54 protein-coding genes, 1 tRNA gene and 1 pseudogene (2 of these 56 cut by a window edge) are annotated in these 56844 nt (G+C 71.3%); 27 read left to right on the forward strand and 29 right to left on the reverse strand.

Annotation, left to right across the window (positions count from 1 at the left end; genetic code table 11):
• The 6 genes from paaA to OG386_RS22255 form a co-directional block, all read left to right on the forward strand.
• Window positions 1–612 carry the 3' portion of a 1,2-phenylacetyl-CoA epoxidase subunit PaaA gene (gene paaA, locus OG386_RS22230; protein WP_405788041.1) on the forward strand. 450 nt of this gene lie to the left of the window's left edge, so the window shows 612 of its 1062 coding nt (coding positions 451–1062); its start codon lies off the left edge, out of view; it ends in the stop codon at window positions 610–612.
• Entirely contained in the window at window positions 609–893 is a 285-nt protein-coding gene (gene paaB / locus OG386_RS22235) for a 1,2-phenylacetyl-CoA epoxidase subunit PaaB (RefSeq protein ID WP_030009045.1), read from the forward strand. Before paaA ends, paaB begins: the two co-directional genes overlap by 4 nt.
• Window positions 890–1633 (forward strand): 1,2-phenylacetyl-CoA epoxidase subunit PaaC, encoded by a 744-nt coding sequence (paaC, locus tag OG386_RS22240; RefSeq protein WP_327384287.1) that lies wholly within the window; start codon window positions 890–892, stop codon window positions 1631–1633. The genes paaB and paaC overlap by 4 nt, the downstream gene beginning before the upstream one ends.
• On the forward strand, window positions 1627–2133 hold the full coding sequence (gene paaD, locus OG386_RS22245; RefSeq protein WP_327384288.1) for a 1,2-phenylacetyl-CoA epoxidase subunit PaaD: 507 nt from the start codon (window positions 1627–1629) through the stop codon (window positions 2131–2133). Before paaC ends, paaD begins: the two co-directional genes overlap by 7 nt.
• Window positions 2134–3237, forward strand: a complete 1104-nt coding sequence (gene paaE / locus OG386_RS22250; protein ID WP_328789606.1) for a 1,2-phenylacetyl-CoA epoxidase subunit PaaE — start codon at window positions 2134–2136, stop codon at window positions 3235–3237. It abuts the gene before it with no gap.
• A gap of 129 nt (window positions 3238–3366) precedes the next feature.
• On the forward strand, window positions 3367–4509 hold the full coding sequence (locus tag OG386_RS22255) for an acyl-CoA dehydrogenase family protein (RefSeq protein WP_328789607.1): 1143 nt from the start codon (window positions 3367–3369) through the stop codon (window positions 4507–4509).
• A gap of 27 nt (window positions 4510–4536) precedes the next feature.
• Here OG386_RS22255 and OG386_RS22260 read toward each other — a convergent pair whose 3' ends face one another.
• From OG386_RS22260 to OG386_RS22290, 7 genes are all read right to left on the reverse strand, one after another.
• Complete coding sequence (locus OG386_RS22260) at window positions 4537–4881, reverse strand: rhodanese-like domain-containing protein (RefSeq protein ID WP_109779232.1); 345 nt, start codon at window positions 4879–4881, stop codon at window positions 4537–4539.
• A gap of 69 nt (window positions 4882–4950) precedes the next feature.
• Entirely contained in the window at window positions 4951–5712 is a 762-nt protein-coding gene (locus tag OG386_RS22265; RefSeq protein WP_328793315.1) for a hypothetical protein, read from the reverse strand.
• Between the two features lie 159 nt (window positions 5713–5871).
• A complete protein-coding gene (locus tag OG386_RS22270; RefSeq protein WP_328789608.1) occupies window positions 5872–7272 on the reverse strand; it encodes a DUF2252 domain-containing protein in 1401 nt (466 codons plus the stop codon).
• A gap of 57 nt (window positions 7273–7329) precedes the next feature.
• The gene (locus OG386_RS22275) at window positions 7330–7989 is read right to left on the reverse strand and encodes a response regulator transcription factor (protein ID WP_328789609.1); all 660 of its coding nucleotides are present in this window, start codon (window positions 7987–7989) and stop codon (window positions 7330–7332) included.
• Between the two features lie 9 nt (window positions 7990–7998).
• Window positions 7999–9693 carry a sensor histidine kinase gene (locus tag OG386_RS22280; RefSeq protein ID WP_328789610.1) on the reverse strand — a complete coding sequence of 565 codons (1695 nt, stop codon included), beginning with the start codon at window positions 9691–9693 and terminating at the stop codon, window positions 7999–8001.
• A gap of 107 nt (window positions 9694–9800) precedes the next feature.
• The gene (locus tag OG386_RS22285) at window positions 9801–10784 is read right to left on the reverse strand and encodes a YrhB domain-containing protein (protein ID WP_328789611.1); all 984 of its coding nucleotides are present in this window, start codon (window positions 10782–10784) and stop codon (window positions 9801–9803) included.
• 220 nt (window positions 10785–11004) lie between these two features.
• Window positions 11005–11087, reverse strand: a tRNA-Leu gene (locus OG386_RS22290).
• A gap of 293 nt (window positions 11088–11380) precedes the next feature.
• Between OG386_RS22290 and OG386_RS22295 the strand changes: the two genes are divergently transcribed.
• The 6 genes from OG386_RS22295 to pknB all read left to right on the forward strand — a co-directional run bounded on the left by OG386_RS22295 (window position 11381) and on the right by pknB (window position 19504).
• A complete protein-coding gene (locus OG386_RS22295; RefSeq protein ID WP_328789612.1) occupies window positions 11381–12238 on the forward strand; it encodes a DUF3662 and FHA domain-containing protein in 858 nt (285 codons plus the stop codon).
• A gap of 10 nt (window positions 12239–12248) precedes the next feature.
• Window positions 12249–12752 carry an FHA domain-containing protein FhaB/FipA gene (locus OG386_RS22300; protein WP_030013067.1) on the forward strand — a complete coding sequence of 168 codons (504 nt, stop codon included), beginning with the start codon at window positions 12249–12251 and terminating at the stop codon, window positions 12750–12752.
• 147 nt (window positions 12753–12899) lie between these two features.
• Complete coding sequence (locus OG386_RS22305; RefSeq protein WP_328789613.1) at window positions 12900–14366, forward strand: PP2C family protein-serine/threonine phosphatase; 1467 nt, start codon at window positions 12900–12902, stop codon at window positions 14364–14366.
• A gap of 34 nt (window positions 14367–14400) precedes the next feature.
• A complete protein-coding gene (locus tag OG386_RS22310; protein ID WP_327384297.1) occupies window positions 14401–15825 on the forward strand; it encodes an FtsW/RodA/SpoVE family cell cycle protein in 1425 nt (474 codons plus the stop codon).
• Window positions 15822–17288 (forward strand): peptidoglycan D,D-transpeptidase FtsI family protein, encoded by a 1467-nt coding sequence (locus tag OG386_RS22315; protein ID WP_327384298.1) that lies wholly within the window; start codon window positions 15822–15824, stop codon window positions 17286–17288. The genes OG386_RS22310 and OG386_RS22315 overlap by 4 nt, the downstream gene beginning before the upstream one ends.
• A 194-nt stretch (window positions 17289–17482) precedes the next feature.
• Window positions 17483–19504, forward strand: a complete 2022-nt coding sequence (gene pknB / locus OG386_RS22320; protein WP_328789614.1) for a Stk1 family PASTA domain-containing Ser/Thr kinase — start codon at window positions 17483–17485, stop codon at window positions 19502–19504.
• A gap of 225 nt (window positions 19505–19729) precedes the next feature.
• Here pknB and OG386_RS22325 read toward each other — a convergent pair whose 3' ends face one another.
• The 6 genes and pseudogenes from OG386_RS22325 to OG386_RS22350 all read right to left on the reverse strand — a co-directional run bounded on the left by OG386_RS22325 (window position 19730) and on the right by OG386_RS22350 (window position 23710).
• Complete coding sequence (locus OG386_RS22325) at window positions 19730–20455, reverse strand: class E sortase (protein ID WP_327384300.1); 726 nt, start codon at window positions 20453–20455, stop codon at window positions 19730–19732.
• Between the two features lie 13 nt (window positions 20456–20468).
• Window positions 20469–21146: pseudogene (locus OG386_RS22330) on the reverse strand (class E sortase); the annotation flags it as partial.
• Window positions 21147–21289: 143 nt separating this feature from the next.
• On the reverse strand, window positions 21290–21928 hold the full coding sequence (locus OG386_RS22335) for an aminodeoxychorismate/anthranilate synthase component II (protein WP_328789615.1): 639 nt from the start codon (window positions 21926–21928) through the stop codon (window positions 21290–21292).
• Window positions 21925–22101 (reverse strand): hypothetical protein, encoded by a 177-nt coding sequence (locus OG386_RS22340; RefSeq protein ID WP_030011120.1) that lies wholly within the window; start codon window positions 22099–22101, stop codon window positions 21925–21927. The genes OG386_RS22335 and OG386_RS22340 overlap by 4 nt, the downstream gene beginning before the upstream one ends.
• A 90-nt stretch (window positions 22102–22191) precedes the next feature.
• A complete protein-coding gene (locus OG386_RS22345; protein ID WP_328789616.1) occupies window positions 22192–22965 on the reverse strand; it encodes a class E sortase in 774 nt (257 codons plus the stop codon).
• Window positions 22937–23710: a DUF881 domain-containing protein gene (locus OG386_RS22350; RefSeq protein ID WP_266594714.1), complete on the reverse strand. Its 774-nt coding sequence runs from the start codon at window positions 23708–23710 to the stop codon at window positions 22937–22939. Before OG386_RS22350 ends, OG386_RS22345 begins: the two co-directional genes overlap by 29 nt.
• Before the next feature lie 91 nt (window positions 23711–23801).
• Here OG386_RS22350 and crgA point away from each other — a divergent pair, with 91 nt between their 5' ends.
• Window positions 23802–24056 carry a cell division protein CrgA gene (gene crgA / locus OG386_RS22355; RefSeq protein WP_266594715.1) on the forward strand — a complete coding sequence of 85 codons (255 nt, stop codon included), beginning with the start codon at window positions 23802–23804 and terminating at the stop codon, window positions 24054–24056.
• Between the two features lie 115 nt (window positions 24057–24171).
• On the opposite strand, the gene OG386_RS22360 is transcribed toward crgA, so the two are convergent.
• Together OG386_RS22360 and OG386_RS22365 are read right to left on the reverse strand one after the other, a co-directional pair.
• Window positions 24172–25050 carry a rhomboid family intramembrane serine protease gene (locus OG386_RS22360; protein WP_328789617.1) on the reverse strand — a complete coding sequence of 293 codons (879 nt, stop codon included), beginning with the start codon at window positions 25048–25050 and terminating at the stop codon, window positions 24172–24174.
• Window positions 25051–25144: 94 nt separating this feature from the next.
• Window positions 25145–25672, reverse strand: a complete 528-nt coding sequence (locus tag OG386_RS22365) for a peptidylprolyl isomerase (RefSeq protein WP_327388545.1) — start codon at window positions 25670–25672, stop codon at window positions 25145–25147.
• Between the two features lie 147 nt (window positions 25673–25819).
• Here OG386_RS22365 and OG386_RS22370 point away from each other — a divergent pair, with 147 nt between their 5' ends.
• The gene (locus OG386_RS22370; protein ID WP_328789618.1) at window positions 25820–26527 is read left to right on the forward strand and encodes a DUF5324 family protein; all 708 of its coding nucleotides are present in this window, start codon (window positions 25820–25822) and stop codon (window positions 26525–26527) included.
• A 66-nt stretch (window positions 26528–26593) separates the two neighbouring features.
• Here the strand turns inward: OG386_RS22370 and OG386_RS22375 are convergent, their stop codons facing one another.
• The gene (locus OG386_RS22375) at window positions 26594–27142 is read right to left on the reverse strand and encodes a LysM peptidoglycan-binding domain-containing protein (RefSeq protein ID WP_328789619.1); all 549 of its coding nucleotides are present in this window, start codon (window positions 27140–27142) and stop codon (window positions 26594–26596) included.
• A gap of 195 nt (window positions 27143–27337) precedes the next feature.
• Between OG386_RS22375 and OG386_RS22380 the strand changes: the two genes are divergently transcribed.
• Window positions 27338–28243, forward strand: a complete 906-nt coding sequence (locus OG386_RS22380) for a hypothetical protein (protein ID WP_328789620.1) — start codon at window positions 27338–27340, stop codon at window positions 28241–28243.
• Between the two features lie 85 nt (window positions 28244–28328).
• Window positions 28329–28520, forward strand: a complete 192-nt coding sequence (locus OG386_RS22385; RefSeq protein WP_327384306.1) for a hypothetical protein — start codon at window positions 28329–28331, stop codon at window positions 28518–28520.
• A gap of 73 nt (window positions 28521–28593) precedes the next feature.
• Here OG386_RS22385 and OG386_RS22390 read toward each other — a convergent pair whose 3' ends face one another.
• Entirely contained in the window at window positions 28594–31728 is a 3135-nt protein-coding gene (locus tag OG386_RS22390) for an AfsR/SARP family transcriptional regulator (RefSeq protein WP_443053186.1), read from the reverse strand.
• 246 nt (window positions 31729–31974) lie between these two features.
• Between OG386_RS22390 and OG386_RS22395 the strand changes: the two genes are divergently transcribed.
• A complete protein-coding gene (locus OG386_RS22395; protein ID WP_328789622.1) occupies window positions 31975–33459 on the forward strand; it encodes an NB-ARC domain-containing protein in 1485 nt (494 codons plus the stop codon).
• A gap of 23 nt (window positions 33460–33482) precedes the next feature.
• On the opposite strand, the gene OG386_RS22400 is transcribed toward OG386_RS22395, so the two are convergent.
• Genes OG386_RS22400 through OG386_RS22455 form a run of 12 tightly spaced genes read right to left on the reverse strand, consistent with a single transcriptional unit; the run spans window position 33483 to window position 46322 of the window.
• Complete coding sequence (locus OG386_RS22400; protein WP_328789623.1) at window positions 33483–34460, reverse strand: MmcQ/YjbR family DNA-binding protein; 978 nt, start codon at window positions 34458–34460, stop codon at window positions 33483–33485.
• A 29-nt stretch (window positions 34461–34489) separates the two neighbouring features.
• Entirely contained in the window at window positions 34490–35635 is a 1146-nt protein-coding gene (locus OG386_RS22405; protein WP_328789624.1) for an NAD(P)/FAD-dependent oxidoreductase, read from the reverse strand.
• 36 nt (window positions 35636–35671) lie between these two features.
• Window positions 35672–36934, reverse strand: coding sequence for an ATP-grasp domain-containing protein (locus tag OG386_RS22410; protein WP_328789625.1), 1263 nt, complete (start codon window positions 36932–36934; stop codon window positions 35672–35674).
• Between the two features lie 5 nt (window positions 36935–36939).
• Window positions 36940–37443, reverse strand: coding sequence for a YbaK/EbsC family protein (locus tag OG386_RS22415; RefSeq protein WP_189738080.1), 504 nt, complete (start codon window positions 37441–37443; stop codon window positions 36940–36942).
• A complete protein-coding gene (locus tag OG386_RS22420) occupies window positions 37443–39221 on the reverse strand; it encodes an ABC transporter substrate-binding protein (RefSeq protein WP_328789626.1) in 1779 nt (592 codons plus the stop codon). Before OG386_RS22420 ends, OG386_RS22415 begins: the two co-directional genes overlap by 1 nt.
• Complete coding sequence (locus OG386_RS22425) at window positions 39218–39553, reverse strand: hypothetical protein (protein WP_327384315.1); 336 nt, start codon at window positions 39551–39553, stop codon at window positions 39218–39220. The genes OG386_RS22420 and OG386_RS22425 overlap by 4 nt, the downstream gene beginning before the upstream one ends.
• Window positions 39550–40374, reverse strand: coding sequence for a dimethylargininase (ddaH, locus tag OG386_RS22430; protein WP_328789627.1), 825 nt, complete (start codon window positions 40372–40374; stop codon window positions 39550–39552). The genes OG386_RS22425 and ddaH (OG386_RS22430) overlap by 4 nt, the downstream gene beginning before the upstream one ends.
• On the reverse strand, window positions 40367–41620 hold the full coding sequence (locus tag OG386_RS22435; protein WP_328789628.1) for an ATP-grasp domain-containing protein: 1254 nt from the start codon (window positions 41618–41620) through the stop codon (window positions 40367–40369). The genes ddaH (OG386_RS22430) and OG386_RS22435 overlap by 8 nt, the downstream gene beginning before the upstream one ends.
• Window positions 41621–41634: 14 nt before the next feature.
• Window positions 41635–42957 carry an MFS transporter gene (locus OG386_RS22440; RefSeq protein ID WP_328789629.1) on the reverse strand — a complete coding sequence of 441 codons (1323 nt, stop codon included), beginning with the start codon at window positions 42955–42957 and terminating at the stop codon, window positions 41635–41637.
• 15 nt (window positions 42958–42972) lie between these two features.
• A complete protein-coding gene (locus OG386_RS22445; RefSeq protein WP_328789630.1) occupies window positions 42973–44592 on the reverse strand; it encodes a class I tRNA ligase family protein in 1620 nt (539 codons plus the stop codon).
• Entirely contained in the window at window positions 44589–44957 is a 369-nt protein-coding gene (locus OG386_RS22450) for a cupin domain-containing protein (RefSeq protein WP_328789631.1), read from the reverse strand. Before OG386_RS22450 ends, OG386_RS22445 begins: the two co-directional genes overlap by 4 nt.
• A gap of 54 nt (window positions 44958–45011) precedes the next feature.
• Window positions 45012–46322, reverse strand: coding sequence for a SidA/IucD/PvdA family monooxygenase (locus OG386_RS22455; protein WP_328789632.1), 1311 nt, complete (start codon window positions 46320–46322; stop codon window positions 45012–45014).
• 318 nt (window positions 46323–46640) lie between these two features.
• On the opposite strand from OG386_RS22455, the gene ddaH (OG386_RS22460) reads away from it, so the two are divergent.
• The 10 genes from ddaH (OG386_RS22460) to OG386_RS22505 all read left to right on the forward strand — a co-directional run.
• Window positions 46641–47507: a dimethylargininase gene (gene ddaH / locus OG386_RS22460; protein WP_384834473.1), complete on the forward strand. Its 867-nt coding sequence runs from the start codon at window positions 46641–46643 to the stop codon at window positions 47505–47507.
• 107 nt (window positions 47508–47614) lie between these two features.
• Entirely contained in the window at window positions 47615–48169 is a 555-nt protein-coding gene (locus OG386_RS22465; RefSeq protein WP_328789633.1) for a methylated-DNA--[protein]-cysteine S-methyltransferase, read from the forward strand.
• A gap of 32 nt (window positions 48170–48201) precedes the next feature.
• Window positions 48202–48957 (forward strand): 2OG-Fe(II) oxygenase, encoded by a 756-nt coding sequence (locus OG386_RS22470; protein ID WP_328789634.1) that lies wholly within the window; start codon window positions 48202–48204, stop codon window positions 48955–48957.
• A 288-nt stretch (window positions 48958–49245) separates the two neighbouring features.
• Complete coding sequence (locus OG386_RS22475; RefSeq protein ID WP_328793316.1) at window positions 49246–50331, forward strand: 50S ribosomal protein L11 methyltransferase; 1086 nt, start codon at window positions 49246–49248, stop codon at window positions 50329–50331.
• Between the two features lie 71 nt (window positions 50332–50402).
• Entirely contained in the window at window positions 50403–51818 is a 1416-nt protein-coding gene (locus OG386_RS22480; RefSeq protein ID WP_328789635.1) for an iron-containing redox enzyme family protein, read from the forward strand.
• Window positions 51809–52183, forward strand: coding sequence for a Rieske 2Fe-2S domain-containing protein (locus tag OG386_RS22485; RefSeq protein WP_328789636.1), 375 nt, complete (start codon window positions 51809–51811; stop codon window positions 52181–52183). Before OG386_RS22480 ends, OG386_RS22485 begins: the two co-directional genes overlap by 10 nt.
• A 123-nt stretch (window positions 52184–52306) precedes the next feature.
• Entirely contained in the window at window positions 52307–53557 is a 1251-nt protein-coding gene (locus OG386_RS22490) for an ATP-grasp domain-containing protein (RefSeq protein WP_328789637.1), read from the forward strand.
• Entirely contained in the window at window positions 53554–54840 is a 1287-nt protein-coding gene (locus OG386_RS22495) for an MDR family MFS transporter (RefSeq protein ID WP_328789638.1), read from the forward strand. Before OG386_RS22490 ends, OG386_RS22495 begins: the two co-directional genes overlap by 4 nt.
• A gap of 62 nt (window positions 54841–54902) precedes the next feature.
• A complete protein-coding gene (locus OG386_RS22500; RefSeq protein ID WP_328789639.1) occupies window positions 54903–55862 on the forward strand; it encodes an alpha/beta hydrolase in 960 nt (319 codons plus the stop codon).
• Window positions 55849–56844 carry the 5' portion of an ATP-grasp domain-containing protein gene (locus OG386_RS22505; RefSeq protein ID WP_328789640.1) on the forward strand. Its footprint extends 300 nt past the window's final position, so only the first 996 of its 1296 coding nucleotides appear in the window; its start codon is at window positions 55849–55851; its stop codon lies off the right edge, out of view. The genes OG386_RS22500 and OG386_RS22505 overlap by 14 nt, the downstream gene beginning before the upstream one ends.

The raw sequence follows: 56844 nt of genomic DNA on the forward strand, positions 1-56844 counted from the left end.
GGCTGGCTCGTGGACGGCGCGGCGATCACCAACCAGGTGCCGATCTGCCGCTGCTCCTACGGGCCCTACGCCCGCGCCATGGTCCGGATCTGCAAGGAGGAGTCCTTCCACCAGCGCCAGGGGTACGAGCTGCTCCTCGCCCTCTCGCAGGGCACCGAGGCACAGCACGCGATGGCCCAGGACGCGGTGGACCGGTGGTGGTGGCCGTCGCTGATGATGTTCGGCCCGCCGGACGACGAGTCGGCGCACTCGGCCCAGTCGATGGCCTGGCGCATCAAGCGGCACTCGAACGACGAGCTGCGCCAGCGGTTCGTGGACATCGCCGTCCCGCAGGCCGAGTCCCTCGGTCTGACCCTGCCCGACCCGGACCTGAAGTGGAACGAGGAGCGCGGCCACCACGACTTCGGCGCCATCGACTGGGCCGAGTTCTGGAACGTGCTCAAGGGCAACGGCCCCTGCAACGAGGAGCGGATCGGCCAGCGGCGCAAGGCCCACGAGGAAGGCGCCTGGGTGCGCGACGCGGCCGCCGCGTATGCGCGCAAGCAGACGGCACAGCAGGTGGCACAGCAAGCGGCGAAGCACGCCGGACAGAACGAGGAGGCACGGGTATGACGCAGAACTGGCCCCTGTGGGAGGTCTTCGTGCGCTCGCGCCGCGGCCTCTCGCACACGCACGCGGGCAGCCTGCACGCCCCCGACGCGGAGATGGCCCTGCGCAACGCCCGCGATCTCTACACCCGGCGCGGCGAGGGCATCTCGATCTGGGTGGTGCCCTCCACCGAGATCACCGCCTCCTCGCCGGACGAGCGGGACCCGTTCTTCGCGCCGTCCGCCGACAAGCCGTACCGGCACCCCACCTTCTACGACATCCCGGAGGGGGTGAGCCACCTGTGACCAGCACCGACACCACGCGCCTCACCGGCGCCGGCGCCGCGGCGGCACTCGCTCTCGGCGACGACGCGCTGATCCTCTCCCACCGCCTCGGCGAATGGGCCGGACACGCCCCCGTCCTGGAGGAGGAGGTCGCCCTCGCCAACATCGCCCTCGACCTGCTCGGCCAGGCCCGGATCCTGCTGTCCATGGTCGGCGACGAGGACGAGCTGGCGTACCTGCGCGAGGAGCGGTCCTTCCGCAACCTCCAGCTGGTCGAGCAGCCGAACGGTGACTTCGCCCACACCATCGCCCGCCAGCTCTACTTCTCCTTCTACCAGCACGAGGTCTACGGGGAGCTCGCCCGCGGGGACGGCCCGTTCGCGCCGCTGGCGGCCAAGGCCGTCAAGGAGACCGCGTACCACCGCGACCACGCCGAGCAGTGGACCCTGCGGCTCGGGGACGGCACCGAGGAGAGCCGCAGCCGGATGCGGGCGGCCCTCGACGCGCTGTGGAAGTACACCGGCGAGATGTTCCAGCCGGTGGAGGGCCTCGACGGCCTGGACCTGACCGCCCTGGAGCAGCGCTGGCTGGCCGCGCTGACCGGCGTACTGGACCAGGCCGGCCTCGACCTGCCCCAGGGGCCGCGCACCGGCGCCTGGGCGGCCGGGGCCGGACGCCAGGGCCTGCACACCGAGTCCTTCGGCCGGATGCTCGCCGAGATGCAGCACCTGCACCGCAGCCACCCGGGGGCCTCATGGTGACCACCGACGCCGGAACGACCCGCCTGGAGGCGGAACTGGCCGCGCTGGCCGGCTCCGTCCCGGACCCGGAGCTGCCCGTGCTCACCCTCGGTGAGCTCGGTGTGGTGCGCGGGGTGCGGATGCACGAGGACGGCCACGCCGAGGTCACCCTGACCCCGACCTACACCGGCTGCCCGGCCATCGAAGCCATGTCCGCCGACATCGAGCGGGCCTTGACCGGCCACGGCATCCCCGAGGTGCGGGTGACCACCGTGCTGGCCCCCGCCTGGTCGACCGACGACATCAGCGCCGAGGGCCGCCGCAAGCTCGCCGAGTTCGGCATCGCCCCGCCCCGGCCGCACGCGGCCGGGGGACCGGTCCCGCTGACCCTGTCGGTGCGGTGCCCGAACTGCGGATCGACCGACACCGAGCTGCTCAGCCGCTTCTCCTCCACCGCGTGCAAGGCGCTGCGTCGCTGCACCTCCTGCCGCGAACCGTTCGACCACTTCAAGGAGCTCTAGATGGCCGCCCCCCGCCACGGCGCGTTCCACCCGCTGACGGTGGCGGCTGTCGACCGGCTCACCGACGATTCGGTGGCACTGACCCTGCGGGTTCCCGAGGAGCTGCGCGAGGACTACCGGCACGCCCCGGGCCAGCACCTGACGCTGCGCCGCGCCGCCCCCGAGGGCGGCGCCGAGGTCCGCCGCACCTACTCGATCTGCTCCCCGGCACCGTCCGCGGACGGCCCGGGCCCGGAGCGGCTGCGGGTCGGGGTGCGGCTGGTGGAGGGCGGCGAGTTCTCCACCTTCGCCCACAAGGAGATCGCCGCCGGGGACGTGCTGGAGGTCATGGTCCCGGCCGGGCGCTTCGTGCTGGAGCCCACCGCCGCCCCGGCCTCGGGGCACTACGCGGCGATCGTCGGCGGCAGCGGCATCACGCCCGTGCTGTCGATCGCGGCGAGCCTGCTGGCCGCCCGGCCCGACGCCCGTTTCTGCCTCGTGCGCAGCGACCGTACGGCGGCCTCGACGATGTTCCTGGAGGAGGTCGCCGACCTCAAGGACCGGTATCCGGCGCGGTTCCAGCTGGTGACGGTCCTCTCCCGGGAGGAGCAGGAGTCCGGGCTGCCCTCCGGGCGGCTGGACGAGGAGCGGCTGGCGTCCCTGCTGCCCGCGCTGTTGCCGGTGACGGAGGTGACCGGCTGGTTCCTGTGCGGCCCGTACGGCCTGGTGCAGGGCGCGGAGCGGGCCCTGGGCGCGCTCGGCGTCGCACGGACCCGGGTGCACGAGGAGATCTTCCACGTCGAGGACACCACGCCGACGGCCCGCCCCGCGGGTTCCCCGGCCCCCGCGCACGGGCGGGTCACCGCCCGCCTCGACGGCCGTTCCGGCACCTGGCCGGTCCAGGACGGCGAGTCCCTGCTGGACGCGGTGCTCCGCAACCGCGCGGACGCCCCGTACGCCTGCAAGGGCGGCGTCTGCGGCACCTGCCGGGCGTTCGTGGTCTCGGGCGAGGTCCGGATGGAGCGCAACTTCGCGCTGGAGGCCGAGGAGACGGAGGCCGGATTCGTCCTGGCCTGCCAGTCGCACCCGGTCACGGAGGAAGTGGAGATCGACTTCGACCGCTGAGCGGGACGACGTCCCTCGGGTCCGGCCCCTGTCCCACGACAGGGGCCTGTCCATTTTCAAGAACCTGTTCTATCTTGACGCACCGTCAGACGCGACACCGTCAGACCCGAACGTGCGGGAGGACAGGCAGTGGACTTCACCTTCACCGAGGAGCAGCAGGCCGCCGTCGAGGCGGCCCGGGCCGTCTTCGCGGATGTCGCGCCCGACGGGGTGCCCAGCCCCGCACTGACCCCGGGGGCCGTCGCCGACGACTTCGACCGCCCGTTGTGGGCCAAGCTCGCCTCATCGGACCTGCTGAGCCTGGTCCTCGCCGAAGAGCACGGGGGAGCGGGCCTGGACGCCGTCGCCCTGTGCCTGGTGCTGCGCGAAGCCGCGAAGGTGCTGGCACGGGTCCCGCTGCTGGAACACTGCGCCACCGCCATGGCCGTGCAGGCCCACGGCAGTCCCGAACTGGCCGCCGCCCTGCTGCCCGGCGCGGGGCGCGGCACGCTCGTGCTCACCGCCGCCGCCCACGGACGCTCCGGCCACGACCCGGCCGAACTCGCCGTCACCGCCCGCCGCGAGGGCGAGGCGTGGATCCTGGAGGGCACGCAGACCGCGGTCCCCTGGGCGCACGGCGCGGACTGGATCGCCGTACCCGCGCACACCGGCGAGGGCGAGGCAGTCCTCGCGCTCGTCCCGCGGGCCGCCGAAGGGCTGGCCCTCGCCGAGCAGGTCTCCACCAGTGGGGAGCGGCTCGCCGAACTCGCCCTCGACGGCGTGCGGGTGGCCGGGACGCACCTCATCGAAACCCCGGGAGCCTGGGAACGGCTGCGCCAGCTCCTCGCCACCGGGACCTGCGCGATGGCGCTCGGACTCGGCGAGAACGTCCTCACCATGACCAGCGGGTACACCGCCAAGCGCGAACAGTTCGGCTTTCCGGTGGCCACCTTCCAGGCCGTCGCCGTCCAGGCGGCCGACCGGTACATCGACCTGCGCGCCATGGAGGTCACCCTGTGGCAGGCCGCCTGGCGGCTGGACGCCGCGACCGGCGGCGCCGGTGGTCCGCTGCCCGCCTCCGGTGATGTCGCGGTCGCCAAGATCTGGGCCTCGGAGGGCGTGCGCCGCGTCGTACAGACCGCCCAGCACCTGCACGGCGGCTTCGGCGCCGACACCGACTACCCGCTGCACCGCTACCACGCCTGGGCCAAGCAGTTGGAGCTCCAGCTCGGCCCGGCTGCCGCCCACGAGGAGGCCCTGGGCGACCTGCTGGCCGCCCACCCCCTCGCCTGAGCCGGCTCCGCGCCGGGCGCTGTCGGTCTAGAGCACGAAGGCCGGGTTCCCGTTGTCCGTCACCATCGGGCGCCCGGCACCGTCCCAGGCCTGCATCCCGCCGTCGACGTTCACCGCGTCGATCTCCTGGCGCACCAGGTACTGGGTGACCTGCGCGGAACGCCCGCCGACCCGGCACATCACGTACACCCGGCGGCCGTCCTCGACGGCTTCGGTCAGCTCACCGAAGCGGGCCACGAAGTCGCTCATCGGGATGTGCAGAGCACCCTCGACGTGGCCGGCCGCCCATTCGTCGTCCTCACGGACGTCGAGGACAAAGCCTTCGGAGGGCACCGCGGTGGCGTCCACCGAGGGGAGCGGTCCGAAGTTCATAGCTGTCGCCTTCTCTCTTCACGAATCTGCTGCCAACCTATCCGACCACCCGGTACGGGCGGACCGGGCTCACTCGGCGGCGAGCTCCGCCGCCAGCTCCGCCTCGCGCTCGGAGACCTGCGCGAGCAACTGCTCCGCGATCTCATCCAGCAGCCGGTCGGGGTCCTCGGGCGCCATCCGCAGCATCGACCCGATCGCGCTCTCCTCCAGCTCCTTGGCGACGAGCGACAGCAGCTCCTTGCGGCGCGCCAGCCACTCCAGCCGGGCGTACAGCTCCTCGCTCTCGCCCGGTACCGCCGCCTCGGGCGCCGGTCCGGCCGCCCACTCCTCGGCCAGCTCGCGCAGCAGCCCCTCGTCGCCGCGCCCGTAGGCCGCGTTGACCCGCGCGATGAACGCGTCGCGCCGCTCCCGCTCGCCGTCCTCCTGGGCGAGGTCGGGGTGGGCCTGACGGACCAGCTCGCGGTAGAGGCGGCGCACCTCCTCCGAGGGCCGCACCCGCTCCGGCGGCCGCACGGGCCGGTCGGTCAGCATCGCGGAGGCGTCGTCGGAGATCCCGTCCGAGCCCAGCCAGTCGTGGAACAGCTCGTCCACCCCGGGCATCGGCATGACCAGCGAGCGCGCTTCCTGCGCCCGTCGCAGGTCCTCGGGATCGCCGCTGCGGGACGCCTTCGCCTCGGCGATCAGGGCGTCCAGCTCGTCGAGCCGCGTGTACATGGGGCCCAGCTTCTGGTGGTGCAGGCGGGAGAAGTTCTCCACCTCCACCCGGAAGGTCTCCACCGCGATCTCGAACTCGATCAGCGCCTGCTCGGCGGCCCGCACGGCCCGCTCCAGGCGCGCCTCCGGGCGCTCCTCACCGGTGACGGAGGAGTCACCGGAATCACCGGGGACTGTCTGCTCAGGCTGCTCGGTCTGCTCGCTCACCCGGCCAGCCTACGGCCCGTCCGCACGGGCGGTGTTTCACGTGAAACACCGCCCCCGGCGACAGGGCCCTCAGACCCCGGTCTCCGCCGCGATCCGGCCGGCCCGCACCGCCGCCACCAGGTCGGCGTGATCGGCCTCGGTACGGTCGGCGTAGGCCACGGCGAAGGTCGCCATCGCCTCGTCCAGCTCGTCGTTCTTCCCGCAGTACCCGGCCAGCAGCCGCGGGTCGACGCTGTGCGCGTGCGCCCGGGCCAGCAGGGCGCCGGTCATCCGCCCGTAGTCGTCGATCTGCTCGACGGCCAGCGCCGCCGGATCCACGCTGCCCTTGCGGTTGCGGAACTGTCGCACCTGGAAGGGGCGGCCCTCCACCGTGGTCCAGCCCAGCATGATGTCGGAGACCACCTGCATCCGCTTCTGCCCGGCCACCACCCGGTGGCCCTCGTGCTCCTCCGGCGCCGAGACGAAGCCGAGCCCGGGCAGGTGCGGCAGCAGCACCGAGGGCCGCGCCTCCTTGACCTGGAGCACCAGCGGCTCGCCCCGGTGGTCCAGCAACAGGACCACGTACGAGCGGGTGCCGACGCTCCCGGTGCCCACCACGCGGAAGGCCACGTCCTGGATCGCGTACCGGGCCAGCAGCGGCAGCCGGTCGCCCTGGAGCGTCTGCAGGTAGGGACCGAGCGAGGTCGCCACGGCCGCCGCTTCCGCGTCCCCGACCCGGCGCAGTACGGGCAGCGCGTCGACGAAGCGGCGGCCGCCGTCCGGGCCTATCTCCGTGGACTTGGCGGCGAACCGCGCAGAGGTGTTGTTGCGGGCCTTCTCCGAGACCCGCTCCAGCGTGCCCAGCAGATCGCGGGCGTCGGCGTGCGAGACCAGTTCCTCGTCGGCGATGGCGTTCCACGCGTCGAGCGCGGGCAGCTTGGACAGGAGCCGCATGGTGCGCCGGTAGGCGCCGACCGCGTCGAGCGCGGCCGCCCTGCAGGTGTCCTCGTCCGCGCCGGCCACCCGGCCCGCCAGCACCAGCGAGGCCGCCAGCCGCTTCACGTCCCATTCCCAGGGGCCGAACACGGTCTCGTCGAAGTCGTTGAGGTCGATGACGAGCCGCCCGCGGGCATCCCCGTACAGACCGAAGTTCGCGGCGTGCGCGTCTCCGCAGATCTGCGCGCCGACCCCGGTCACCGGACCACCGGACAGGTCGTGGGCCATCAGCCCGGCCGCCCCGCGCAGGAACGCGAAGGGGTTCGCGGCCATCCGGCCGACCCTTATCGGAGTCAGCTCGGCGACCCGCCCGGCGTTGGACTCCTCCACCGCACGCACGGCGTCCGGCCGCCCGGCCGGCGCCACGAAGGCGGCGTGCGCCGACCTCGGCAGGCGGGCGCGCAGCGCCTTGCCCTCCTCCTTCGGCGAGCCGGCCGCCGCCCTCGGCGCGAAGCCCGCCACGTCCGGAATCCGCTGACCCGTCATCGCCGCCATCGACGCCGCCCCCACCCGTTCACTTCATTGATCGCTTATCGAACGGGCTGACCGTATCTACAGCCCGGCGTCCCTGGCCAGCAGCGCCGCCTGCACCCGGTTCTCGCAGTCCAGCTTCGCCAGGATCCGGCTCACGTACGTCTTCACGGTCGCCTCGCTCATGTGCAGCCGCCGGCCCGCCTCCGCGTTGGACAGCCCCTCGCCCAGCAGCGCGAGCACACCGCGCTCGCGCTGGCTGAGCTCCGCCACCTGACGCCGGGCCACCTCACCGCGCACGGCGGCCTTCCCGGACGCCAACTGGTCCACCACGTGCCGGGTGGCCCCCGGCGAGAGGTAGGCGTCCCCGGCCGCGGCCGCCCGGACCGCCCCGATCAGCTCGCCCGGAGCCGAGTCCTTCAGCAGGAACCCCGCGCCGCCCTCGCCCAGCGCCCGCAACACGTTCTCCTTCTCCCCGAAGGTGGTCAGGATCAGCGCCCGCACCTCCGGCACGGCCCGCCTCAGCTCCCCGAGCGCCGTCAGCCCGTCCATCACCGGCATCTGGATGTCCAGCAGCATCACGTCCGGCGCGTGCGAGCGGGCCAGGTCCACCGCCTCCCTGCCGTTGGCCGCCTCCGCGACGACCTCGATGTCCGGCGCCGAGGTCAGGATCATCCTGATCCCGGCCCGGATCAGTGGCTCGTCGTCGGCGATCACCACTCTGATCACTTCGGCTGTCACCCCGCGCTCCTACTGCTTGACCTCGTACTCCTGCTTTTCCACGAGCTTGCCGTCCTTGAAGCAGAACCGGAAGATCCGGTCCGTTCCCACGGCGCTCGGCTGGTTCTCGGCCAGCAGGGCCAGACATTCCGAGCCCGCCGGCCTCGTCGGCCCCTTGCGGGCGGCCCCGGCGGTCATGAAGTTCTCCCCGGTCGGCAGCCGGTCGCGGACGGACTGCTCCGACTCGCCCACGTGCACGGCGTCGAACTCGTCCCGGTCGATCATCGCGTCACTCGCCGAGTCCAACAGCAGTACCACTCCGGCGCCGAACACGATCACCAGCAGCACCACCGCCGCGAACGCGATCCCGCAGCCCACCGCGACGCCACCGGACCGGCTGGGCACGCGCACGGCCAGCTCCCGGTCCACCGCCCCCCAGTCCATCGGCTGCTCGTCCCCGCGCCCCGGCAGCGGACCGTGCGCGTGGGCCTGCTGCCCGAAGTCGTCGGCCACGTCCACCACGCCGGCCGGCTCCGCCCCGTACGGAAGGACCCCGGCCACCCGGAACCCGCCGCCCTCGACGGGGCCCGCGTGCACCATCCCGCCGACCAGCCGGGCCCGCTCGCGCAGCCCCGTCAGGCCCTGCCCGCCCGAGACCACCTCGTCGGCGGCCGGACCGGCCGACGGCCCGTTGGCGATCTCCACCACCAGCGAGTCGTCCTCGAACCGCAGCTCCACCGTGATCGAGGCCCCCGGCGCGTGCTTGTACGCGTTCGTCAGGGCCTCCTGCACGATCCGGTACGCGGCGTGGTCGCACGCCGCGACCAGCTGCCTCGGCTGCCCCGACGTGGTCAGCCGTACGTCGGTGCCCGAGCCCCGCGCCGCCTCCACGACCCCGGCGATACCGGCCACCCCGCGCGCCGCGGGTTGGGCCTCCTCCACGGGCGCGGGGGACTCGACCCCGTCGCGCAAGATGCCGACGACCTCGCGCAGCTCGTGCATCGCGGCCACCGAGGCCTGCCGCAGCACCCCCACCGCCTCGCGCTGGCGGTCGGTGAGCTGCGGATCCACCTCCAGTGCCCCGGTGTGCACGGAGATCAGGGCCAGTTGGTGACCCAGGCTGTCGTGCATGTCCTGGGCGATGCGCTGGCGCTCGCGCAGCCTCGCCTGCCCGGCGACCATGGCCCGCTCGCGCAGCAATTGACCGTTGCGCTCCTGGAGTGCGCGCAGCAGCGTGCGGCGCTGCGACCAGTACCGGCTGGCCAGACCCGGCATCACGGTCGTCGCCAGGAACATCAGCGTGGAGAACACGATCACCAGCAGCGGCTGCATCTGCGACCACTGGTCCACCACGCCGCAGCCGATCGCCGCCACGAAGGCGAGCGTGAAGGCGGCCAGGGCCCGGCCCACCCCGATGATCCGCCGCCCGGCCGACCACCCCAGGAGGGGCAGGACGAAGAAGGACCCGGGCAGGAAGTTGGCCAAGCCCGAGGCGATCACGAGCGTGCTGGCGGGCAGCCTGCGGCGCATCAGCGTCAGTACCACCGCGGCCGCGGCGCCGAGCAGCATGCGCTGCCCGGAGGCGTTGCTGACCTCCTCGATGCCCAGGCCGAGTATGGCCAGTACGCCGCCGAGCGCCAGGTCCCCCGCCAGCATCCGCCGGGTCCACGGCTCCGGGCCCCTCAGCCAGTCCCAGCCGGCCCGCGTCTTCGCCTTCGCATCCACGCGCCCGACCCTAAACACCCGCACCCCGGCCCGACCGCCCTCTTTCGTCTCACCCCGCACGACGAAAGTCGACCGGTGTCCCGTCCCCCGCCTGCCGGGGCCTGGCTTCACCGTCCCGTCGGGCCCGCGACGCGGGCGAAGACCAGCTCCAGCACGGCGACCCGGTCCAGCCGGGCCGGCCCGCCGGTCATCCCGTCCAGGAACACCACCCGACGGCCGTCGTGGTGCACGTACAGCAGGTGCCCGCTGACCTCGGCGGCGCCGATGACCCGCCGCACCCACACCACGCCCCGGGTGTCCGGCCCGGTCTCCTCGGCCCGCGCGATCACCTCGTCCCAGCTCGCGCACCGCAGCTGGCGCGCGGCCGGGAAGTGGTGGCGCAGCAGCAGTTCCCACCAGCCGGGCGCCTCGTGCGCGGGCTGCCACGGCAGCGGCGACGAGGGACTGCCCGCGAGCGCGGCGGCCGTCGTGACCACGCGGCCGCGCGCGTTCAGCCGCCACGCCTGCGCCTGCGGGTCGCGCTCGACCGGATCGTGCGCGTAGGCCGAGGCGTCGCCCCACGGATCGTTCGAAGCGGGGTGGAAGGGCTCCCCGTGGTCCTTGGGCACCACGAGCGACGCCGCCAGCATCGGCGTGCGCGGACGGCCGGGCCGCTCGGTGCTCCGACAGGCGAACAGCCAGGTCCCGGCGTCCTCGGCGACGGGCTCGATGCCCACCAGCTCGACGAGCCCGCCGTACGTGGCCAGCAGCCACTCCAGCGCGGTCTGCCACGGTGCGGCCTTCGAGGTCTTCGCCGTTCCGGCCCGCTCCCAGCCGCCGTGGCGCACGTAGGCGAGGTACTCGTCGAGGGGCAGGTGCGTCGGCGGGAAGTCCGCCCGGGACCCGTCCTTGGGCACGATCACCACTTTGTGGAACGGACCCACCGGGGGATCCCCGGCGTCGATGCCCTCCTGGGTGTCGTACCGGACGATCCAGGCCGCCTCGTGCTCCTGGGTGAGCTCCGGCCGCAGCACGATGGTCCACGGCTCCGAGGCGAACGCCTGCTCAAGACGGGCCCGGGCCGCTTCGACGGCCTCGTTCGACGTGAGCATGTCTGAATCCTGACGGTGTCGGCCGGAGGGGACACGAGCGGTCCCGCACGTCCGGCGGCCACAACTCGTCCCGTGATGCGGACAGTTGGATCACCCTAACCAGGTCCTGCGAAAAGACCACAGCTCAGGGGCCCCGAGGAGGGACGTACGTCACACACGCACCCGGGGGAAACACGAAACGGCCGCCACCGCTTTCGCAGTGACGACCGTCTCGTCGATGTGGGCGAGGGGGGATTTGAACCCCCACGTCCCGAAGGACACTGGCACCTGAAGCCAGCGCGTCTGCCGTTCCGCCACTCGCCCGAGTAGCGCCCCAGTGGATCTTCCCTTTCGGGCCTTTCCCCTGGCGACGTCGAAACATTAGCACGGAGAACGGGGAGGATTCACATCGCTTTCCCGGCACCCCCTCGGCCCGCCGCGGACGGCCCCTCCCGCACTCCGCTCCCGGTGCGGGACACTGTCCCTGGAGCGCCCCTACGATCGCTTGTGAGGACCAACACTCGTCCTCACAGGAACGATGGGGAACCACCCGAATCCGCCACGCGTGGATACGATCAGTAAGCAGTACAGGGCGACAGCGACGGAGGAGGTGCCCCATGGGAGTTCTGAAGCGGTTCGAGCAGCGACTCGAAGGTCTGGTGAACGGCACCTTCGCCAAGGTGTTCAAGTCCGAGGTCCAGCCGGTGGAGATCGCCGGAGCCCTCCAGCGGGAGTGCGACAACAACGCCACCATCTGGAACCGCGAGCGGACCGTCGTCCCCAACGACTTCATCGTCGAGCTCAGCGCCGGCGACTACGACCGTCTGAGTCCCTACTCCGGGCAGCTCGGCGACGAGCTCGCGGGCCTCGTCCGCGACTACGCCAAGCAGCAGCGCTACAGCTTCATGGGCCCCATCAAGGTCCACCTGGAGAAGGCCGACGACCTCGACACCGGGCTCTACCGGGTCCGCAGCCGCACCCTCGCCTCCAGCACCTCCCAGCCGCAGGCCGGACCACCCTCACCACAGGGCGGCTACGGCTACCCGCCGGAGAACCAGCCACAGGGCGGCTACGGATATCCCCCGGTCGCGGCCCCGCCCATGCCCAGTGCTCCGCCCCCGGGCGGACCAGGCGCCCGGCGGCCCGCTCCGGGCGGGCCCGGCGGACCGGCCCCCGCGGCCGGCCCGGGCGGCGCCCGGCGCCACTGGATCGAGATCAACGGCACCCGCCACCAGATCTCGCGCCCCACGCTCGTACTCGGCCGAAGCACGGAAGCCGACGTGCGGATCGACGACCCCGGCGTATCCCGCCGGCACTGTGAGATCCGGACCGGAACGCCCTCGACGATCCAGGATCTCGGGTCCACCAACGGCATCGTGGTGGACGGGCAGCACACCACCCGCGCTACGCTCCGCGACGGCTCGCGGATCGTCGTGGGCAGCACCACCATCATTTACCGGCAAGCCGAAGGGTGAAGCGGGGGCAATGTCAGAGCTGACCCTGACGGTCATGCGGTTGGGTTTCCTGGCCGTTCTGTGGCTGTTCGTCATCGTGGCCGTACAGGTCATCCGCAGCGATCTCTTCGGGACGCGCGTGACCCAACGCGGGTCCCGTCGTGGCGGCGGAGGCGCCGGCGGCGCCCCGCAGCAGGCGGGCCGCCAAGCCACGCCTCCGCAGCAGCGCCAGCGGCGCGGCGCACCCACCAAGCTCGTCGTCTCCGAGGGCATCCTCACGGGAACCACGGTGGCCCTCGCCGGCCAGACGATCACGCTGGGCCGCGCGCACGACTCCACGATCGTGCTGGACGACGACTACGCGTCCAGCCGCCATGCCAGGATCTATCCCGACCGTGACGGCCAGTGGATCGTCGAGGATCTCGGGTCCACCAACGGCACGTATCTCGACCGGACCCGGCTGACCACCCCGACGCCCATTCCGCCGGGCGCACCGATCCGCATCGGCAAGACCGTCATCGAGCTGCGGAAGTAGTACGAGAATGAGCGAGCGGAGCGAGCGCGCGGCGGTGATCCGTGCCACCGAGGACACGGACCCGAGCGCGCTCCCGACCGGAGGGTGGGCAGTGTGGCTCGAGACCGGTTGTACCCGGAGGCAGCTTCGTCGACAGGGCAGGTGCGCATGAGTCTGTCCCTGCGGTTCGCCGCCGGATCACACAAGGGCATGATCCGCGAGGGCAACGAGGATTCCGGTTACGCCGGTCCCCGGCTCCTCGCGATCGCCGACGGCATGGGAGGCCAGGCCGCCGGCGAGGTCGCGAGCTCCGAGGTGATCTCCACCCTCGTGCAGCTCGACGACGACGTCCCGGGCTCCGACATCCTCACCTCGCTGGCCACGGCCGTACAGCGCGCCAACGACCAGCTGCGCGTGATGGTCGAGGAGGACCCGCAGCTCGAAGGCATGGGCACCACGCTGACCGCCCTGCTGTGGACCGGCCAGCGCCTCGGCCTCGTCCACGTCGGCGACTCCCGCGCCTATCTGCTCCGCGACGGCGTCCTCACCCAGATCACCCAGGACCACACCTGGGTGCAGCGCCTCGTCGACGAGGGGCGCATCACGGAGGAAGAAGCCACCACCCACCCGCAGCGCTCGCTCCTGATGCGCGCGCTCGGCAGCGGCGACATCGTCGAGCCCGACCTCTCCATCCGTGAGGTCCGGGCCGGTGACCGCTACCTGATCTGCTCCGACGGGCTGTCCGGCGTCGTCTCCCACCAGACCCTGGAAGAGACCCTCGCCGACTACCACGGTCCCCGCGAGACCGTGCAGTCGCTGATCCAGCTCGCCCTGCGCGGCGGCGGACCCGACAACATCACCTGCATCGTCGCCGACGTCCTCGACACCGACAGCGGCGACACCCTCGCCGCCCAGGTCAGCGACACCCCGGTGGTCGTCGGCGCGGTCGCCGAGAACCAGCACCAGCTCTTCGACAGCGGCAACGCCATGCAGACCCCGGCCGGCCGGGCCTCGGGCCTCGGCCGCCGCGGCCAGCCCCCGGCCGGCGCCTTCGGCCCCCCCGGCAGCGGCGACGCCCCCGGCTACGGCTACTCCGACCAGGGGCAGGGCCAGGGCGGCAACGGCTACGGCACCTTCGGCGAAGCCGACGCCTACACCGCCGACCCCGCCTACGAGGACACGTACAACCACCCCCGCAGGCGCCGCAGCAAAGGGCGCAAGTGGACCACCCGTACGCTGACCCTGCTCATCGTCGCCGGCGTCGTCGGCGGTGGCCTCTACGCGGGCTGGCGCTGGACCCAGACCCAGTTCTACGTGGGCGTGAAGGGCGAGCACGTCGCGCTCTTCCGCGGCATCAGCCCGAAGCTGGGGCCGCTGGAGCTCTCCAAGGTGGAGACCGACCGCCCCGACATCGAACTGAAGTACCTGCCGCCCTTCAAGCAGAAGCTGGTCGAGGCCACCATCAGCGAGAACAGCTTCGACGCCGCGCGCAAGAAGCTCGACGACCTCGGCGTCCAGGTGTCCGCCTGCAAGAAGGACGAGGAGCGCCGCAACGTCGAGGCGCAGAACAGCCAGACGCCCGCCCCCAGCCTGACTCCCGAGGAGCAGCAACTGGTCGGGCTGTGCGGGAAGTAGTAGACATACGCGGGCGCAGGGGGCCTGCCACACCATGAGCGTTGTCACCAATACGACCACCATCGGCGCCATCGAGCTGCCGAGCAGGCGCAACACCGAGCTCCTGCTGCTCGGCTTCGCCGTGCTCATCCCGATGTTCGCCTACGCCAACGTGGGCCTCGCGATCAACGGCACCCTGCCCCCCGGCATGGTGCTCTACGGCCTCGGCCTCGGCGCCCTCGCCGGGATCGCGCACCTCGTCGTGCGCCGGTACGCCAAGTACGCCGACCCGCTGCTGCTGCCGCTGGCGACCCTGCTCAACGGGCTGGGCCTCGTCCTGATCTGGCGCCTGGACCAGTCCGAGCGCCTGCAGAACCTCGCCAAGCGGTCCTTCGGCACGTTCTCCCCCTCCGCGCCGCGCCAGATGATGTACACGGCCCTCGCCATCGCCCTGTTCGCCGCCGTCCTGCTGGTCCTGAAAGACCACCGCGTCCTGCAGAGATTCACGTACATCTCGATGGCGGGCGCCCTGGTCCTGCTGATCCTGCCCGTCGTCCCGGGTCTGGGCGCCGACGTCTTCGGCGCGAAGATCTGGATCAGCGTGGGCGGCTTCTCCATCCAGCCCGGTGAGTTCGCGAAGATCGTCATCGCGATCTTCTTCGCCGGCTACCTGATGGTGAAGCGCGACGCGCTCGCCCTGGCCAGCCGCCGCTTCATGGGCCTCTACCTGCCGCGCGGCCGCGACCTCGGCCCGATCCTGATGATCTGGGCGATGAGCCTGCTCGTCCTCGTCTTCGAGAACGACCTCGGCACCTCGCTGCTCTTCTTCGGCATGTTCGTGATCATGCTGTACGTGGCCACCGAGCGCACCAGCTGGATCGTCATCGGCCTGCTGATGTCGGTGGGCGGCGCCGTGGTCGTCGGCACCTTCGCCAGCCACGTCCAGGCCCGTGTCAACGCTTGGCTCGACCCCTTCGGCTGCTACGCCACCTCGGGCGCCTGTGAGCAGGTCGGCCAGTCGATCATGAGCTTCGGTTCCGGCGGCGTCCTCGGCGCCGGCTGGGGCCAGGGCAACTCCGACCTGATCGGCTTCGCCGCCAACTCCGACTTCATCTTCTCCACCGTCGGTGAAGAACTCGGCCTCGCCGGCGTGATGGCCTTCCTGCTGCTCTACGGGCTCATCATCGAGCGGGGCGTGCGCACCGCGCTCGCCGCCCGCGACCCCTTCGGCAAGCTCTTCGCCATCGGCCTCTCCGGCGCCTTCGCGCTCCAGATCTTCGTGGTCGCCGGCGGAGTCATGGGCCTCATCCCCCTCACCGGCATGACGATGCCCTTCCTCGCGTCCGGCGGTTCCTCCGTCCTCGCGAACTGGATCCTCATCGCCATCCTCATCCGGATCAGCGACACCGCACGCCGCCCCGCACCGGCCCCCGCCCCGTCCCCCGACTCCGAGATGACCCAGGTGGTCCGTCCGTCATGAACAAGCCCCTGCGCCGCATCTCGCTGTTCTGCGGACTGCTCGTCCTCGCCCTGCTGATCCGCACCAACTGGCTGCAGTACGTGCAGGCCGAGGAGCTCAGCACCCGCAAGGAGAACCGCCGGGTCCAGATCGCCCAGTACGCGACCGAGCGCGGCAACATCATCGTCAAGGGCGGCGAGCCGATCACCGGTTCCAAGGTGACCGACGGCAGCGACTACAAGTACAAGCGGACCTACACGAACGGCGAGCTCTGGGCTCCCGTCACCGGGTACGCCTCGCAGGCGTTCGGCTCCACCCAGCTGGAATCCCTCGAGGACGGCATCCTCACCGGCAACGACGACCGGCTGTTCTTCGACCGCACCATCGGCATGTTCACCGGGGAGAAGAAGCAGGGCGGCAACGTCGTCACCACGCTGAACCCCGATGCCCAGAAGGCCGCCTTCGAGGCGCTGGGCACGAAGAAGGGCGCCGTCGCGGCCATCGACCCGCGCACCGGCGCCATCCTGGCCCTGGTCTCCACGCCCTCGTACGACCCCTCGCGCTTCGCGGGCAACTCCAAGGACGACGAGAAGGCCTGGGTCGAGCTGAAGGACAGCGAGGACAAGAACCTCGTCAACCGCGCCCTGCGCGAGACGTACCCGCCGGGCTCCACCTTCAAGGTGGTCACCGCGGCCGCCGCCCTCGAACACGGCGTCGTCCAGGACATCAACGCCGCCACGGACACCCCCGAGCCGTACTTCCTGCCGGGCACCAAGACCGTGATGGTCAACCACGCCCAGGGCTGCGAGAAGGCCAGCCTGAACAAGGCCCTCGAGATCTCCTGCAACTCCGTCTTCGCGAACATGGGCGACAAGGTCACCCGCGACAAGATGGTGGAGACCTCGGAGAAGTTCGGCTTCAACAACGACAAGATCGACATCCCGGTCCGCGCGTTCGCCAGCATCTACGACAAGAAGATGGGCAAGGACGGCAACGCCCAGAGCTCCATCGGGCAGTTCAACACCGCCGCCACCCCGCTCCAGATGGCCATGGTCACCGCCGCGATCGCCAACGACGGCAAGCTGATGAAGCCGTACATGGTGGACAATCTCACGGCCCCCAACCTGGACATCATCGAGAAGCACGAGCCGCAGGAGATGAGCCGGCCGCTCTCCGCCGCCAACGCGGAGAAGCTGCAGCAGATGATGGTCAACGTCGTCGAGCACGGCACCGGCAGCAAGGCCAAGGTGAAGGGCATCACGGTCGGCGGCAAGACCGGTACGGCGCAGCACGGCGAGGGCAACAAGAAGCGCCCCTACGCCTGGTTCATCTCCTACGCCGAAAACCAGGACAAGACCTCGCCGGTCGCCGTCGCCGTCGTGATCGAGGACAGCGAGGCGGAGCGCGAGGACATCAGCGGTGGCGGTCTGGCCGCTCCCGTCGCCAAGGCGGTCATGGAGGCGGTCCTGAACAGCCAGGGGTGATCGAGGGACGACGGGCCGGAGTTCAGTGACTCACATCACAGAATTCCGCCGCGTCCGCGCGTACGGTACCGGTCCAGTATCAGCCTGTGGCCACGAACCGATCACCGACGATCGGCCGGTAGCCTTTGCGCGAACAGCACACCGCCGGACCACACACAGGTGCGGTCGGGACTGACGGAGAGGGCTGCAACGTTATGGAAGAGCCGCGTCGCCTCGGCGGCCGGTACGAGCTGAGCCACGTGCTCGGCCGTGGTGGCATGGCCGAGGTCTACCTCGCTCACGACACCCGGCTCGGCCGTACCGTCGCCGTCAAGACCCTGCGCGCCGACCTCGCCCGTGACCCGTCCTTCCAGGCCCGGTTCCGGCGCGAGGCCCAGTCGGCCGCGTCGCTGAACCATCCGGCGATCGTCGCGGTCTACGACACCGGCGAGGACTACGTCGACAACATCTCCATCCCGTACATCGTGATGGAGTACGTCGACGGTTCCACGCTGCGCGAGCTGCTGCACTCGGGCCGCAAGCTGCTGCCCGAGCGCACCCTGGAGATGTGCATCGGCATCCTCCAGGCCCTGGAGTACTCGCACCGCGCCGGCATCGTGCACCGCGACATCAAGCCCGCCAACGTGATGCTGACCCGCACCGGCCAGGTCAAGGTCATGGACTTCGGCATCGCCCGCGCCATGGGCGACTCCGGCATGACCATGACGCAGACGGCCGCCGTCATCGGCACCGCCCAGTACCTCTCTCCCGAGCAGGCCAAGGGCGAGCAGGTCGACGCGCGCTCCGACCTCTACTCCGCGGGCTGCCTGCTCTACGAGCTGCTCTGCGTCCGGCCCCCGTTCGTCGGTGACTCGCCGGTGGCCGTCGCCTACCAGCACGTACGGGAAGAGCCGCAGCCGCCGTCGAACTTCGATCCCGAGATCACGCCCGAGATGGACGCCATCGTCCTCAAGGCACTGGTCAAGGACCCCGATTACCGCTACCAGTCGGCCGACGAGATGCGCGCCGACATCGAGGCCTGCCTCGACGGCCAGCCGGTGGCCGCCGCCGCGGCCATGGGCGCGACCGGCGGCTACGGCTATCCCGACCAGGGGCACGGCTACGGACCCCAGGGCTACGACCAGCCCACCGCCGCCCTGCGCACCGCCGACCCCGGCGCCCAGACGTCGATGATGCCGCCCATGCCCCCGGGCGACGGCGGATACGGCTACGGCGACCAGGGCCACGGCGGCTACGACCAGGGCGCGAACCGCCGCCAGAAGAAGAGCAAGGCGTCCACCGTCCTGCTCGTCGCGGCGGGCGTCCTCGTCCTGGTCGGCGCGATCCTCATCGGCCATTCCCTCTTCAACGAGACCGCCGACAACCGGCCCACCGTGCCCAAGCTCATCGGCCAGACCCTCGAACGGGCGCAGAAGAGCGGCGACAGCGTCGGCCTCAAGGTGGTCAAGGGCCCTGACGCACCCTGCGAGGACCAGCCCAAGGGCAACGTCTGCAAGCAGGACCCCGCGGCCGACACCAAGGTCGACGACGGCGCCACCATCACGGTGACGGTCTCCACGGGCGCGCCCAAGGTGGCGGTCCCCAGCGTGGTCAACCTGAAGTTCGAGGACGCGGAGAAGCTGCTCAAGGAGAAGGGGCTGCAGGTCGACCGCAAGCCCCAGGAGTCCGCGCGCGCCGCCGGAACCGTCCTCGAGCAGAGCCCGAACGGCGGCGAGGCGGAGCGCAACAGCGTCGTCACGCTGACCGTCGCCAAGGAGATCTCCAAGGCCGACGTGCCGGAGCTCAGGGGCAAGAAGAAGGACGAGGCGATCAAGGCGCTCACGGACGCCAACCTCAGGCTCGGCAGCGTGACGGAGAGCGAGCAGCCCGGAGCCGTACCGGGCACGATCATCGATCAGCAGTTCGCGGCGGGCCAGCAGCTCGAGGTGGGCAAGACGGTGAACGTCACCATCGCCAAGGCCTCGACGCAGACGGCGGTGCCCAACTTCGCCGGCCTCACCGTGGACCAGTACAAGGACGAGCTGCGGCGCGCCAACCTCCGGCTCGGTGTCGTCACCGGCTCGACGGACGGCAACGCGGTCGTCGTACGCTCCGACCCGCAGCCGGGGACCCAGGTCAACACGGGCCAGACCGTGAACCTGATCGCCATCGGCGGCGGCGGCCAGCAGCAGGGCGGCAACAACAACGGCGGCGGCTTCGGCGGCCTGGGCGGCTAGCGCGCCCTGCGTCGTGGTCACGACCACGACGCAGCGAAGGGGTCCGGCCTCCCTCCCGGGAACGGGGAGGGAGGCCGGACCTTTGTGCGTCGCGTCGCTGTGCGGCCGCCTGCGCCCCCATCCGGGACACATGGGCCTCGTGGGACCCAGGAGGCGTCAACGCCTCCCACAGGGGCCTTCTGAGGGCCTGGCGGCGTCAGGACCCCATCCGGTCACCGCACGCGCTCAGCGCAGTTCGGCCGGCGGGGTCCGCTTCGCGTCCACCTTCTCCGTCCGGACCAGCTCGCCCCACACGATGTACCGGTACTTCGAGGTGTAGACCGGCGTGCAGGTGGTGAGCGTGACGTACCGGCCGGGGGCGGTCTTCCCGGAGTCCTTGGGGACCGCGTTGATCACGTCGGTGTTGTACTTCGAGGTCTGGCGCAGCTCCGCGAAGACCTTGTAGACGTACCAGGTGTCGCGGGTCTCGAAGACGATCGCGTCGCCGTTCTTCACCTTGTCGATGTTGTGGAACTTCGCCCCGTGGCCGTCCCGGTGCGCGGCCAGCGCGAAGTTGCCCTTCTCGTCCCACGGCAGCGCGGACTTCACCGGCTCCGTGTAGTACCCGGCCACGCCGTCGTCGAGGGTGTCCGGGTCGGTCCCCGGCTTGACGAGCACCTCGCCGTTCTTCATCGCCGGTACGTGCAGGAAGCCGACGCCGTCCTGGGTGTCCAGCGCCCCGGGTGCGGCGGCCTGCGGGGAGGGGGTCTGCCACTGCTGGCGGATCTCGTCGCCGCGCGCCGACGCCTGCCGGTCGGCGAGCACGTTCGTCCACCACAGCGAGTAGGCCACGAACAGGCCCAGCACCAGGCCCACGGTGATCAGGACCTCGCCCAGCAGGCTCAGGAATCCGGCGAGCACACTGCGGTTGCCGGCGGGCGGGGCCGCGGCGCGGCGGCGGGCACGAGACACTGCTGATTCGTCCTTAGCTGGTCAGCGCGGGCGGCGGGCCCTGGCTGCGGGGGCGTTCCTCGGTCATCCTGCCCCATACGATCATCCGGTAGGTGCTGGTGAACTCCGGGGTGCAGGTGGTCAGCGTGATGTACCGGCCCTCGGATGTGAATCCCGATCCCTCCGGAACGGGCTTGATCACCGCCACGTTCGTCGGCGGTGTCTGCGCGAGCGACGAGGTCATCTCGTACGTGTAGTAGGCGTCCCGGGTCTCGACCACGACGGGATCCCCGGGCACCAGCCGGTTGATGTAGCGGAACGGCTCGCCGTGGGTGTTGCGGTGTCCGGCCACCGCGAAGTTGCCCTGCTTGTCGGCCGGCATCGCCGTCTTCAGCGCGCCCTCGCCGTAGTGCCCGACCATGCCCTTGTCCAGCACCTTCGGCTTGCTGATGCCCTCCGCGACCGGGACCTTCACGTCCAGCTTCGGAATGTGGAGGATCGCGAAGCCCTGGCCGGGCTCGAAGGCCGTCACGGGCGGTGCGGCAGCCCCGGCGGCGCCCGGGTCCCGTTCCCAGGTCTGGCGCAGGGAGCCGGCGGCGCCGTTCGCCACCCGCTCCGCCAGCAGGTTCGTGTACCAGAGCTGGTAGGCGACGAACAGCAGCATCACCAGGCCCAGCGTGATGAACAGTTCTCCGCCCAGCCGGCTCGCGATGACCACCGGGCCGCCCGAGGCCGGCCGCCTGCGCCGCCGGCCGCCCCGCCTGCGGGTGCGTCGGGCGGCCTGTTTCGCGGCCTGCTGAGCGGCCCTGCGTCGCGCGGCCCGGCCCTCCGTGGGCGCGGACGGCGCGACCGCGGTCACGCGACGGCCTTGCCCACCACCGGGGCGAGCCCCACCGAGCGCTCCACGGCACCCGTGTCACCGCACCGCACCAGCCAGTTGGCGAGCATCCGGTGACCCCATTCGGTCAGCACCGACTCGGGGTGGAACTGCACGCCCTCGACGTCGTGCTCCCGGTGGCGCAGGCCCATGATGATCCCGTCCTCGGTCCGCGCCGTGACCTCCAGCGCGTCCGGCAGGGTCCCGGGCTCGGCGGCGAGGGAGTGGTAGCGGGTCGCGATGAACGGCGACGGCAGTCCTTCGAACACCCCGAGCCCCTCGTGGATCACGGGGGAGGTCTTGCCGTGCAGCAGCTCGGGGGCCCGGCCCACGACGCCTCCGTAGGCGACCGCCATCGACTGCATGCCGAGGCACACGCCGAAGACGGGGACGGCCGTGCGGGCGCAGTGGCGGACCATGTCGATGCAGACGCCCGCCTCCTCCGGCGTACCGGGGCCGGGGGACAGCAGTACGCCGTCGAAGCCGTCCTGCGCGTGCGAGAGCTCGACCTCGTCGTTGCGCAGCACCTCGCATTCGGCACCGAGCTGGTAGAGGTACTGGACCAGGTTGAAGACAAAGCTGTCGTAGTTGTCCACAACCAGAATGCGCGCGCTCACGGAGTGGCTCCCGATCCCTCGTCCACCGTCACATCGTTGAACGGAAGAAGCGGCTCGGCCCACGGGAAGACGTACTGGAAGAGCACGAAGACCACCGCGAGGACCAGTACGAGTGAGATCAGCGCGCGTACCCACGCGTTTCCCGGCAGGTGCCGCCAGATCCAGCCGTACATGCCGCCTGATTCCTTTTCGTCCACGTTCGTTCAACGCACCGCGGGGGGCGGTACGCGAACAGACTAAAGGCAGCGGCCCGAAAGGGTGGGTCACCCGGACAAACCCTCCGGTCGCCCCTGGGACGCGGGGAGGGTCCCGGTCAGTTCCGCCCAGACGACCAGCCGATGGCTGTGCCCCCATTCCGGATCGCAGGTCGTCAGCGTCAGATAGCGGCCGGGCGCCCGGAACGGTGATTTCTCCGGGACCGGGTCGACCACGGCGACGTCGGTGGGCAGGGTGCGCAGGGGTGCTGACCGAAGCGTGTACGTGTACCAGGTGCTCGCGTCCTTGACGATCACCTCGTCGCCCGGGCGCAAGCGCGGGAAGTCCTTGAAGGGGTCCCCGTAGGTGCGCCGGTGGCCGGCCACCGAGAAGTTCCCGACGGCGCCGAGGGGCGCGGTGGCGGCGTAGTGGCCGAGCCCCTTCTTCAGCAGTTCGGGGTCGGTTCCCTCCAGGACGGGCTTGACCCAGTCCGGGCCGAAGCGCGGGACGTACATCTCGGCGAAGGCCCGGCCGGCGGGATGGCGCTCGGGCTGCGCCGGGGGTGCCGGGGGCACCGACGGGGCCCGCGACGGTGTCGGCTGCGGCGCCGGGGCGGGCGCGGGGGCCGCGGCCGGGGCGGCCGCCCAGCGGTCGCGCATCCGGTCCATCTCCCCGTCCATGGCCCGGTCGGCCTTGACCCCGGTCCACAGCAGGACGTAGGCGACGAAGAGCACGATCAGGGTGCCCGCCGTCAGGCACACCTCGCTGAACGTCCGTACCACCAGGCGCAGTACGACGTCAGGACGGACCCGATCACGGGGTGGGCGCCACCGGCTTCGCATAGTGGAGGTCCACTGTGCCGGAGTAGCCGGGAAGTGTCAGCGCCTTGTGCTCGTCCACTTTCCAGCCGAGCCCGTAGGCGTTCACGTACAGCTGGTAGTTCTGCAGGGCCGGGGAGGCGGCGAGGGCCTTCTTCAACGCGCCCGGGTCGCCGACCGCCGAAATCTTGTACGGCGGCGAGTAGACCCGGCCCTGGAGGATCAGGGTGTTGCCCACGCAGCGGACCGCGCTGGTGGAGATCAGCCGCTGGTCCATGACCTGGATGCCCTGGGCGCCGCCCTGCCAGAGGGCGTTGACCACGGCCTGGAGGTCCTGCTGGTGGATCACCAGGTCGTTGGGCTGTGGCTCGGGCACGTTGGGGATGCGGGCGGTGGCGTTCGGCGGGGCGTCGTTGAGGGTGACCGTCAGGCCCTTGCCGGTCAGCTCCTCGGTGCCGGAGGCGGCGCGCAGGGCGGCCAGCTTGGCGTCCTGTGCCTTGGTGCTGCCGTCGTCACGCTCGGCGAGGGTGTCCACGCGGCCGCGTACGGCCGCGGTGCTCTGCTCCAGCGCCGCGTTGTCCTGGCTGCGCTCCTTGATGAGGTCCGACAGCTTCAGGAGGGATGCGTCCGTCCGGATGTTCGTACCCTTGGAGGTGTTGAAACTGGTGACGAAGAGCAGCCCGGCCAGGGCGAAGACGGCGGCCGTCAGGAGCCGGACCGGCCTGGCCCGGCGACGGGGACCCACGGAGGAGTCGTCGGAATTGCTCAACGTACCCTTCTCCTTCAACGCCACAGGTCCACTACGCTAACGGACGCCCGGGGCAGGCAAGGTCCCCAGCGCATCGACAGGAGAGCCCCTCGTGCCGAAGTCACGTATCCGCAAGAAGGACGACTACACGCCGCCGCCCTCGCGGCAGCCGCAGAGCATCCGGCTCACGAATCGCAGCTGGGTCGCCCCGGTCATGCTGGCGTTCTTCCTGATCGGACTCGCGTGGATCGTCGTTTTCTACGTGACCGAGACCCAGCTGCCGATCGAGGCTCTGGGCAATTGGAACATTGTAGTCGGTTTCGGCTTCATCGCTGCCGGATTCGGCGTCTCCACGCAGTGGAAATAGCACCCGACAGCCCCTGATGGAAGCTCTCCCCAGGAGTTATCCACAGCGTCATCCACACCTGAGGAAAAGACAGAAGATCTGTGGATAACTCTGTGGAGAGTTGACGCCGGTGTGATCAGGTGAGTTCCGCGGTGCGGAGCAGAATCACCATCGCGACCAGCAGGAAGGCCACCGCGCAGGTGCCCCACTGGACGAGGGCGCGATGGCGACCGGCGGTGGGCATGAGCATGCCCAAGCCCACCAGCGCTCCGGTGACCAGGCCACCCACATGGGCCTGCCAGGACACCGTGAGCGCGCCGCCGAGCGGTACGAAGGTCAGCACCAGCATCAGCACGACCATGACGATCACCGGCCGCATCTCGTAGCGCAGCCGCTTCGCCAGGACGACGGTGGCGCCGAGCAGGCCGAAGACGGCGCCGGAGGCGCCGAGGGTCTGCACGTACGGCTCGCTCAGCAGGTAGACCAGCGCGCTGCCGCCCAGGCCGGAGAGCAAGAAGACCGCGAGATAGCGGACCCGGCCAAGCGCCGCTTCCAGCGGCCCGCCGATGACCCACAGCCCGATCATGTTGCCGATGATGTGCCACCACTCGACGTGCAGGAAGACCGAGGTCAGCAGCCGGTAGTACTCGCCCGTGGCCACCCCGTGGAGCGGGCCGCCGGGGTACTCGAAGTACCGGCCGCCGATCAGCTCCAGCTGGACCGCCAGCGCCTGGTCGGAGAGCGCCGCGATGAACACCAGGACGTTGATCCCGATGAGGATCTTGGTGACCAGGTGGGGGTCGGCGGCGACCACCCCGCCCGCGACGGTGCGCGGCGCGTTCGCGGTCGGGTGGTGCCCGGTGCCGGAACCCGCGCGGACGCACTCGGGACACTGGAAGCCGACCGAGGCGCTGATCATGCACTCGGGGCAGATGGGGCGCTCGCAGCGGGTACAGCTGATCCCCGTGTCGCGGTCCGGGTGGCGGTAGCAGCCCGGTAGACGGTCGGTGTCCATCGGTTCCCTAGGGTGTCTCGTCGACCGGGCCGGGGCGCCCCGCCGGTCCCGTACGTATCCAGTACGGACGGGCGGGGCCGAAAGGTTCCCGGCGTCAGCGCCTCTCGACGACCACGGACTGGATGATCACGTCGTCCAGGGGGCGCTTGGTGCGCGGGTTGGTGGCGCCGGCGGCGATGGCCTCCACGACCTTCTGGCTGGCGGGGTCGGTGACCTCGCCGAAGATGGTGTGCTTGCGCGTCAGCCAGGCGGTGGGCGCGACGGTGATGAAGAACTGCGAGCCGTTGGTGCCCGGGCCGGCGTTGGCCATGGCGAGCAGGAAGGGCTTGGTGAAGGCCAGGTCGGGGTGGAACTCGTCCGCGAAGCGGTAGCCGGGGCCGCCGGTGCCGTTGCCGAGCGGGTCGCCGCCCTGGATCATGAAGCCGCTGATGACGCGGTGGAAGACGGTGCCGTCGTACAGCGGGTCCGTGGTCTTCTGGCCGTCGGTGGGACGGGTCCATTCCCGGGCGCCCGTGGCGAGCTCGACGAAGTTCCGCACGGTCTTCGGAGCGAGGTTCTCCAGCAGCTCGATCTCGATGTCGCCGTGGGTCGTCTTCAGGGTGGCGTAGAGCTTCTCGGCCACGGATCTGCCTTCCATAGTCATCACTGTCGGTCCAGATGGTCGCACGGAGCGCTCCGCGGCACTGAAATCCTCCACCCGTATGCCCTGTCACGCATGCCTGTCAGCGATATGGCAGGCATGATCCGACAAAGGGTGGAAAGGTGAACTGTGTCCGCCACCGAGGAGGAGGATCCCGTGACCGGCAAGGAGAGCATGCGCCTGGCAGCCGAGAGCGCCAGGGAGAGTGTGCGGCACGCGACGGAAGTGGTGGCACCGTACGCGGAATCCGCCAGGGAAGCCGCAGTGCACTACGCCCAGGAAGCGAACGAACGGCTGGCACCCAAGATGTCGTACGCGGCGACCAGCGCCGCCCAGCACGCCCGTACGACCTACGACTGCCATCTGCAACCCCGGCTCAAGGCCGCGCGGGCCCATGTGCCGCCGCCCGTCGACCGGGCGGCGACGCAGGCGCGCCAGGCGGCGCGGCAGGCCGCCGAGTACACCCAGCCGAAGATCGAGAGCGCGATCGCGGCCGCCACTCCGGTGGCCGAGGAGGCCGCGTCCCGGTCGACGGCGGCGCTCGCGGCGCTGCGCGGCCAGGTGACGGCCAAGGAAGTACAGAAGCTCGTACGGCGCCGCGAGCGGCACGCGCGCAACGGGAAGATCCTGCGCGGTGTCGCACTGGTCGGCGTACTGGCGTGCGCCGCCTACGCGGTGTGGCGTTGGTGGGACCAGCAGTCGAATCCGGACTGGCTCGTCGAACCGCCGGCGGCCACCGAGCTGTCCTCGCGCGACGCGGCGCCGTCCGGCTTCGACGAGGAGCTGGCGGAGAAGGAGCGCGAGGCCGAGTCCGGCCCCGACGACAAGCAGCTCTGAGCGGCGCGCGCGAAGGGGCCCGGATCCTGTCACCAGGGTCCGGGCCCCTTCCGCGTCCGCGGGGCGTCAGCCGGGGAGGGTGAGGACCGTGCCCGGGCGGACGAGGTCGGGGTTGGGGCCGACGGCACCCCGGTTCATCGCGTAGAGCTCGCGCCAGCGGGCCTCGTTGCCGAGCTCGTGGCGGGCGATCGCGGTGAGCGAGTCGCCGGGCTTGACGGTGTACGTGCGCTTCTTGGCGGTGGACCCGGGCCCCCGCATCGGGGCCGCCGGTACCGCCTTGTGCGCGGCCGAGTGCGGGGTGGGCGTGTGCATGGCGCCCGGCGCGGCGGCGGAGGAGGCCGCGGGCTTCGGCATCACGGTCGGCTTGGGGGCTGCGGGAACGGCCTTGTGCGCGGCGGACGTGGGGGTGGGGGTCGGGGTCGCGGGGAGGGGCCTCGGCGGCGCGGCCGCCGCCATGCGCTCGGCGGTGGCCCGGGTGGCCGAGGCAGCGGCGGCCGCCGAACCCGAGGGGGGCCTCCTGCCCTCGCCGGCCTGCTGCTGCACCTGCTCCTCCGCCTTCTCGGCGGCGTCGTGCGCCTTCTTCTTGTCGGACTTCAGGAAGTCGAAGAGTCCCATGTCTGTACGCCTCCGGCGTGATGCTCCCCCCGGGATCGGTACCTCCTTCCACTGTCCTGCACCGGGCGCCGAGCGGCCCTGCGACGGGGCCGTCCGGGGGACGCCCGGACCAGGTCACGGCCGGGCGGGAACGCGGCGGGAAGGGACCGGGAAGGACCGGCGCCACCCTCGTGGGACACGATGGAGGAGATTTCTGTGAACATCAGACAGGCCGCGGAGCGGGTAGTGCTGGTCAGGCCCGGACCCGGGCTCGTGAGCGCCGCGATCGTGGCGGGCCTGGACGTATGGGTGGTGTCCGATCCCGGACCCCGCCCGACGGACGCGCCGCTTCCCGCGGAGCTGCCCCCGCAACGGCTCCTCCGGGTGGACTTCGACGACCCGGCCGCGCTGCGCGCCCTGCTGACGGACACCGTCGTCGAACACGGGATCGGGCAGGTCCTCTACCTCGCGAGCGATCTCGAAAGGGGTCTCGGCAGCGGGGCCGCGGCCGCCGCCGAGGAGGTGCTGCGGGATCTGTCCGACAGCCACGGGAGGCCGGCCCGCGGGCTGCCGGACGCGGTGGCGATCCGGCGGATCCTCAATGAGAGCCGGACCTCCGCCGTGCGTGCCGAGGAGGCCCGGTCCATCACCGAAGCATGCTCGCTGGCGGAGGACTTCCCCCTGCCCGTGGTCATCAAGTCGGCCGACAAGTCCGGCTGTTGGTGGACCGTTCCGGTACACGACCGGCCCGCACTGGACCGGTGGGCCGAACAGGCCGTCACCGCGCGGCACTCGGCCCCCTATCTCGTCGAAGAGCTCTTGACCGGAGCCAAGTTCAGGGTGGAGACGCTGACCGTCGACGGCATGCACCTGGTCGCCGACATCGCCCCCGAGGGAACGGCGCCGCCGCTCCACGACGCGGAGCAGGCCGGGATCCGCGCGACGGTACGGGCCCTGCTGGATCTGGCCGGGTACGAATCGGGCACCACGCGGACGGACGTGCTGGTCAGCGCCCGGGGATCACGGATCGCCGCGGCCAGGGAACCGGACCGGGAACAGGGCGGTAACGGCCGTTCCCGCACCGCGACCGCGGGCGGTATCGAGAGGGGAACGGACCGGTAAGAGCTGCGGCCAGTCTGTGTCCTGTCGAGAGCGGCCACCGCAGCACACGGGAGCCGCACCGGGTACACACCAGGGGGTTCCACACATGCGCAGCAAGCTGGCTGGACTGATCGGGATCATCGCGGCGGCTCTGGCGATCGGAGTCGGTGTGACGGTCAGCAGCCCGGTGGACGCCGGTCAGCCCTCCGGCTACCAGGTACTGGCGGACGACAAGGGTCCGGGTGTCGCTCCCCCGGCCCCGACCCCGACCCCGACCTCGGTCCCGTCCTCCCGGTAGGCCCGCCGCCCGCCCCGTACGACAGCGAAGTGCCCCGCACCGGTATCCGGTGCGGGGCACTCCCCGTGCGCCGTCAATACGTCCGGCGGGACGCCGGCAAACTCATGAAATCGAATAACTCCTCGGCGGCAGCGCGGTGTCCGGCCGCGGCCGGAGCGTCCCCGAGCGCCTCCGCCGCACGGGCCATGCCCACCAGCGCCGACGCCTCCTCGGCACGGAAGCTCATCGGCTCCGCGATCTTGTGGGCGTGTGCGTGCAGGGCCAGGGCCACCTCGTGCTCCCCCCAGAGCAGGTGGAGCCGGCCGAGGACGTTCTCGACCTTCGCGAGCCGGATCGGCGCGCCGCTGGTGCGGCCGAGGACCAGGGAGCGCTCGGCGAACGCGCGCGCCTGCGGGCCGTCGCCCCGCTCGTGCGCGACCTGGGCGGACAGCGCGAGCAGCAGGGCGACGTCCCCGGGCGACCTGGTCTCGTCGCACAGGTCGCGGGCGCGCTTGAGACTGGCGTCCGCGTCCGGGAACTCGCCGAGGCCCACCTGCGCGAAGGCCAGATCGGTCAGGGCCACGATCTCGTTGCCGCGGTAACCGAGGCCGCGGTCGATCTCGATCGCCCGGCGGGCGGCGGCGGCCGCCTCCGGATAGCGGCCCCACCGCTCGTACAGCGTGCTGAGGGTGGTCAGGCTCTCCGACTCCGCCCGCAGATTGCCCAGTTCCCGGGCCACGGCCACCGACCGCTCCAGGAGCGGGAGGGCCTCCGCGTACCTCCCGAGCATCGACATCAGCAGCCCGAGGGTCGATTCGCTGTGCGCCTCGGTGTGCCGGTCCCCGGCACGGATCGCCGTGTCGCGGGCTTCCGCGGCCACCTCCAGCCCTTCCTCGAAGCGGCCCAGCTTCCAGCAGGCCGCGCCCAGGTTGGCCAGGCTGATGCCGAGGAGCGCCGGATCGTCGAGCCGGCGGGCGGCGGCCACCGCGAGGTGCCCGACGCTCCAGAACTCGTCGAGCTGTCCGTGCGTGTGCAGGTGGAAGCCCACGTTGCGGCTCAGGCAGGCCGCGTACCGGTCGTGGCCGGACCGCTCGGCGAGCGACACGGCCGCGAGCAGTCCCGCCTGCTCGCGGTGGAACCAGCGCACGGCCTGCTCGGCGTCCCTGAGGGACGGCAGCTCGCCCCGGTAGGGCGCGATGCCGGTGGGCCGGCGTTCCCGTCCCGGGAAGAGCACCTCGCACGCCGTGTTCGACGCCGTCAGGTAGTAGCCGAGCAGCCGCTCGACCGCCGCCGCGTCGTCGTCCGCCGTCGCCGGTCCCCGCAGGCTCTGGGCGAAACTGCGCACCAGGTCGTGGAAGGTGTAGAGGCCGATGTCGGGCTGCTGGACCAGATGGACGTCGAGCAGGAACTCCAGGGCGTCCTCGGCGTCGCGGACGGTCGTGCCGAGGAGCGCCGCCGCCGAATGGACGTCCGTCCCGGCGCACGGGTACAGGCTGAGGATGCGGAACGCGGTCCGGTACTCCTCGTCCATCGCCAGGTACGACAGCCGAAGGGTCGCCGCGACGCTGCGCTCACCCGAACTCAGCTCGTCCATCCGGCGTTTCTCGTCGCGCAGCCGCTCGACCAGATAACGCACCGTCCAGCGCGGCCTGTTGCGCAGCCGGGCCGTCGCGATCCGCAGCGCCAGCGGCAGGTGCCCGCACAGCTCGGCCAGTTCGGCGGAGGCCGCCGGCTCGGCGGCCACCCGGGTGGTACCGAGGGTCTCCGCCATCAGGCTGGTGCTGTCCTCGGGCTCCATCATCCCGATCGACACCCACTCGACGCCGTCGAGGTCCAGCAGCCGCCCACGGCTGGTGATCAGGGCGAGAGAGCCGGGCGAAGCCGGCAGCAGGGGCCTGATCTGCGCCGCGTCGACCGCGTTGTCGAACAGGAGCAACATCCGCCGGCCGTCCAGCTTCGACCGCCACAGGGCGGTGCGCCCCTCCAGGTCCTCGGGAATCCGGTCGCCCGGAGTACCGAGGGTCCGCAGCAGGCCGTCGAGCGCGGCGGTGGGCGTCACGGGCTCGCGGCCCGGGGTGAATCCGTGCAGGTCGATGTGGAGCTGCCCGTCGGGATACCGGCCGGCCAGCCGGTGCGCGGCGCGCACGGCCAGGGTGGTCTTGCCCATGCCGCCCATGCCGTCGATGGCCACGATCCGGGCGTACCGCTCGCCGCCCCGGCCCTCGTCCTGCACGTAGTCGAAGAGCTCGGCCAGCTCCTTGGCACGGCCGGTGAAGTCGGGCAGGTCGTACGGCAGGGTGCACGGGGCGTCCGCCGGCCCGGTGCGCGTTCCCGGCTCCCCCTCCCGGTCCGCTTCCGTGCGGGCCGGGACCCCGGGGGCCGCACCCTCGGACACCGCGGTCGCGGCAACGGCCGGTTCGGGCAGCGGCTCCGCGGGGGCCGCCGGCTCGGGCACCGGCCGTACGGGCGCCGCCGCCACCGGCGCCGGCCGCTCGGGCGCGGCCAGCTCGGGGCTGTCCCGCAGGATCGCCTCGTACAGCCTGGCCAGCCGGGGGCCGGGGTCGATCCCGAGCTCGTCCACGAGCAGCTCGCGGACCTCCCCGTACTCCTTGAGCGCCTCGGCCTGCCGCCCGGAGCGGTACAGCGCGAGCATCAGCTGGCCGCGCAGCGTCTCCCGCAGCGGGTGCTGGGTGATCAGGGCGCGCAGGCCCGAGATGAGCTCACCGCTCTCGCCCAGTGCGAGGCACACGTCGAAGAACTGCTCGGCGGCGGCCAGCCGGCGCTCCTCCAGTGCGGTCGCCGCGGCCTCGATCACCGGTCCGCCGGTGCCGGACAGGACCGATCCCCGCCACAGCGCGAGGGCGGCCCGCAGTGCCTCGGCGGCCTCGGACCGGGCGCCTTCCCGCAGCGCCTGGCCCGCCGCCCTGGTCAGGGCGTCGAACTCCAGGAGGTCGACCTGGTCGTCCGCCACCACCACGCGGTACCCCGGCCCGTCGGTGGCGATCACCTCGGTGCCGGTGGGTATGCGCCGCCGCAGGTCGGCGACGGCCTTGCGGACCTGGTGCGCGGCGGTCACCGGCGGGTCCTTCTCCCACGTCGCCTCGACGAGTCGGGCCACGGGCACCACCCGGCCGGCTTCGAGCAGCAGCACGCACAGGACCCGTTCCTGGATCGCTCCCCCCAGCCTCAGCCGGACCTCTCCGAACCATCCCTCAAGCGATCCGAGCACGTTGAAGCGCAGCCTGCCCCCCGCAGGTTCCGCGCTTCGTCTCTCCCCGGACTCCGCATCCGCCCCCGGCATCGGACATCCACCCCCAAATGAACAAGACCCCTGGCCAGGTCATGTCAGCCGGATCATAGGGGTTACCCCTCGCACGCGGTAAGCATCCGGTAGCAGATCAGGAAGGGCGACACGGACAGTTCATGGGCGGCCCGGAGCAGGCAGCACACGGAGCGAGTACCGAAGGAGCAGGCTGTGGGAAGACTGGAGAGACCGCTGGCCCCCGATGCCGGACCAGTCACCGCGTTCGCCCGGGAGTTGCGCAGGCTGCGGACCGCGGCCGGCAGTCCCGGCTACCGCGACATGGCCACTCGTGCCATGTTCTCCGCGTCCGTGCTCTCCGACGCGGCCGCCGGATACCGCCTCCCGACGCTTCAGGTGGCCCTCGCCTTCGCCGAGGCCTGCGGCGGTGACCGCGCCAGCTGGGAGCGCCGCTGGCACGAGGCGGCACGCGCCGACGGGGACGACGGAACGGCCCGTCCGGCGGTCAAAGCCGTGCAGCAGCACCAGGAGAACGAGCTGCGCGCGGCCGACGTACGCGCCGTGCTGCCGCCCCCGTCACAGCTTCCGATGGAGGCTCGTCCCCTGGTGGGACGGCGTGAGCTGCTCCAGCGGGCCCGGGCCCTGACCGCCCCCTCGTACGGCGAGCAGCGCCCCGCGACCCCCTTGGTGATCAGCGGTCAGGTGGGCGTGGGCAAGACGGCCTTCGCCCTGCGGCTCGCCCACGAACTCGCCGTGAACCTGCCCGACGGGCAGCTCTACGCGAACCTCGACCCGGCCGCGGACGGACGCAAGGACGCCGCCGGAATCGCGGGCGGTTTCCTGGAGGCGCTCGGCATCCCCACCGACCGGATCCCGAACGATCCCGGTCAAAGAATTGGCCTGTACCGGTCGCTCCTGAACCGGCGGCGGCTGCTCGTGGTGCTGGACGGCGTCCAGCACGAGCGGCAGATCCGGGAACTCCTCGTCGCGGCGCCCGAGAGCCGCATCATCATCACTAGCCGATCGCGGCTACTGGGCCTCGACGGAATTGGCCGGATCCGGCTCCCCGCACTGGACCGCGACGAGTCGATGGAGCTGCTCGCCCAGCTCCTCGGCGGCGACCGGGTCGGCAGCGAGCCGCGCGCCTGCCTGCGCCTCGCCGACGCCTGCGGGGACCTGCCGCTGGCGCTCAACCTGGCCGGCCGGCGCATCGCGGCCCGACCCGAGTGGATGCTCCAGGACTCCGTGTCCGAGCTGCTCGGGGACGGGCCGGGCGGGCCGGACGGACCGGGCACGCAGCTGGCACCCGGCCGCTTCCTGGGCCGGCTGCAGATCGGGGACGACGCGTTGAGCAACCGCCTCGACAGCGCCTACCGGCTGCTGACCCCGTGGGCGCGGCTGATGCTGCGCCAGTTCGCCGGGTCCGACAACCCGCCCTCCGTGGACAACGTGGTGTACGAGTCCGCGGACGCGCTCGCCGTGCTGGTCGAACGGTCCGCGCAGCCGGTGGAGGACCTCCTCGAACGGCTCCTCGACGCGGGGCTGCTCGACCACTCCGACCTGCCGGGGCAGTACGGACTGACGCCGATGGCCCGGGCGTACGCGCTGACCCAGCCGGACCCGACGGAGGAGGACCCGGCGCCCGTGTCCGCGCCCGCGGCGGCGCGGGGCCAGGCGCACGTGCGGCAGCCCAGGTAGGGGGTCCTGTCGGTCGGGCCGGATCAGGCAGCGTGGGTGATCGTCACGTAGAGGTGCTCGTCGAGGATCTTGGCGAGGGACACCCCGGGCCGGCCGATCTCGGCGCACAGGGCCGCCTCGTCCAGACCGCCGCCCTCCTCCAGCGCCGTACGCGCCCAGCTCCGGCCGAGCTCCAGGTGGCGGGCGAAGGCGGCCCCGTCCCGGACCCCGTGCAGCCGCACGGCGATGGCCGCGTCCCACGGCATGACCGAGTCGGGCCGCAGTGCGTACAGCGCCTTGGCCGCGGCGGTCGGGCCGAGGCTGCGGCGGCCGATCGGCAGCGCCGCCAGTTCCTCGTAGGCGGCGGCGAACCGGGAGATCTCCCGCGGGGTGAGCCGGGCCAGCGGTGCGTGCGCCAGCGCGTGCCGCCCCCACCATGCGGCGAGCCCCGCGCCGAAGGCGTCGGGCTCGCCCTCGCGCGGGTAACGGATGCGGCAGCCCCAGGAGTTCAGCCAGCGGTGCAGGGCGCTGCGGTGCGCGGCGAGCGAGAGGTCGAGGGCGCCGCCGGTCTCCTCGCGCAGCGCCTGCCAGCTCCGGTCCACGCCCGCGAAGCCGTTGAACACCTCCGCCGAGGCCCGCAGTTCGGCCAGGGAGGGCGCGGGCGGGAGCGGCGGCGCGGCCGGCGGGTCCAGGTGGGCTCGGGCGACCTTGGCGGGCACCACCATCCGCCAGGCCTCGGTGACCAGCTCCGTCAACTCTCCTTCGTCCAGGGCCGCGAGGCGGGCCTCGACCCAGTGGAAGCGCAGATCGGACGTGCGGGGCAGGAAGAACTTCTGCGGCTCGGCGGCGACGAGCGCCGCCCGCTCCTCCTTGGGGAAGGCGAAGCCGAGTTCGCTCTCGTCCGGGGACAGGGCGAGATAGACGATCTTGCCGATCCGGAACTTCACCCGGTCCCGGATCAGGTGCTCCTCGGTCCTCGGCAGACCCATCGCGAGCCGCCGTACGTCGTCCACCGTTGCCACGGCACGCTCCTTGCGCATCCGGCCGCCGCTCACAGCCCCGCGAGCTGCGGGGTGTGGACGTCCAGCGGCGGCCCGTCGAGCGCACCGAGGCCGATCAGCGACGGAGTCCTGCCGATCAGCCGGTCGGCCAGCGACCGCGCGATGAGCGGCGCGAACTTGAAGGATGTGCCACCGCAGGCCGCGTACGCGAATCCCGCGCCGCCCAGGGCGACCAGCAGCGGGCCGCCCGTCGGAGAGAAGGCCGAGTAGTAGGCGTCCTTGGCCGCGGTGACCCAGGCCGGTCCGAAGCCGGGGAGGATGTCGCCGAACTCCTTCTCCAGCTTGCGCTGCCAGTACGGGTCGGTGGCGTAGTCGGTGATCGCGTCCACCACCCGGCAGGCGGTGGCCGAGGTCAGTTTGAGTGCCGTGCCCGCCACCGGGGGGATCAGCCAGGCTCCGCCCTCGGTGCCCAGGGCCGGTATGGCCGGAGTGGCCGCCCAGGCCTGCGACTGTTGCCGGGGCACCCGGCAGTACAGGAGGGACTGCCGGTACAGGGTCAGTTGCTCGGAGAGGCTCGGCGGCAGCAGGTCCCGGGACCAGGGGCCCACGGCCACGAGCACCGCGTCGCTGCGCAGCACCCGCCCGTCCACCAGCCGTACGCTGCCGCTCTCGCCGTCGACGGCGGTCACGGCCCGGTGCTCGATCAGCTCGATGCCCCGCTGCCACTTCAGCCAGCCGACGCAGGCGGCGAGGACCCGTTCGGCGAGCAGCACGCCCGCCTCGTCCTCCAGTACCGCGCCGAGGCCGCCGCCCACGTGCAGGTGCGGATAGCGGTCGGCCAGGCCGGCCGCCGTCAGTTCCCGGGCGTGGCCGCCTGCGTCGGCGAGCATCGCCGCCGCGTCCGTCGCGGCCGCGGGCGGCAGCACGGTCAGCGAGCCGACCTGCTCGTAGAACCGCGTCAGGAACAGTTCTTCCAGTTCGACCCAGCGGCGGTGCGCACGCAGCGCGGCCGCCGTGGTCCGCGGATCCGCCGGGTGCAGGGCCCGCAGGATCCGGTGCTGGTCGAAAGAGGTGGCTCTGCTGTGCGGGATGGGGCCTTGGTCCACGACCGTGACCTTGTGTCCGTCGAGCACGCACTCGACCGCCGTGAGCAGGGCGATCACTCCGCCGCCCACTACCGTCACCCTCGTCGACATCACACACCTCCCTTCAGTTTTCGTTGGGCCGACGGATCAGCTGTCGAGGACGATCGTGGTCAGTGCGGCCGCCTTGGCGAGGGACTCCTCGCAGCTCAGGAAGTCGTCTCCGGCGCAGATCAGGTTGGCGTAGCGGCTGAGGTAGCCCTCGGGCGGCAGCAGCAGCGTCACCCCGGGCGCCACCATCACGTTCGTCTCCAGCAGCCCCGGTACGTCCGAGGGGGCCGGTACGTCGACCGAGCGGACCGTGCCGTTCTCCGGCGGGTACAGGAAGCGGATCCCTACGGTGCGGGACTCGGTCGGGGTCCACTCGGGGCGGACGCCGGCGGCCACGTCCGCGGCCAGCTCCCCGGGCTCCACGCCGGTGGCGAGGCTGCCGAGGTAGGGGATGAGGTCGCCGCCGAGGCGGGCGTTCACCTCGATGATCACCGGGCCGCGGGTGGTGAGCTTCACCTCCGTGTGCGTGATCCCGTAGCCGATGCCCAGTTCCCGGTGGGCGTCCCGGAGGACGCCGAGCAGTTCCTCGTCGGCGAGCAGCGGGTCGGTGGCGCTGACCACGTGGCCGGTCTCCTCGAAGTAGGGCGCGAGGCCCACTTCCTTGTGCGCGAGGAAGAGCGGGGTCCAGGCACCGTCGAAGACCACTCCGTCGATGCTGATCTCGGGGCCCATGACGCACTCCTCGACCAGCACCCCGCCCTCGTAGTCGCTGTTCCCGCCGCGGCTGGCGGCGTCGGCGACCTCGAAGGCCGCCCGCACCCCTTCCGGGCCGTCGACCCGGATGACGCCGATGCTCGCGCCCATGCCGCGGGGCTTGAGGACGACCGGGTAACCGAAGGAGTCGGCCGTGGCGAGGGCCGCCCCGGCGTCGGTCACGTAGGCGAAGTGCGGTTGGGGCAGTCCGGCGGCGGTCAGCAGCTGCCGGGTGCGGTGCTTGTTGCGGCAGTTGTCGGCGCCGCGGGAGGTCAGGCCCGGCAGTCCGAGCCGCTCGGCTATCAGGGCGCACGTCACCACGAGCGTCTCGTCGTAGCTGAACACGCCGACCACGCGGTGCTCGGCGGCCACCGCCTCGGCGGCCCTGATCAGCCCTTCCGTATCGGGCACGAGGCGTTCCCGGTCGAGCAGTTCCACCGTGGTGGAGCCGAGTACGTGACCCTCCTGCCAGGTGGGGTCCACCGCGTCCAGGATCCAGATCGGGCGGCGCCGGGCGGCGCCGGCGAGCAGGTACTCGCGGTAGGCGCGCTGTCCGCTGCCGACCAGGATCACCACGCCGTCTTCGGTCGTCTTGGCGTCATCCGTCATCTTCGTCACCTCGCGGAGTGGGTCAGGACCCGGTCGCCGGCCGTCGCGATCGCCGCGAGCTGCGGCTGGGCGATGGCCAGGTAGTCGGGGGTGGACAGGGCCACGGAACGGTCCAGGCGGGCCGCGTTGAAATAGATCTCTTCGGTGAGGATCAGGCCCTCGTCGACGACGAGGTGCAGATCGGGGTGGAAGCTGAGCGGCATCACCGTGCCGCAGACGCTGCCGGCCAGGCGTTCGGCGATCTCGGGCGTGGCGAACGCCGTCCGCCCGCCGCCGAACAGTGCGCCGACCGCCTCCAGGTCGACCTGCCGGTCACCGGGAACCACCGCGAGCACGTACTTGCCGACCCGCTTGGTGATGCTCACGCGGACGACGATGCACTTGGCGGCTTGCTCCAGCGGGTGGCCGCGCAGGACGCTCGCCAGGTCGGTCCGGCCCTCGGCCACGTGGTCGATCAGCCGGTAGCGGGCCTGATTGCTGTCGAGGAGGCCGATCAGTCGCTGGTACATCAGAGCACCTCGCCGACGTAGTGCCAGTCCTCGGGGTTGATCAGTCCGAAGGGGTTGATCGGAGCCACGCCCTTCAGGTCGTTGGCCACTTCCAGCAGGCGGAAGGGGAAGTTGGGCATCCAGATGACCGGGACCTGCTGCGCGATGTAGTCCTGGTAGGCGTAGAGGTCCTCGAGGTCGTCGCTGACCACGGTGCGGGCGATCAGCTCGTCCGCCGTCGGGTCGCTGTAGCTGCCGAAGTTCACCGAGGAGCCGGTCGAGTAGAGCGCCTCACCGGTCGGGTAGAAGCCGGGTCCGTAGCCCCAGCCGCCGTTCCAGTCGCTGAACTCCCACAGGCAGGGGCTGTCGGGGCCCGGGGTGCAGGTGGTGTCCTCCAGGACCAGGACGCTCGCCTCGACCTCGGTCAGCACGATCTCGATGCCCGCCCCGGCGGCGTCGGCGGCGAACTTTCGCATGACCGCGGTCAGCGTCTCGTGCCCCTGGGCGTACCGCATCGAGAACCGCAGCGGGGTGCCGGCCGGGATGCCCTCGCCCGCCTCTCCCGCTCCGGTGCCCTCGCGGATGCAGAGCGCCGGGGTGGTGCTGGTGTCCCAGCCGTTCTCGGTCAGGAAGGCGCGGGCCGCATCGACGTCGAAGGGGTACGGGTCTTCGTGCGCGGCGGGCGAGAGCAGCGGGCTGTCGGGCAGGGCCGGGATGGGCCCGGTGGTCGGGTAGCCGTAGCCCTTGTAGACGTCGCGGATGGCGCCCCGGGAATCGAGGCAGGACTGCAGGGCCTGGCGGAAGTAGAGCTGCTTGAAGATCTTTCCGGAAACGGTGGGGTTGTTGAAGTTGATCGGGAAGTAATGGATTTTGTAAGTGAGTTGGGGGACGAGGTCGTAGTGCTCGCCGAGCGGGTTGGGCCCGCCGACCAGCGGGTCGTCGGCCGGCTCGGCGACCTCGTCGAAGGGCAGGAAGCCGATCTGCACGCCGTCCTGGGCGCCGGGGCCGCGGCGGAGCATCTCGTACTGCTCGGTGTCCGAGCCGGTGGGCACCAGCCGGAACTCGTCCAGGTAGGGCTTGTTGGGGCCGGAATAGGTCTCGTTCGGCACCAGGACGGCCTCGCCCGAGACACCGTCGATCGTGTAACTGCTCAGCTTCCAGGGTCCGTTGACCACGCTCCAGACGGGGCTGGTGTCCCAGCTCTTGCGCTCGTCGTTGCAGGCCCGCAGGTAGGCGTAGACCGCGGAGGCCTGCGCCGGGTCGTGGGTGGCGTCGGCCGGCCGGTCGTCGGCGGTGCGGTCCCAGGCCTTCGGCAGCGGGGTGATGGTGCTGAACTGGTTCATCAGCACCCAGTTGTGCGAGTAGGCACGGTCGAAGGTGAAGCTGACCTTGTCCTCGGCGACCTTCTCGTAGCCGGTCAGGTTGTCGGGGAAGAAGCCCGGCGTGTACCCGCCGAAGCTGTCCTTCTCGGCCTCCAGGAGGTGCATCCACAGCATCACGTTGTCGGCGTTGACGCCCTCGCCGTTCGACCAGGCGTAGGGCTTGATCGTGATCGTCGCCGTGCGGCCGTCCTCGCTCCACACGGGCGGCTCGGCGAGGCTGCGCTCGTAGTCGACGGTCGGCTGGCCGCCGGTGCCGTACCAGTACAGCGGCCGGTACATCAGGGTCTGGAACTCGTGCAGGTTGGCCACCCCGTAGTACTCGCCCGGGGTGAAGGGGAAGATGAAGACCGGGCTGAAGCCGCTGGTGCAGGCCCAGGTCACGCTGCCCCCGCGGAGCGGGGTGGTGGGCGGGGTCATGTCCTTACCTCCTCCAGTGCGGATTCACCGCTGTCCGAGTGGGCTCCGTAGCGCTCCCAGCGCTCGTTGAGCCGGATCCGTCCGTCGTCCAGGAATTCGGGGGTGCTCCAGCACCGTCCTGCGACCACCTCGCCGTTCGCGAGGACCATCGTGTAGGCGAATTCGAGGTTCCCGTCGGGCTCCACGCGCCCGTTGAGCGAGCCCCTGCGGACCTCGCCCCCGTCGAAGTCGGCCCAGAGCAGGTCGCCGTCCTGGCGGTAGTGGCCGACGGGTGCGTCCTCGCCCGCCGGGTATCCGGTGTTGCGGAAACTTCTGCCGTCGTAATCGATCACGGGCGTCGTATCTCCTGAGTGATGCATTTGACCGCGCCACCGGCCTTCAGCAGTTCGGACATGTCCACTGCGTGCACCGCGAAGCCGCGCTCGCGCAGCTCGTCGATCAGGTGCGTGGCGGTCTCCGTCACCACCACGTTCAGTCCGTCGCTCACCGCGTTCAGGCCGAAGGCGTCGGCGTCTTCACGGGTGGCGAGGATCGCGTCCGGGTACAGCTCCCGCAGCACCTCCTGGCTCTCTTCGGAGAAGGCGGCGGGGTAGTACGCCACCAGGTCCTCGTCGAGGACGAACAGCGCGGTGTCCAGGTGGTAGAAGCGGGGGTCGGTCAGGGTCAGGCCGACCACCGGCAGGCCGAAGAACTCGGCGAGCTCCTCGTGCGCGCCGGGGTCGCTGCGGAATCCCGCGCCGGCCAGGATCCGCCGGCCGGCGGGGGCGAAGTCGCCCTCGCCCTCGTTGACGTACTGCGGGATGCGGATGTCGGTGTAGCCACGGGCCTCGAACCAGGCCCGGTGGGCGTCGGCCTCGGCCGCCCGCTCCTGGTGGCGGAACTTCGCGATCAGCACCTTGCCGTCGACCACGGTGGCTCCGTTGGCGGAGAACACCATGTCCGGCAGGCCCGGCACCGGGTCGATGGAGGAGACCTCGTGCCCGAACTCGAGGTAGAGGTCCCGGATCCGCTCCCACTGGGCGAGCGCCAGTGCGGCGTCCATGGGCTTCTCGGGGTTCATCCACGGGTTGATCGCGTAGGTCACCTCGAAGTGGGTCGGCCGGCACATCAGGTAGTGCCGCCGGGTCGCCGTGCGCCGCGGGGTCTCAGCCATGCTCCGGCCTCATCTCGGTGCGGATGCGGCCGGCCGCGACGTGCGCGGTGGTCAGCGCCTCCGTCAGGGAGGTGCCGGTGGCGCCGATGAAACCGAGGATGTTGTTGCCCGCCGGCGGGCGCTTGATGACGGTCCCCGCCGTGGCCGTGATCTTGAGGAAGAACAGCGCGGGGTCTTCGGCGACCTCGGTCGGCACCTCGATGGACTCGACCGTTCCCGCGCCGCTGATCAGGCACATCGCGGCGGTGTGCACACCGGTCGGCGCGTAGTGCGAGACGTCGGGCCGGATGCCGCGCGCCACGTCGGACACGCACCGGATGGGGTCGTGGCCGGCGCTGATCCGCGCCATGTGGTCGAGACCGCCGCCGCCGGGACGGATCGCTATCTCCAGGATGAAGGGCTTGCCCTGGTGGAACCTCACCTCGGCGTGCAGCACCGACCGGCGCAGTCCCTGGGCGTGCGCCGCGTCCCGGACCACCTCGTGGACCGCGGCGATCTGCTCGGGGGTCAGGGAGCTCGGGGCGTGGTGGACGTCGTCGTCGAAGGTCCCGCTCTCGACGGTGATCCGGTCCACGATCGAGCCGAGGTACACCTCGTCGTCCCAGGCCAGCGCCTCGATGAGGTGTTCGTGGCCGTCGAGGTAGCCCTCGACGATGATCCCGTTCGGGCCGAGGTCCAGTCCGTCGGCCTCCATCAGCGCCCAGGTCATGGTCTCGATGCCCGAGGTGGCGTCCGCGAAGCGGGCCCGCATCTCCTCGGGGTCGTCGACCTTGAACACGAAGTTGCTGGCGGCACCCAGGGTGGGCTTGAGGATCAGCGGGTAGCCGAGGTCCTCACCGGCCGCCAGGGCGGCCTCGACGTCGGGGGCGTAGCGGAAGCCGGGGTGCGCGGCGCTGCCGCGCTCGTGGGCCTGGCGCATCAGCAGCTTGTTGCGGCTGGTCCGGGCGGCTTCGAAGCCGATGCTCGGCAGTCCGAGCGCTTCGGCGACGACCGCCACCGTGACGACCCCGGACTCCGAGAAGGTCAGGACCCCCTCGAACTCCTCCTCCGCGTGCCAGACCTTGGCGGCGGTGACGATGTCCTCGATCTGCTTGGAGCCGGCTATCCGGTAGCGCTCGGCGGGCCAGAAGTCCTCGGTGCCCATGCCGTTGAGTACGTGCACCTCGGCCCCGAGGGCCTCGATCTGCTGGTAGCGCGAGACGTAGTAGGTGGCGTTCTGGCTGGCCTCGATGGCGAGCAGCTTCATCTGTGCTCCTCCCCTCAGACCTTGGCCGGGACGGGCTCGGCGGCTTCGGCGGCGGCCTCGGACACGGTCTCGGCGGCGGGCTCGGACACGATCTCGGCGGCGGCAGCGGCCTCGGCGGCCTCGGCGGCGGCGACCTCACGGTCGTGCTTGCGCAGCGAGAGGATGGTGAGGGAGGCGATGACGACGACCAGGGCGGAGAGGGCGTAGAAGCCGTTCTTCACGTTGGTGGAGTCGACCAGGAGCGAGATCAGGACGACGGCGGTGGTGCCGGCCGCGAGGCCGAAGGCGTTGGTGGCGCCGAAGACGAATCCCGTCTTCTCCTCGGGCGCCGCGCTCATCAGGGCGGTGCGGGCCGAGATGCGGGCCACGCAGAAGGCGATGGCGGCGAACGGGATGACGGCCATCATCGCGTAGAGGTGGACGGACTCCAGGGACAGCAGCACCGCGAAGGCGAGGTAGCCGATCAGGGCCGTCTTCAGCACCGTGGCCTTGGAGTTGATCTTCTTGAAGGCCCAGGCCGCGAACAGCGCGCCGATGCCGAACAGGGCGTCGACGATGCCGAGGTAGCCGGCGTTGGACTTGAAGCCGTCGATGACCAGGACCAGCATGATGCTGTTGCCGACGATGATGACGATGTTGCCGATGATGTAGAGCAGCGCGAGACGGGCCAGCGGCGGGCGGGAGCCGTCCTTGGCTGCCTTGGCGGCAGCAGCGGCCTTGGCCGCGGCCTCCGGGGCGCTGGTGCCGGCGCCGGCCGGACGGCGGCCGATGAAGAACAGCAGGGCGGCGGAGAGCAAGAACGTGATCGCGTTGAAGTAGAAGAGCGACGTGGTGCCGACCCAGACGATCACCCAGCCGCCGAGGGCCGCCGAGGCGAGCGTGCCGGCCTGGATGGCGATCTCGGCGTTGCCGTTGAACTGGGCGAGCCGGGACTCCGGGATGCGCTCCTTGATCAGGGCGTTGCTGGCCGGGAAGAAGAGGGCTGCGGAGATCGACAGGACGAAGCTGGCGACGTAGCTGACGGTCGAGGGGTTGCCGCCGAGGGCCAGCCAGACCGGCAGGGCGATCGCGGCGGCCGCGCTGGCCAGGTCGGAGATCATCGCCAGGGTGCGGCGGTCGAAGCGGTCGGCGAGCTTGCCGAAGAAGAGGGACAGCGCCACCTGCGGGATGGTGACGGCGATCATCAGCCAGCTGACCGCGAGCATGGTGTTGGACTCGGTGAAGACCAGGTAGGAGGCGGCGGTGAGCTGGATGCCGTTGCCCAGGTTGGTGATGAAGGTCGCGGGGATGAGCAGTCGTTCTGCCCGATTGGGACGGGGCGGGGCGATGGTGGACACAGTGCTCCTCGGAGGTCAGGCTCGGATGTCGGCCGGCTCGGCCACGGGCGCGAAGGCCAGGGCCGCGGTCGACAGGAGGGGGAGTCGCAGCGGAGCGACGGGGTCGGTCGGGAAGGCACCGGCCGGCAGGCTCAGATCGGCGCCGGCCCGCTCGGCACGGGCCGCGAGGTCGACGAGCAGCGGCGCGGCGCACGCGGTCAGCGTCCGGACGGCGAGGACCAGGTCGCCGAGGTCGCTCGGGATGCCCGGGGCCACCCGGTCCGCCTGCTTCAGCAGCCGGTCGAGGTGCACGACGATCAGGTCCGCGGCCCGGTGGAGGCTGAAGCTCTCCAGTTCGTAGTGGGAGCGGAACCGCTCGACGACGATCCCCGCCTCCTGCGCACCGGTCTCGGAGACCGGCAGCAGCGCGTCCGCCGGAACCCCCGCGAGTAGCTGCTCCAACCGACCCGCGAGGTGGTTCCACGGATCGACCAGCCGGGAGCTCGACAGGCTGTCCAGCGCCTCACGGCTGAAGTTCGTCCGGGAGTGCTCCGGCGCGGTGAGCGCCAGGTAGAAGCGCACCAGGTCGCGCGGTACCTCGGCCACCAGATCGGCGGCCCAGACCACGTGGCCCTTGCTCGTGGAGAACTTCTGGTTCTCCAGCTCGTAGAACTCGTTCGACACGATGGCGTGCGGCTCGACGTACCGGTCGCCGTGCGCCATCAGCAGGGCCAGGTGCGTCATGCCCCAGAAGTAGACGTTGTCGAATCCGAGGAAGTACACGAGGTCGATGCCGTGCTCGGACAGCCAGTGCTCGTCGAAGCGGTCGGTGTGCTCACCGAGCTGCTCGGCCGCGTACCAGGTGCAGTACATCGAGGCGGCCATGCCCTCGGCCCAGGCGTTGAGGACCTGGCCCGGCGTCTCGGTGAACGGCGCCGGGATGCCCCATGCGGTGGGGTAGGTGATCGGGAAGTCCGGCAGCGGGCGGTCCAGCGCCTCCCGGACGAGCTGCGCGGTGTGCGGGCGCAGCACGTCCCGGTGCCGGACGTAGTAGTCGGCGAGCCGGTCGCGGTACTCCTCCATCGGAAGCACGAGGATCTGCGCCTCGCGGTGGGTGACCACGGCGTCCGGGTCGACGGTGGAGCGGGGGCGCAGCAGTTCGTCGAAGTTGTTGGGGTGTCCACAGGACTCGCACAGTCCGCCGCGGCTCTCCACGAGGCACACCGGGCAGTCGCCGGCGACCAGACCCTCCATCAGGTACTCGCCGGTGGCCTCGACGTACGGCAGCAGCACCGTCTTGAGCCGGAAGGCCCCCTCGCTGTGGAGGTCGGTGACGAAGTCGATGACGGTCTGGCGGTAGCCCTTGTCGAAGGGGGCGAAGCCGTCGACGGAGACGCCGGCCGCCTCCAGGGTGGCGCGGATCTGGGTGGCGGAGCGCAGGGCCAGCTCCTCCGGGGTCAGACCGGCGCGGGCGGCGCTGGCCACCACGTAGGTCTGGCTGTCGTCGGTACCGCTGGTGAAGATCACCGGCCGGTCCGAGGCCCGCAGGTAGCGTGCGTACACGTCGCCCGCCAGGTACGGGCCCGCCAGGTGTCCGGTGTGCAGGTCCCCGTTCGGGGTGGGCGGCGGCGCGATGATGACCGTACGGCGTGTCATGCCTGGACTCCTTCGTGGCGGGCTGCGAACCGCTGGGTCATGTCGAGGTCCCACCAGACGCTGTACATCTCGAAGTCCGCGTCGGACTCGTTGATCACCCGGTGGTCGGAGCCGGGGGTGAAGTGGACGATGTCCCCGGTCGTGAAGGGCTTGCGGACGCCCTGCGACTCCAGGACGGCGGTGCCGGCGACGGCGATGAAGATCTCGTACTCGTGGTGGGCGTGTGCGGTCGATGCGGTGCCGGGGCGGATCACGCACCAGGACCCTTCGAACGGGGCGTTGAGCTCGGGCCAGGGCAGCAGCCGCTGCGCGTCGAGGCCGTTCTCGTGCGTCAGTCCTTCGCGGTCGAGTGGCTGGGTGAGCATGTGCTTCGGTCTCTCCTCGTCAGGCGGGTACGGCGCGTGTGGGGTGCGCGGGTCTCAGACCGCGCCGGCGAGAGCGAGCTCCCGCACGTCCGGGATCTCCACGGAACGGGTCCGGCGGTGCGCCAGGATGTCCTCGGTGATCTCGGCGGAGCGGCCCGCGAGCACGCTGAGCAGCGAGTCGGCGATGCCGTGGGTGGCCTCGTTGACGCCCTGCAGGTAGCAGGCGGCGGTCGCGGGGCGGCCGAGGTCGAGCCGGTAGTTGCGGCTGACGTTGATCTCCTCGACACCGATCGACTCCGCGAGGGCCTTGACCGCCCACGGCATCTCGCGGACGAAGCCGGTGCCCAGGAGCACCAGGTCCGTGCGCATCTCCCGCTCGGCGCCCGACTTGCGGTCGACGAGGGTCAGGACGACCTCGTCGCCGTCCATGCGGGCACCGGTCACGTCCGTCATGGCGTGCATGCCCAGGCGTTCCTGGCCGGAGCGGCGGTCCTGGTAGAACTGCCGGTACAGGCCGTCCAGGGTGGCGGGGGAGAGACCGCCGTAGTTGGAGCGGTACATCTCGCCGAGGAGCTGCTGGCGGGCCTCGGGCGAGGAGCCGTAGAACTCGTCGATGAAGGACGTGTAGTAGAGCTCGTTGGTGAACTTGCTGCTCTCGTAGCCGTTCAGACCGATGGAGCGCATGATCATCGTCGGCTTGCACTCGGGCAGGTCCCGCAGCGCGGCGCCGAACAGCTCGGCCGCGCTCTGCGCGCCGCCGATCACCGCGACGCGGTGCGGCAGGTCGGCCCGCACCCCGGCGATGCGCTGCGTGTACTGGGTGCTGTGGATGACGCGCTCGGCGGGCAGACCGTCGAACACGGCGGGGACGTGGGCGTCACGGCCCGCACCGATCACGAGGTAGCGGCAGCCGATGGTGTCGCCGTTGGCAAGGGTGACCAGCCAGCCGGCGACCTCGCCGTCGTCTCCCGTCACCGCCTCGACGCCGGCGCATTCGCGGCCGTATTCGACCTGCACCGTCTCCAGTTCATTGGCGACCCATTGCAGGTACTCGGATATCTCGCTGCGGTAAGGGACGAAACTCGCCAGGTTGACGAAGGCGTCGAGACGCGCCTGCGAGTGAAGGAAATTGACGAAGGAGAATCTGCTGCACGGATTGCGCATGGTGACCAGGTCCTTGAGGAAGGACACCTGGCTGAGCGCGTCGGGCAGCAGCATGCCCCGCTGCCACACGATGTCCTGCTCGCGCTCGATCAGCAGGGTGTCACCGGCCAGCTCGGGTGCGAGCTCCTCGACGGCGACCGCCAGCGCCAGGTTCGCCGGGCCTGCGCCGACTGCGAGCAGTTCGACATTGCGATGCGCCATGGAAGTACCTCCAGATGGAACAGGTGGACAGGTTCGTACGGTCAGGCAGGACGGTTCGCGTCCTTGCGTTGCCTCCCGGGTGATGACCACATTCCATGGCAGCGGCAGATTGCCCGGAAGCCGTCTCGGCCACGGACAATCAACTCGGCGACGGCCCTCGCGGGCGGGTTGATTGGCCGGTGTTCCCGACTACTTCCGGTCAACTCCGAGTGCCATTTCCATGGGTTCTCGTGATCAGTTGCGTCACACGCATCCGGCTGGCCGAACCATCCCTCGGGCAGCCGGGCTTCCATCGAAACCCCATGAGAAGGAGCCCTCGTGCCGCTCACCGAGCCCATCACCCCTGCCGGCGCGCTCTACCGTTCCGAGAGCCCCACACGGGTCGCCACGCGCCGACGTCTGCTGATGTGCCGGCCCCGGCACTACGACGTCACGTACTCGATCAACCCGTGGATGAACCCGCAGCACGCCACGGACAACGCGCTCGCCGTCAGCCAGTGGGAGGGCCTGCGCGACCTGTACCTCGAACTCGGCCACGTGGTCGAGGAGATAGACCCCATCGAGGGCCTGCCCGACATGGTGTTCGCGGCCAACGGCGCCACCGTCGTCGACGGCAAGGTCTACGGGGCCCGGTTCCGGCACGCGGAGCGCACCGCCGAGGGGCCCGCGTACCTGCGGTGGCTGGAGGGCCGCGGCTACACGGACACGCTGTGGCCCGAGTTCGTCAACGAGGGCGAGGGCGACATCCTCACCGTCGGCCGCCGCCTGCTGGCCGGTGCCGGCTTCCGTACGGACCCGCGCTCCCACCTGGAGGCGCAGGAGTTCTTCGGCCTCCCGGTCACCTCGCTGATGCTGGTCAACCCGGAGTACTACCACCTGGACACCGCGCTCTCCGTGCTGTCGGAGGACGAGGTCATGTACTACCCGGCCGCCTTCTCCCAGGGCAGCCAGGCCGTACTGCGCGCCATGTTCCCCACGGCGATCCTGGCCACCGCCGAGGACGCGGCCGTCTTCGGCCTCAACGCCTTCTCCGACGGCCGCCACGTGCTCCTGCCGGCCGCGGCCACCGGCCTGCACGCCAAGCTGCGGGCGCGCGGCTTCGAGCCGATCGGGGTCGAGCTCTCCGAGCTGCTCAAGGCCGGCGGCAGCGTCAAGTGCTGCACGCTGGAACTGCGCGATCGCTGACCGCGCAACCCTTTCGGCGGCGACGGTGTTTCTACCGTCGCCGCACGGCCCTGGCGGTGGGCCGGGTCGTGGCGAACGAAGACCATGACGAACGAAGGAGTCCCGCCATGTCGACCCCCGGTCCGCTCAGCGGTGCCAGCGCCACGGTGGCGGTCCATCCCACGCCCTTGGGACCGCTCGTGCTGGCGGCGACGGACGACGCGCTCGTGCTGTGCTGCTACGGCACCACCGAAGGAGCCGCGGAGCGCCTCGGCCGGGCCGGACTGCGCCCGGCCGGACCGGGGGAGGCGGGCGCCCCGGGCCAGAAGGTCCTGGACGAGGCCCGGGAACAGATCGACGCGTACCTGGCCGGTACGCGCCGGGACTTCACCGTCGCGACGGACCTGCGGCTCGCCACCCCGTTCAGCCGGCGCACGAACCTGATGCTGGCCGAGTTCGTCCCGTACGGGCGCACCGCGACCTACGCGGAGCTCGCCCGGGCCCTGGACCGGCCCGGCGCCGCGCGCGCCGTCGGCACGGCGCTGGGATCCAATCCGCTGTGCGTGGTGCTGCCCTGCCACCGGATCATCGGCTCCACGGGCAGTCTCAGCGGCTACGCGGGAGGACTGGAGGCCAAGCGCCATCTGCTCGCCCTCGAAGCCGCGACCGCGCCGGCCGCCTGAATCCGCCCTCCCCGCTGCAGAAAGCAGAGCATGTGAGCGCGTACGAGCCGTCCCAGCTCCCCGGCCTCGAACTGCCCGGCCCGGCCTTCGCCCCACCCGCGCCAGGGACCCTCGACTGGACGGGGCTGGCCGCGGAACTGAACGCCGAGGGGGTGGCGGTGACCCCGCCGCTGCTGTCGCCCGAGCAGTGTGCGCAGCTGCGGGACCTCTTCGACCACCCCACCGCCTTCCGCAGCACCGTGACCATGGCGCGGCACCGCTTCGGCGAGGGCCTCTACCGCTACTTCGCCTACCCGCTGCCCGAACTGGTCCAGGACCTCAGGGAGCGGCTGTACCCACCGCTCGCCCTGATCGCCAACGAGTGGGCGCGGCGTCTGGGGCAGCCGGCCTTCGCCCCCGACCACGAAGGACTGGTCGAGGCGTGCGCGGCCGCCGGGCAGCACCGCCCGACCCCCCTCCTGCTCCGGTACGGGCGGGGCGGCTACAACTGCCTGCACCAGGACGTCTACGGCGACCTGACCTTCCCGCTCCAGGTGGCGATCATGCTCGACCGCCCGGACGAGGACTTCACCGGCGGGGAGAGCGTGTTCGTCGAACAGCGCCCGCGCGCCCAGTCCCGCCCGCTCGTCAGGCGGCCGACCCAGGGCCAGGGCCTGATCTTCACGGTCGACCACCGCCCGGTGCGCTCGGTGCGCGGCTGGAGCCGGGTGACGTTGCGGCACGGCGTGAGCGCCGTCCTCAGCGGGCAGCGCCACGTGCTGGGCGTCATCTTCCACGACGCGCGCTAGGAATCGTCCTGGGGAACGTCTATGCCCGAAGGCGGCGGAATCCTCCGGTCCGAGGACCCGGTTTCTGCCGCCCCGTTCCAGCGGACCGGCGGAACACGCGGTTCCCGCGGGTCAGCGCCGCGTACGGCGCGCCCGCCCCCGGCGAGAACCGCCGCTCGCGCTGGAGTTCCGCTGGAGTTCCGCCCCACCGGGCTTCCGTACGGTCGCCTTGCGACGGAGCGCCGATCTTGACGAGCCGTCGTGCACCACGGCTGATCGGGCGGTCCAACGTGAGGAGCGGTGGCGAACATGCAGCACGTCCAGGGCGCACAGGTCGCGACATCAGGGCACGATCCCGGACCCGACGGTCCGAGCCTGTCGCTCAACAGCTCTCAACACCGGCTCATCACCGCGTCCCTGCAATCGCTGGCGCAGGAGATGAACGACATAGCCGAGCAGGCGTCCGCACTGCTCACGACGCCGGCGGGCGGTCCGTCCACCGATTCCGAGGTCTTCACCCGGATCGCCCGCAGAACCGTGCCCCGCTGGCACTTCGCGATGCTGAACGACACCGAGCGCAACGACGCCCTGGCCGGCGCCTTGGCCCGTGGCGTTCCGTCGGGAGCGACCGTGCTGGACATCGGCTCGGGGAGCGGGCTGCTCGCCATGGCGGCGGCCCGGGCGGGCGCGGCGCGCGTCATCACCTGCGAGATGAACCCGCTGCTCGCGGAGGTGGCCCGGCAGGTGATCGACGCCCACGGCTTCAGCGACGTCATCACGGTGATCGGAAAGCCGTCGACCGCGCTGGAGATCGGCCGTGACCTCGACGGCCCGGTGGACGTACTGGTCTCGGAAATCGTCGACTGCGGGCTCATCGGCGAGGGGCTGCTGCCGTCGATCCGGCACGCGCGCCGGCATCTGCTGAAGCCCGGCGGGATCATGTTCCCCTCCGCGGCCCGGATCCTCGGCCGGCTGGTCAGCAGCGAGGAGATCCTGCGGCTCAACCAGGTCACCACGGCCGGCGGCTTCGACGTGTCGCTGATGAACACGCTCTCAACCCGGGGCCACCTACCGGTGCGCCTGAGCACCTGGCCCCACCGGTTCCTGTCCGAGACCACCACGGTCGTCTCGTTCGACCTGGCCGAGGACCCCCTGGAGCCGGGCGAACGCCAGGTCGACCTCACCGCGAGCACCGACGGGGAAGCGCACGCCCTGGTCGTCTGGTTCGAGCTGGACATGGCGGCCGGCACCACGCTGACCAACTCCCCGGAGAACACCACGTCGCACTGGATGCAGGGCTGGGTCCCGCTGGAGAAGTCCGTCCAGGTGAAGGCCGGCGAGAGCGTCCCGCTCCGGCTCCGGTGGAGCGACTTCTCCCTCGGCGTGCACGTCTGACCGACCCCGCCGGCGGGCCCACCCCGTACCGCCGGCCGTACCTCCTGCGCATCCGGACCAAGGAGAACGCAATGAGTCACGCACCGCAGCACGTCCCGTTCGAACTCAGCGGCACCGAACTGCGCGACGCGATCGTGCAGTACGCCACGAACCCGATCTTCCTCGACAACCTGGACTGGCAGAACGACGACAACCCCTACCGTCGCCAGCTGCGCCCCCAGATCCTGCCGCACCTCGACTTCGACAAGGTGCCGGGCCGGGAGAACATCCTCGACTACACGAGCCTGGCCGTGCAGCGCCTGCTCACCTCCGTCTACGAGGCGGACCTGGTGTTCTTCCCCAAGTCCGGCCTGGAGGGCAAGGAGGAGGACTTCCGCGCGTTCTACAGCCCGGCCAACCGGGCGCTCGGGGAGCGAATACGTCCGGCTCTGGAGCGGTACGCCTTCGGTTTCCTCGACGACGAGGTCGAGACGTCCGGAAAGTGGACCAGGGCGAGCCTGGACAGCTACCTCGACTCGCTCGACATGGGCGGCGGCGAGGAGCTGTCACCCATCGAAGCGGCCGTCACCGGCTCGACCGACCCCGCGCGCGCCGCCCGCATGTGGCTGGTGCAGTTCGCCCCCGACTTCCTGTCCGAGGCGTCGCCGATGATGCGCAACGTCCTCGGCTACTACGGGCCGGTCCAGTCCGAGTGGTTCAAGGTCGTCATCGACGAGTACGGCTACGGCGTGCACGACACCAAGCACAGCACCCTCTTCGAGCGGACCCTGGAGTCCGTCGGCCTGAAGTCCGACCTCCACCGGTACTGGCAGTACTACCTCAACAGCAGCCTGCTGCTGAACAACTACTTCCACTACCTGGGCAAGAACCACGAACTGTTCTTCCGCTATGTCGGCGCCCTGTTCTACACGGAGAGCTCGCTGGTCGACTTCTGCCGGCGGGCCGACCGCCTGCTGCACGGCGTCTTCGGCGATTCGGTCGACACCACCTACTTCACCGAGCACGTCCACATCGACCAGCACCACGGCCGCATGGCGCGCGAGAAGATCATCGCGCCGCTCATCGAGGCGCACGGCGAGGGGATCATCCCCGAGATCGTCCGCGGCATCGAGGAGTACCGGGTGCTCCTGGAGGTCGCCGACAAGGACTTCGTCGCGCAGATCTCCTGGATGGACGACCAGCCGGAGCTCAAGAAGCTGCACGGTCCCGTCTACGAGGCGATCAAGGAGGGACGGGTCCAGGTGCCGGTGGCGCACCTGGTCGAGCCGTTCAACGAGCTGTCGAACACGCACTGCCACGAGGGCGACGAGCTCTGCCACATCGTCTCCGGCACCATGCGCTTCGAGAGCGGGCTCGGCTCCTCGCTGACGCTGGAGGCGGGAGAGGGGGTCGTCATCCGGCGCAACCGGCTGCACGGCGCCGACATCCTGTCCGAGGAGTGCGTCTACGAGATCCACTCGGTGGGGGATTACCGCAAATGCCTGTAGTGAGCTTCCCCGTCGCGGGGCGGGAGAACTGCGTGGTCGTCGCCGGGACGGCCTACGTGTACGCCACGGTCGGCGGCCGCGGCTTCGTGATGAACGCCTCGTGCCCCCACCGCGGCGGTCCGCTCCACCTGGCCGGTGTGACGCCGGACGCCGGCCGGCTCATCTGCCCCTGGCACGACCGCAAGACGTCCGCGGCGCGGCTGCGGGCCGAGATCCCGGCCGTACGGACCGGCAGCCGGGTCACGGCGGTCTTCCCCGACCGTCCCGCCCGCGCCGCCGCGGCCACGGCCGGCGTCTGCGGCGGCACGAGCCGTGAGTACCGGCCATTGTCGGCCGAACTCGCCCGCCCGGGTGCGGCGGTCTGATCCCATCCCGTTGCACCCGGCGTCGGACATCCGGCGCCGGGTGCAACGGCCTGCACCGACCCGGTGTTCTACAGGTGGCGGCGCACCGGCCGAAGGCATCACGACGAACGAGGAGTGTGGACCATGGCGTGGGACGGCGAGAAGCCGCTTCTGTTGCTGATCGGAAGCAGCGGTCAGCGCAGCAGGGAGTTCATTCTGCGGACGGTGAGCACGCGTTACGCGTTATGGCTCCTCCAGCCCGCTCCGGTGAGCTGGGAAGAGCCGTACGTCGTGGGCTCCACGACCGTGGACAACACCGACCCAAAGGCGCTGACGGCAGCCGCCCGGCAGGTGGCCGCCGAGCACGCCGTGGCCGGCGTGTTCTGCTACGACGAGGGGCTCGTGACCCCCGCCGCGCACGTGGCCCGGGCACTCGGGCTGCCGGGCAACTCCCCCGAGTCCGTCATCGCCTGCCGGGACAAGGCCGCCACCCGGGCCGCGCTGGAGACGGCCCGGGTGCCGCAGCCGGCCTCGATCGGCGTACGGTCCCTGGCCGAGGCCCGGGCGGCGGCGGAGAAGATCGGCTTCCCCGTCGTGCTGAAGCCGCGCGGGTTGGCCGGCGGGATGGGCGTGCGCAAGGCCGACGGCCCCGATGACGTGGAGAGCGCCTACCGGGCGGCTTCCGGCGCCTCCTACCCCGGTGTTCCCGTCTTCGACGTGTCGGTGCTCGTCGAGGAGTTCGCCGACGGCCCCGAGATCAGCGTCGACGCGGTCTTCTTCGACGGGGAGTGCGTGCCGCTCGTCGTCGCCCGCAAACAGGTCGGCCTGGCCCCCTTCTTCGAGGAGACGGGGCACGAGGTCGACGGGGCCGACCCGCTCCTGACCGATCCCGGGCTGCTGGAGGCGCTGCGGTCCGCACACGCCGCGCTGGACTTCCACACCGGCGTCAGCCACACCGAATTCCGCATCACCGCCGGCGGACTGCGCCTGATGGAGGTCAACGCCCGCCTCGGCGGGGACATGATCCCCTACCTCGGGGAGCTGGCCACCGGTGTCGACGTGGCGATGGCGGCGGCGGACACCGCCGCGGGGGTCCGTCCGGACACCGAGGTGCGCCACCGCAAGGCCGCGGCCATCGCCTTCCTGTACCCGGACGAGGACATCGAGATCGATGCCGTGACCGTCCACGAGGACCGCTTCCCGGCCGGTGTCCACAGCGCCGACGCGATGGCGGGCCCCGGCGCGGTGCTGCGCCTGCCGCCGCGCGGCTACATCTCCCGCTACGCCCGCGTGATCGCCCTCGCCGACTCGGTCGAGCAGGCCCGCGCCGCCCTGCTGAGCGCCCCCGAGATCGTGGAGCTCGTCTCCCGCCCGGCGGAGGTACCCGCTCCGTGACGAACACCGGACACGACTCTCCGGAGGGCCGCAAGGCCGCCCGGCCGTCCGTCGTACAGACCCTGCGCGGGATCCCGGGACCGATCTGGCTGGTCCTGGTCGGCATGCTGATCAACCGGCTGGGCAATTTCCTCCAGATCTACCTGGTGCTCTACCTGACCGACAAGGGCTTCAGCACGTCCGCGGCCGCCTTCGCCCTCGGTGCGTACGGGGTGGGCTCGGTCGTCGGCGTCCTGGCGGGCGGCTCGATCTCGGACCGGGTCGGCTACGCGTGGACCATCGTCGGCTCCATGGCCCTCGCCGGCCTGCTCACCCTCAGCCTGGTCCACCTCGACAGCCTGCCGGTGGTAATCACGGTGGCCGCGGTGATCGGCATCGCCGCCCAGGCCTACCGGCCCGCCTCCTCGGCGCTGCTGGTGGAGTCCACCCCAGAGGAACACCACGTGATGGTGTTCGCGGTCTACCGCATGGCGTTCAACCTCGGCACCACCGCGGGCCCGCTCCTCGGCGCCCTGCTCATCAGCTACTCGTACGACCTGATGTTCTACATCGACGCGGTGACGTCGGTCGGCTTCGCCCTCTTCGCCCTGGTCCTGGTGAAGTCCGGCCAGCGCACCGGTCCCGGCGCCCGGGATCCGCAGGCCGACGGCCGGTCGTACCTGGCCGTGCTCCGCGACCGTCGCTACCTGCTGTTCCTCCTGGCGCTGTTCCTCAACGCCGTCGTCTACATCCAGCACACCTCCGCGCTGCCGCTCCAGCTCAAGGCGGACGGCCACGGACCGGCCTTCTACTCCACCCTGCTCTCGCTGAACGCGGCCATGGTCATCTGCCTGGAACTGCTGTTCACCAAGTACGTGCAGCACCTCCCGGGTCGGTTCGCCGTCGCACTGGGCGTCGGTCTGGTCGGCGTCGGCATGAACCTGTACGTGGCCGGTCCCGGCATGGCCGTGTTCGTGATCGCGACGGTGGTGTGGACGGTCGGCGAGATGATCGGCACCCCGACCGCCTCCGCCTGGCCCGGCAAGGTCGCCCCCGCGCACCTGCGGGGCCGGTACATCGCGGCCTCCGCCTTCCCGATGCAGATCGGCTACGCGGTGGGCCCGGTGATCGGCATCGCGGCCTGGCAGGCCTCGGCCGCCTCCGTGTGGTGGCTGTGCGGAGCGCTGACCGCCGTCGCCGTCGTCGTCACCCTGATCGGCATGGCCGAACCCTCCGCCGGCGAGCAGCGGCGGCCCGCGGACGCCGAGCCGGCGGCCGCGCCGACGCCCGCCGAAACACCCTGAGCCCCCTCCCCCGTGCCGCGGTTGCCCGGCACGCAGTGATCCGGAAGTGAGCGAAGCTGCCCATGGCCTACGCAGACGGCATCGAGAATTTCGTGAAGACGGTCGACGGCGCACTGCCGCCGGACTTCTACACCTACCCCGTCGAACGACAGCGCGCCCTGTACGACGGGCTGACCGAGGTCCTCCCGATCCCCGTGCCCGAAGGCGTCAGCCACCGGGACGCGAGCGTCACCCACGGCGGGCGCACCGCCCGCATCCGCATCTACGAGCCGGCCCGGCGCACGGGCGACGCCGTGCTGTTCTACATACGCGGCGGCGGCTTCGTCATCGGCTCCCTCCACAGCCACCACAGCCTGGTCGCCGAACTCGCCGACCGCACCGGCCTGGTGGCGATCGCCCTCGACTTCGGCATGGCCCCGGAGAACCCGCACCCCGGCCCGCTGGAGGACTGTTACGCCGGACTGTGCGGCACGTTGGCCGACCTGCCCGCCCTCGGGCTCGACGGCATCGACCCCGAGGGCGCGGTGCTCTGCGGAGAGAGTTCCGGCGCCAACATGGCCGTCGTCCTCTCGATGATCGCCCGCGACCGGGGCGGCCCCCGGCTGCGCGGCCAGGCGGTGATCAGCCCGGTGCTCGACTTCACCCGGTGGCGGCACGGCGGCGAGGACGCTCCCCTGCTCTCCGGCGGGGAAATGGAGTTCTACACCGCCTGCTACTGCCCGGAGCCCGGGCAGGCGGAACTCCCTTACGTCTCGCCGCTGCTCACCGGCACCTTCCACGACCTGCCGCCCGCCTACGTCGTGGGCTGCGAGATGGACTCGCTGCGCGTGGACGCCGAGAAGTACACCGCCCGGCTGCGGCAGAACGGCACGCCGGTGACGTACGTGATGGAGGAGGGGATGGTGCACGCCCCGGTGCGCGCCCGCCGGATCAGCGAGCCGGCCGGGGCGTTCTTCGCCCGCTACTGCGACGCCGTGGCCACCCTGGCAGCCGGAGAGGCGGTCGGCCGTGACGAGTGCTGAGCGGATCCCGGACGCACCGCAGGGCCCCTGCGTGATCGTCGACCCGTACTCCTCGGGGGCGTTGTTCGCACAGACGCTGGCCGACCACGGCGTCCCGGTGGTGGCGGTGGTCACCGGCCCCCGGCCGCCGGAGGCCTACGCCTCCTCCTACCAGCCGCAGGACTTCCCCGAGATCATCGTCTACGAGGGCGACCTGGAGGCCGTCGCGGAGCGGCTGCGGGCGCTGGACCCGCGCTGCGTCGTGGCGGGCTGCGAGTCCGGGGTGGAACTGGCCGAACGGCTCGCCCCGCTCGTGACGCCCGAGCGGTGCAACGTCCCCGAACTCGCTGCGGCGCGGCGGGACAAGAGCAGCATGGCGGCCGCGGTCGCGGCGGCGGGCCTGCCGGTCATCCCGCAGATCTGCACCGCCGACGCCGACGAGGTGGCGGCCTGGCTGGAGCGCGAGGGCCTGACCGGGGCGGACCTGGTCGTCAAGCCGCCCAAGAGCGCCAGCACCGACGGCGTGATCAAACTGACCGGCGGGGAGGACTGGCGGACGGTGTTCGCGCGCCAGCTCGGCCGGGTCAACCAGTTCGGCGAGGTCGACGACCGGCTCCTGGTCCAGAAGTTCGTCACCGGCACCGAATACGTGATCGACACCTTCAGCCACGACGGCAAGCACGCCGTGGTCGACGTGTGCGCCTACCGCAAGGTCGACAACGGTCCGCACATGGCCGTCTACGACACCATGCGCTGGCTCCCCCCGGACGATCCGGCCCTGCCCGGCCTCACGGAGTACGTCTTCGGCGTCCTGGACGCGGTGGGGCTGCGCTTCGGCTCGGCCCACGTCGAGGTGATGGGCACGGCGGAGGGACCGCTGCTCATCGAGCTCGGTGCCCGGCCGCACGGCGGCGGCCAGCCGCGGTTCAACCGCAACGCCACCGGCGACAGCCAGATCGACCGGACCGTGCGCTGGCTGACCGGGGGCGAGCTCCCGCAGGGC

Source organism: Streptomyces sp. NBC_00273 (genome assembly GCF_036178145.1).
Lineage (GTDB): Bacteria > Actinomycetota > Actinomycetes > Streptomycetales > Streptomycetaceae > Streptomyces.

Excerpts from the sequence above, each read along its gene's own strand:
- paaD (WP_327384288.1), top strand. The coding sequence starts at position 1,627 with ATGGTGACCACCGACGCCGGAACGACCCGCCTGGAGGCGGAACTGGCC.
- OG386_RS22435 (WP_328789628.1), bottom strand. The coding sequence starts at position 41,620 with ATGAAGCTGCTCGCCATCGAGGCCAGCCAGAACGCCACCTACTACGTC.
- OG386_RS22490 (WP_328789637.1), top strand. The coding sequence starts at position 52,307 with ATGGCGTGGGACGGCGAGAAGCCGCTTCTGTTGCTGATCGGAAGCAGC.
- OG386_RS22285 (WP_328789611.1), bottom strand. The coding sequence starts at position 10,784 with ATGCTCACGTCGAACGAGGCCGTCGAAGCGGCCCGGGCCCGTCTTGAG.
- OG386_RS22360 (WP_328789617.1), bottom strand. The coding sequence starts at position 25,050 with ATGGACACCGACCGTCTACCGGGCTGCTACCGCCACCCGGACCGCGAC.
- OG386_RS22310 (WP_327384297.1), top strand. The coding sequence starts at position 14,401 with ATGAGCGTTGTCACCAATACGACCACCATCGGCGCCATCGAGCTGCCG.
- OG386_RS22500 (WP_328789639.1), top strand. The coding sequence starts at position 54,903 with ATGGCCTACGCAGACGGCATCGAGAATTTCGTGAAGACGGTCGACGGC.
- pknB (WP_328789614.1), top strand. The coding sequence starts at position 17,483 with ATGGAAGAGCCGCGTCGCCTCGGCGGCCGGTACGAGCTGAGCCACGTG.
- OG386_RS22295 (WP_328789612.1), top strand. The coding sequence starts at position 11,381 with ATGGGAGTTCTGAAGCGGTTCGAGCAGCGACTCGAAGGTCTGGTGAAC.
- OG386_RS22445 (WP_328789630.1), bottom strand. The coding sequence starts at position 44,592 with ATGACACGCCGTACGGTCATCATCGCGCCGCCGCCCACCCCGAACGGG.
- OG386_RS22385 (WP_327384306.1), top strand. The coding sequence starts at position 28,329 with ATGCGCAGCAAGCTGGCTGGACTGATCGGGATCATCGCGGCGGCTCTG.
- OG386_RS22375 (WP_328789619.1), bottom strand. The coding sequence starts at position 27,142 with ATGGGACTCTTCGACTTCCTGAAGTCCGACAAGAAGAAGGCGCACGAC.
- ddaH (WP_328789627.1), bottom strand. The coding sequence starts at position 40,374 with ATGGCTGAGACCCCGCGGCGCACGGCGACCCGGCGGCACTACCTGATG.
- OG386_RS22270 (WP_328789608.1), bottom strand. The coding sequence starts at position 7,272 with ATGGCGGCGATGACGGGTCAGCGGATTCCGGACGTGGCGGGCTTCGCG.
- OG386_RS22455 (WP_328789632.1), bottom strand. The coding sequence starts at position 46,322 with ATGGCGCATCGCAATGTCGAACTGCTCGCAGTCGGCGCAGGCCCGGCG.
- OG386_RS22450 (WP_328789631.1), bottom strand. The coding sequence starts at position 44,957 with ATGCTCACCCAGCCACTCGACCGCGAAGGACTGACGCACGAGAACGGC.
- OG386_RS22410 (WP_328789625.1), bottom strand. The coding sequence starts at position 36,934 with ATGACGGATGACGCCAAGACGACCGAAGACGGCGTGGTGATCCTGGTC.
- OG386_RS22415 (WP_189738080.1), bottom strand. The coding sequence starts at position 37,443 with ATGTACCAGCGACTGATCGGCCTCCTCGACAGCAATCAGGCCCGCTAC.
- OG386_RS22345 (WP_328789616.1), bottom strand. The coding sequence starts at position 22,965 with ATGCGAAGCCGGTGGCGCCCACCCCGTGATCGGGTCCGTCCTGACGTC.
- OG386_RS22405 (WP_328789624.1), bottom strand. The coding sequence starts at position 35,635 with ATGTCGACGAGGGTGACGGTAGTGGGCGGCGGAGTGATCGCCCTGCTC.
- OG386_RS22485 (WP_328789636.1), top strand. The coding sequence starts at position 51,809 with ATGCCTGTAGTGAGCTTCCCCGTCGCGGGGCGGGAGAACTGCGTGGTC.
- OG386_RS22260 (WP_109779232.1), bottom strand. The coding sequence starts at position 4,881 with ATGAACTTCGGACCGCTCCCCTCGGTGGACGCCACCGCGGTGCCCTCC.
- OG386_RS22300 (WP_030013067.1), top strand. The coding sequence starts at position 12,249 with ATGTCAGAGCTGACCCTGACGGTCATGCGGTTGGGTTTCCTGGCCGTT.
- paaB (WP_030009045.1), top strand. The coding sequence starts at position 609 with ATGACGCAGAACTGGCCCCTGTGGGAGGTCTTCGTGCGCTCGCGCCGC.
- OG386_RS22305 (WP_328789613.1), top strand. The coding sequence starts at position 12,900 with ATGAGTCTGTCCCTGCGGTTCGCCGCCGGATCACACAAGGGCATGATC.
- paaE (WP_328789606.1), top strand. The coding sequence starts at position 2,134 with ATGGCCGCCCCCCGCCACGGCGCGTTCCACCCGCTGACGGTGGCGGCT.
- OG386_RS22475 (WP_328793316.1), top strand. The coding sequence starts at position 49,246 with ATGCAGCACGTCCAGGGCGCACAGGTCGCGACATCAGGGCACGATCCC.
- OG386_RS22420 (WP_328789626.1), bottom strand. The coding sequence starts at position 39,221 with ATGACCCCGCCCACCACCCCGCTCCGCGGGGGCAGCGTGACCTGGGCC.
- OG386_RS22480 (WP_328789635.1), top strand. The coding sequence starts at position 50,403 with ATGAGTCACGCACCGCAGCACGTCCCGTTCGAACTCAGCGGCACCGAA.
- OG386_RS22340 (WP_030011120.1), bottom strand. The coding sequence starts at position 22,101 with ATGTACGGCTGGATCTGGCGGCACCTGCCGGGAAACGCGTGGGTACGC.
- OG386_RS22315 (WP_327384298.1), top strand. The coding sequence starts at position 15,822 with ATGAACAAGCCCCTGCGCCGCATCTCGCTGTTCTGCGGACTGCTCGTC.
- OG386_RS22465 (WP_328789633.1), top strand. The coding sequence starts at position 47,615 with ATGTCGACCCCCGGTCCGCTCAGCGGTGCCAGCGCCACGGTGGCGGTC.